Annotated in this window: 57 protein-coding genes (2 of these 57 only partly in view); 32 read left to right on the top strand and 25 right to left on the bottom strand. The window is 66.9% G+C overall.

The annotated features are described in order from the left end of the window. A protein-coding gene (locus tag NP511_RS19775) for a hypothetical protein (RefSeq protein ID WP_049966796.1) crosses the window boundary here: on the bottom strand, positions 1-90 show its start. The gene continues 417 nt to the left of window position 1, outside the view; 90 of the gene's 507 nt are visible here — the first part of the coding sequence; the start codon lies at positions 88-90; the stop codon falls past the left edge of the window. A gap of 115 nt (positions 91-205) precedes the next feature. On the opposite strand from NP511_RS19775, the gene NP511_RS19770 reads away from it, so the two are divergent. Then, positions 206-772: a hypothetical protein gene (locus tag NP511_RS19770; protein ID WP_049966795.1), complete on the top strand. Its 567-nt coding sequence runs from the start codon at positions 206-208 to the stop codon at positions 770-772. A 101-nt stretch (positions 773-873) separates the two neighbouring features. Here the strand turns inward: NP511_RS19770 and NP511_RS19765 are convergent, their stop codons facing one another. The 4 genes from NP511_RS19765 to NP511_RS19750 form a co-directional block, all read right to left on the bottom strand. Then, positions 874-1458 (bottom strand): DUF7110 family protein, encoded by a 585-nt coding sequence (locus tag NP511_RS19765; RefSeq protein WP_006180580.1) that lies wholly within the window; start codon positions 1456-1458, stop codon positions 874-876. A gap of 121 nt (positions 1459-1579) precedes the next feature. Then, positions 1580-1924 carry a glutaredoxin family protein gene (locus NP511_RS19760; protein WP_006180581.1) on the bottom strand — a complete coding sequence of 115 codons (345 nt, stop codon included), beginning with the start codon at positions 1922-1924 and terminating at the stop codon, positions 1580-1582. Positions 1925-2032: 108 nt separating this feature from the next. Then, a complete protein-coding gene (locus NP511_RS19755) occupies positions 2033-2830 on the bottom strand; it encodes a M14 family metallopeptidase (protein WP_006180583.1) in 798 nt (265 codons plus the stop codon). Between the two features lie 110 nt (positions 2831-2940). Then, on the bottom strand, positions 2941-3687 hold the full coding sequence (locus tag NP511_RS19750; RefSeq protein ID WP_049966794.1) for a proteasome assembly chaperone family protein: 747 nt from the start codon (positions 3685-3687) through the stop codon (positions 2941-2943). A gap of 119 nt (positions 3688-3806) precedes the next feature. Between NP511_RS19750 and NP511_RS19745 the strand changes: the two genes are divergently transcribed. From NP511_RS19745 to NP511_RS19735, 3 genes are all read left to right on the top strand, one after another. Then, positions 3807-4058, top strand: coding sequence for a hypothetical protein (locus tag NP511_RS19745; protein WP_211249121.1), 252 nt, complete (start codon positions 3807-3809; stop codon positions 4056-4058). A gap of 143 nt (positions 4059-4201) precedes the next feature. After that, entirely contained in the window at positions 4202-5110 is a 909-nt protein-coding gene (locus NP511_RS19740; protein ID WP_049966793.1) for an RsmB/NOP family class I SAM-dependent RNA methyltransferase, read from the top strand. Next, positions 5110-5670, top strand: coding sequence for a DUF7122 family protein (locus tag NP511_RS19735; protein ID WP_049966792.1), 561 nt, complete (start codon positions 5110-5112; stop codon positions 5668-5670). Before NP511_RS19740 ends, NP511_RS19735 begins: the two co-directional genes overlap by 1 nt. Positions 5671-5710: 40 nt before the next feature. Here NP511_RS19735 and NP511_RS19730 read toward each other — a convergent pair whose 3' ends face one another. The 3 genes from NP511_RS19730 to NP511_RS19720 form a co-directional block, all read right to left on the bottom strand. Next, complete coding sequence (locus tag NP511_RS19730) at positions 5711-6163, bottom strand: response regulator (RefSeq protein ID WP_049966791.1); 453 nt, start codon at positions 6161-6163, stop codon at positions 5711-5713. A 70-nt stretch (positions 6164-6233) separates the two neighbouring features. Then, on the bottom strand, positions 6234-7202 hold the full coding sequence (locus NP511_RS19725; protein ID WP_049966790.1) for a malate dehydrogenase: 969 nt from the start codon (positions 7200-7202) through the stop codon (positions 6234-6236). Between the two features lie 64 nt (positions 7203-7266). Continuing rightward, a complete protein-coding gene (locus NP511_RS19720) occupies positions 7267-8823 on the bottom strand; it encodes a DUF790 family protein (RefSeq protein ID WP_049966789.1) in 1557 nt (518 codons plus the stop codon). Positions 8824-8937: 114 nt separating this feature from the next. On the opposite strand from NP511_RS19720, the gene NP511_RS19715 reads away from it, so the two are divergent. After that, a complete protein-coding gene (locus NP511_RS19715; RefSeq protein WP_049966788.1) occupies positions 8938-9519 on the top strand; it encodes a hypothetical protein in 582 nt (193 codons plus the stop codon). A 135-nt stretch (positions 9520-9654) separates the two neighbouring features. Here the strand turns inward: NP511_RS19715 and NP511_RS19710 are convergent, their stop codons facing one another. Beyond that, the gene (locus NP511_RS19710; RefSeq protein WP_049966787.1) at positions 9655-11121 is read right to left on the bottom strand and encodes a DEAD/DEAH box helicase; all 1467 of its coding nucleotides are present in this window, start codon (positions 11119-11121) and stop codon (positions 9655-9657) included. Between the two features lie 212 nt (positions 11122-11333). Between NP511_RS19710 and NP511_RS19705 the strand changes: the two genes are divergently transcribed. The 8 genes from NP511_RS19705 (at position 11334) to NP511_RS19670 (ending at position 20472) form a co-directional block, all read left to right on the top strand. Beyond that, complete coding sequence (locus tag NP511_RS19705; protein ID WP_049966786.1) at positions 11334-12401, top strand: nucleotide exchange factor GrpE; 1068 nt, start codon at positions 11334-11336, stop codon at positions 12399-12401. A 227-nt stretch (positions 12402-12628) separates the two neighbouring features. After that, on the top strand, positions 12629-14560 hold the full coding sequence (gene dnaK / locus NP511_RS19700; protein ID WP_049966785.1) for a molecular chaperone DnaK: 1932 nt from the start codon (positions 12629-12631) through the stop codon (positions 14558-14560). A 157-nt stretch (positions 14561-14717) separates the two neighbouring features. Beyond that, entirely contained in the window at positions 14718-15146 is a 429-nt protein-coding gene (locus tag NP511_RS19695) for a hypothetical protein (protein ID WP_136396922.1), read from the top strand. A gap of 265 nt (positions 15147-15411) precedes the next feature. Continuing rightward, positions 15412-16596: a molecular chaperone DnaJ gene (gene dnaJ, locus NP511_RS19690; RefSeq protein WP_049966784.1), complete on the top strand. Its 1185-nt coding sequence runs from the start codon at positions 15412-15414 to the stop codon at positions 16594-16596. A 276-nt stretch (positions 16597-16872) separates the two neighbouring features. After that, positions 16873-17466 (top strand): DJ-1/PfpI family protein, encoded by a 594-nt coding sequence (locus tag NP511_RS19685; RefSeq protein WP_049966783.1) that lies wholly within the window; start codon positions 16873-16875, stop codon positions 17464-17466. Positions 17467-17651: 185 nt separating this feature from the next. Beyond that, positions 17652-18407: a hypothetical protein gene (locus NP511_RS19680; RefSeq protein WP_049966782.1), complete on the top strand. Its 756-nt coding sequence runs from the start codon at positions 17652-17654 to the stop codon at positions 18405-18407. Between the two features lie 116 nt (positions 18408-18523). Continuing rightward, complete coding sequence (locus NP511_RS19675) at positions 18524-19585, top strand: ABC transporter ATP-binding protein (RefSeq protein ID WP_049966781.1); 1062 nt, start codon at positions 18524-18526, stop codon at positions 19583-19585. Further along, positions 19582-20472: an ABC transporter permease gene (locus NP511_RS19670; RefSeq protein ID WP_049966780.1), complete on the top strand. Its 891-nt coding sequence runs from the start codon at positions 19582-19584 to the stop codon at positions 20470-20472. The genes NP511_RS19675 and NP511_RS19670 overlap by 4 nt, the downstream gene beginning before the upstream one ends. A 151-nt stretch (positions 20473-20623) precedes the next feature. Here NP511_RS19670 and NP511_RS19665 read toward each other — a convergent pair whose 3' ends face one another. Both NP511_RS19665 and NP511_RS19660 read right to left on the bottom strand, forming a co-directional pair. After that, entirely contained in the window at positions 20624-22174 is a 1551-nt protein-coding gene (locus tag NP511_RS19665) for an FAD-dependent oxidoreductase (protein ID WP_049966779.1), read from the bottom strand. Positions 22175-22231: 57 nt separating this feature from the next. Then, positions 22232-23440, bottom strand: coding sequence for an MFS transporter (locus tag NP511_RS19660; protein ID WP_049966778.1), 1209 nt, complete (start codon positions 23438-23440; stop codon positions 22232-22234). Here NP511_RS19660 and NP511_RS19655 point away from each other — a divergent pair. After that, on the top strand, positions 23373-23921 hold the full coding sequence (locus NP511_RS19655) for a ubiquitin-like small modifier protein 1 (protein WP_233274371.1): 549 nt from the start codon (positions 23373-23375) through the stop codon (positions 23919-23921). The genes NP511_RS19660 and NP511_RS19655 overlap by 68 nt on opposite strands. Before the next feature lie 33 nt (positions 23922-23954). Here NP511_RS19655 and NP511_RS19650 read toward each other — a convergent pair whose 3' ends face one another. Then, positions 23955-25625, bottom strand: a complete 1671-nt coding sequence (locus NP511_RS19650) for an aldehyde ferredoxin oxidoreductase family protein (protein WP_049966777.1) — start codon at positions 25623-25625, stop codon at positions 23955-23957. A gap of 110 nt (positions 25626-25735) precedes the next feature. Here NP511_RS19650 and NP511_RS19645 point away from each other — a divergent pair, with 110 nt between their 5' ends. From NP511_RS19645 to NP511_RS19630, 4 genes are all read left to right on the top strand, one after another. Continuing rightward, the gene (locus tag NP511_RS19645) at positions 25736-26389 is read left to right on the top strand and encodes an HAD family hydrolase (RefSeq protein WP_049966776.1); all 654 of its coding nucleotides are present in this window, start codon (positions 25736-25738) and stop codon (positions 26387-26389) included. Between the two features lie 78 nt (positions 26390-26467). After that, positions 26468-27394, top strand: coding sequence for a DUF7983 family protein (locus NP511_RS19640; RefSeq protein WP_049966775.1), 927 nt, complete (start codon positions 26468-26470; stop codon positions 27392-27394). 104 nt (positions 27395-27498) lie between these two features. Further along, entirely contained in the window at positions 27499-27939 is a 441-nt protein-coding gene (locus NP511_RS19635; protein WP_006650828.1) for a hypothetical protein, read from the top strand. Between the two features lie 80 nt (positions 27940-28019). After that, entirely contained in the window at positions 28020-28982 is a 963-nt protein-coding gene (locus NP511_RS19630) for a M48 family metallopeptidase (protein ID WP_049966774.1), read from the top strand. Positions 28983-28985: 3 nt separating this feature from the next. Here NP511_RS19630 and NP511_RS19625 read toward each other — a convergent pair whose 3' ends face one another. Continuing rightward, on the bottom strand, positions 28986-29705 hold the full coding sequence (locus NP511_RS19625; protein WP_049966773.1) for a DICT sensory domain-containing protein: 720 nt from the start codon (positions 29703-29705) through the stop codon (positions 28986-28988). Positions 29706-29793: 88 nt separating this feature from the next. Next, positions 29794-30084, bottom strand: a complete 291-nt coding sequence (locus NP511_RS19620) for a hypothetical protein (protein WP_049966772.1) — start codon at positions 30082-30084, stop codon at positions 29794-29796. 236 nt (positions 30085-30320) lie between these two features. Between NP511_RS19620 and NP511_RS19615 the strand changes: the two genes are divergently transcribed. Next, positions 30321-30905: a GNAT family N-acetyltransferase gene (locus NP511_RS19615; protein WP_049966771.1), complete on the top strand. Its 585-nt coding sequence runs from the start codon at positions 30321-30323 to the stop codon at positions 30903-30905. Positions 30906-30925: 20 nt separating this feature from the next. Here NP511_RS19615 and NP511_RS19610 read toward each other — a convergent pair whose 3' ends face one another. Next, entirely contained in the window at positions 30926-31189 is a 264-nt protein-coding gene (locus NP511_RS19610) for a DUF8142 family protein (RefSeq protein ID WP_049966770.1), read from the bottom strand. A 56-nt stretch (positions 31190-31245) separates the two neighbouring features. Here NP511_RS19610 and NP511_RS19605 point away from each other — a divergent pair, with 56 nt between their 5' ends. The 3 genes from NP511_RS19605 to mce all read left to right on the top strand — a co-directional run bounded on the left by NP511_RS19605 (position 31246) and on the right by mce (position 33993). Beyond that, entirely contained in the window at positions 31246-31599 is a 354-nt protein-coding gene (locus tag NP511_RS19605; RefSeq protein WP_006650821.1) for a DUF7967 family protein, read from the top strand. Positions 31600-31767: 168 nt separating this feature from the next. Further along, entirely contained in the window at positions 31768-33450 is a 1683-nt protein-coding gene (locus NP511_RS19600; RefSeq protein WP_136396921.1) for an acyl-CoA mutase large subunit family protein, read from the top strand. A gap of 159 nt (positions 33451-33609) precedes the next feature. Further along, the gene (mce, locus tag NP511_RS19595) at positions 33610-33993 is read left to right on the top strand and encodes a methylmalonyl-CoA epimerase (RefSeq protein ID WP_006650819.1); all 384 of its coding nucleotides are present in this window, start codon (positions 33610-33612) and stop codon (positions 33991-33993) included. A 73-nt stretch (positions 33994-34066) separates the two neighbouring features. Here the strand turns inward: mce and NP511_RS19590 are convergent, their stop codons facing one another. Beyond that, the gene (locus tag NP511_RS19590) at positions 34067-35002 is read right to left on the bottom strand and encodes a hypothetical protein (RefSeq protein ID WP_049966768.1); all 936 of its coding nucleotides are present in this window, start codon (positions 35000-35002) and stop codon (positions 34067-34069) included. Between the two features lie 198 nt (positions 35003-35200). Beyond that, a complete protein-coding gene (locus NP511_RS19585; protein ID WP_049966767.1) occupies positions 35201-35839 on the bottom strand; it encodes an FAD-binding oxidoreductase in 639 nt (212 codons plus the stop codon). A gap of 266 nt (positions 35840-36105) precedes the next feature. Here NP511_RS19585 and NP511_RS19580 point away from each other — a divergent pair, with 266 nt between their 5' ends. Continuing rightward, positions 36106-37860, top strand: coding sequence for a 2-oxoacid:acceptor oxidoreductase subunit alpha (locus NP511_RS19580; protein WP_006650816.1), 1755 nt, complete (start codon positions 36106-36108; stop codon positions 37858-37860). Then, a complete protein-coding gene (locus NP511_RS19575; protein ID WP_006650815.1) occupies positions 37860-38726 on the top strand; it encodes a 2-oxoacid:ferredoxin oxidoreductase subunit beta in 867 nt (288 codons plus the stop codon). The genes NP511_RS19580 and NP511_RS19575 overlap by 1 nt, the downstream gene beginning before the upstream one ends. A gap of 137 nt (positions 38727-38863) precedes the next feature. Here NP511_RS19575 and NP511_RS19570 read toward each other — a convergent pair whose 3' ends face one another. After that, entirely contained in the window at positions 38864-39526 is a 663-nt protein-coding gene (locus tag NP511_RS19570) for a DUF6517 family protein (protein ID WP_084158323.1), read from the bottom strand. A 146-nt stretch (positions 39527-39672) separates the two neighbouring features. On the opposite strand from NP511_RS19570, the gene NP511_RS19565 reads away from it, so the two are divergent. Both NP511_RS19565 and NP511_RS19560 read left to right on the top strand, forming a co-directional pair. After that, on the top strand, positions 39673-40794 hold the full coding sequence (locus tag NP511_RS19565; RefSeq protein WP_049966765.1) for a pyridoxal phosphate-dependent aminotransferase: 1122 nt from the start codon (positions 39673-39675) through the stop codon (positions 40792-40794). Positions 40795-40916: 122 nt separating this feature from the next. Beyond that, a complete protein-coding gene (locus NP511_RS19560) occupies positions 40917-41882 on the top strand; it encodes an NADPH:quinone reductase (RefSeq protein WP_049966929.1) in 966 nt (321 codons plus the stop codon). Between the two features lie 39 nt (positions 41883-41921). Here NP511_RS19560 and NP511_RS19555 read toward each other — a convergent pair whose 3' ends face one another. The 3 genes from NP511_RS19555 to NP511_RS19545 form a co-directional block, all read right to left on the bottom strand. Then, positions 41922-42311: a DUF7344 domain-containing protein gene (locus NP511_RS19555; protein WP_049966764.1), complete on the bottom strand. Its 390-nt coding sequence runs from the start codon at positions 42309-42311 to the stop codon at positions 41922-41924. Positions 42312-42438: 127 nt separating this feature from the next. Beyond that, complete coding sequence (locus NP511_RS19550) at positions 42439-43446, bottom strand: TIGR04024 family LLM class F420-dependent oxidoreductase (RefSeq protein ID WP_049966763.1); 1008 nt, start codon at positions 43444-43446, stop codon at positions 42439-42441. Positions 43447-43625: 179 nt separating this feature from the next. Then, entirely contained in the window at positions 43626-45353 is a 1728-nt protein-coding gene (locus tag NP511_RS19545) for an alkaline phosphatase D family protein (RefSeq protein ID WP_049966762.1), read from the bottom strand. A 171-nt stretch (positions 45354-45524) separates the two neighbouring features. On the opposite strand from NP511_RS19545, the gene NP511_RS19540 reads away from it, so the two are divergent. From NP511_RS19540 to NP511_RS19530, 3 genes are all read left to right on the top strand, one after another. Further along, the gene (locus NP511_RS19540) at positions 45525-46946 is read left to right on the top strand and encodes an FAD-binding oxidoreductase (RefSeq protein ID WP_049966761.1); all 1422 of its coding nucleotides are present in this window, start codon (positions 45525-45527) and stop codon (positions 46944-46946) included. Positions 46947-47078: 132 nt separating this feature from the next. After that, positions 47079-47909, top strand: a complete 831-nt coding sequence (locus NP511_RS19535; protein ID WP_233274370.1) for a hypothetical protein — start codon at positions 47079-47081, stop codon at positions 47907-47909. A 123-nt stretch (positions 47910-48032) separates the two neighbouring features. Next, entirely contained in the window at positions 48033-49580 is a 1548-nt protein-coding gene (locus tag NP511_RS19530) for a TrkH family potassium uptake protein (protein ID WP_049966759.1), read from the top strand. Between the two features lie 14 nt (positions 49581-49594). On the opposite strand, the gene NP511_RS19525 is transcribed toward NP511_RS19530, so the two are convergent. Further along, positions 49595-51379, bottom strand: coding sequence for a sensor histidine kinase (locus NP511_RS19525; protein WP_049966758.1), 1785 nt, complete (start codon positions 51377-51379; stop codon positions 49595-49597). Between the two features lie 98 nt (positions 51380-51477). After that, the gene (locus tag NP511_RS19520) at positions 51478-53166 is read right to left on the bottom strand and encodes a thiamine pyrophosphate-binding protein (protein WP_049966757.1); all 1689 of its coding nucleotides are present in this window, start codon (positions 53164-53166) and stop codon (positions 51478-51480) included. A gap of 95 nt (positions 53167-53261) precedes the next feature. Between NP511_RS19520 and NP511_RS19515 the strand changes: the two genes are divergently transcribed. Continuing rightward, positions 53262-54122 (top strand): UbiA family prenyltransferase, encoded by an 861-nt coding sequence (locus tag NP511_RS19515; RefSeq protein WP_049966756.1) that lies wholly within the window; start codon positions 53262-53264, stop codon positions 54120-54122. A gap of 11 nt (positions 54123-54133) precedes the next feature. Here NP511_RS19515 and NP511_RS19510 read toward each other — a convergent pair whose 3' ends face one another. Continuing rightward, complete coding sequence (locus tag NP511_RS19510) at positions 54134-54337, bottom strand: hypothetical protein (protein WP_006650800.1); 204 nt, start codon at positions 54335-54337, stop codon at positions 54134-54136. Between the two features lie 157 nt (positions 54338-54494). Further along, positions 54495-54770, bottom strand: coding sequence for an amphi-Trp domain-containing protein (locus NP511_RS19505; protein ID WP_049966755.1), 276 nt, complete (start codon positions 54768-54770; stop codon positions 54495-54497). A gap of 385 nt (positions 54771-55155) precedes the next feature. Between NP511_RS19505 and NP511_RS19500 the strand changes: the two genes are divergently transcribed. Next, complete coding sequence (locus tag NP511_RS19500) at positions 55156-55644, top strand: type II toxin-antitoxin system death-on-curing family toxin (protein WP_049966754.1); 489 nt, start codon at positions 55156-55158, stop codon at positions 55642-55644. 25 nt (positions 55645-55669) lie between these two features. Beyond that, positions 55670-55692, top strand: partial view of a hypothetical protein gene (locus NP511_RS19495; RefSeq protein WP_162834904.1) — the 5' end (the start) only. It continues 118 nt past the right edge of the window; only the first 23 of its 141 coding nucleotides appear in the window; its start codon is at positions 55670-55672; its stop codon lies beyond the right edge, outside the window.

Here is a 55692-nt window from a genome sequence, read left to right as displayed (position 1 = left end):
GACCTGATCGAACGCGCCGAGTTGAACGCTGCCGAGAGCGACGCCGAGAACGATCAACAGGAGACCGAACGCGGAGACGAGTCGGTTCATGCGAGGTTATTTTCGGCTGTCCGTTCGCGCCCGTCCGTCGTTTTTCGGTCGATACAGAACGGTTATGTATCTATAGTATTAAATATTGATAGGAGCGCTCGAGAGTGACCACCGAATGAAACGACGCACGGTTCTGGTCGGGTTGGGGGCTCTCACCGCCGGTGGTGGGGTGGCCTTCGGGACCGGTGCGTTCAGCCGGACTGAAGCCGAGCGCGGTGTCACCGTGTCGACCGCAGTCGACGACGCCGCGCTGTTGCGACTCGCACCTGGCTCCGGGGACGACGGCGGGTTCGTCACGGGCGAGAGCGACGGGACGATCACCGTCGAGATCACCGAGGTCGATAACGGTACTTCCGATCCGGGACTAGGTGTAAACGACGGCTCCGTTACCGGGTTTCCCAAACTCATTAAGGCAGAGAATCAGTCGGCCCACGAGATCGAGTTGTCCACGACGGTTTCTCCGACCGGCGGCGTCGTTCTCTTTCCTGACGGCGGCTTCGACGGTCCCGAAGCGATTGATCGGCTCGACGAACCCGAAAATCACGTGCTTCTCTCGCAAGAAGAGTCGGCGGAATTGGGTCTCGCGCTCGATGCCGGGTACGGAACGAGCCAGATTCCCGGGACGGTCTCTGACGGGGACTCAGTCGACCTCGAGATCAGTGCGACCGACGCTGAGAACTAATTTGCTACGTCCGTGCGGTTAGCCGCCATAGCTACGGCTCCTGATCTTCAGCGAGGAAAGCGCATCGGTTAGCTCTCCGCTCTGTTCCGGCCGAAGCGCCTTCAGTCCGTGATGAACTTGTTGTCCCGCCAGTTGACGCCGCCTTGCCCCGAGCCGGTATCGCGGGGCCCTTCGACGACTTCGATGTCCGCGGGACGGGGTTCGCCGTCGACGATCCGGGTCGCATCGAGGTCGCCGTCGCGTTCCGAGATAGCCGTCAGCGTCCCCTTCTCGGCGGCCTCGGCGATCTCACAGAGGACGAGGAACATCTCGTATTGCAACAGCGAGTTCTGGAGGACCGTCTCGCGGTCGCCCTTGAACGCGGCGAACTCGACGAGTTCGGACTCGATCTCCTCTTCCTCTTCCTCGTCCCAGCTGAACGATTTCTGCCGCCGCTCGTCGGGGTCTTCCTCGTAGACCCGGTTTTCCGTGACGCTGGCTTTGAGCTGGGCCGTCGGCGTGTACTTGCTGACCGACTGATCCTCGGCGACGGCCTTGAGGATCAGCGTGTTGTTGCGTCGCGTGATCTCGACGTCGTCGATTCCGTCGGGATATCTCGCCTCGTCGATGTGTTCGCGAAGGTCTTCGAGGGGCAGTTCAAGGGTCGAATGCAGCCGATATACGTGTCTGGATTCCTCTGTTGACATTGTGGGAAGGTGTGTACGGCGATAGTCGTGATCTGTTACTACGAGGGCGTGACTTATATGAGCTGCTATTAAATGCGTGAGATATCAACTCGAGTATATGGGTCACGCCAGTGGGCCGGCCCTACGCGGTCTCGAGCGTCTCCGCGAGTTCGTCCCGTTCCTCGAGTTCCTCGAGGACGTCGGAGCCGCCGACGAACTCGCCGTCGACGAACGTCTGGGGGATCGTCTCCCAACCGCTGTGTTCCGACAGCGCCTGTCGGTACTCGTCGAGCGAGTCGAGGACGTCGACGGTCTCGAACTCGTCGCGGTGCTGGTCGATCAGGCCAAGCGCCTTGCGGGAGTAGCCACACTGGGGCATCAGTTCGGTCCCTTTCATGAAGAGGACGACCTCGTTTTCCTCGAGCGCCTCGGCGACCTGTTCGTCGACTTCGTCCTGATCGAGACCCTGGTTCGGTGGGAACTCCATACTCGTCCGTAGGGCGGTAAGGGGGATATGCCTTGCGTCATCGGCACTCACGCCGGTCGGTCGCGACCGCCGGCCGGACACACCGTTGGCACAGGGAACCCGGGCGATCTAGTCGGCCGACGCCGGCGTCTCGAGGACGTCGAGTTTCTCGGCGGCGTAGCCGAAGACGTCCCGGTAGCCGTTCGGGGACATCAAGACGGGATAGAACGACTCGTCGGCGACCTGCTCGTCGCCGTCGGCGGCGGCGAAGGAGTCGCCGGCCTCGACCTCGGTGAAGTTCTCGACGAACACCTCGTAGGAGTCGGCCTGCTCCTTGCTGATGACATCCGTGAGCCGATAGATCGGGAGGTCGCGTCGGACCGTATCGCCGGGCAACACGCCGACGGCGGTCAGAAACGCCCGCGTCAGCCGGTCGGCGTTTTCGGCGGCCGTCTCCGAGCCCTGGAGCCCGCACTCGACCTCGACCGTGTCGATCTCGGCGAAGAGTCGCCCCTCCGCGAAGTTGCTCGTCTCGACCATCGCCGTCACGGGCAGCTGTGGCACGATCTCCTCGGCCGTCTCGCTGACGCCGTTGACGACGGCGAACGGTTCGGCGTGGCTCTGAGTCGAGTGCATCGAGAAGGTCAGACAGCCCTCGAGTTCGTCGACCAGTTCGGTTGCGAGGCGACCCTCGTGGGTCGTCGCGTCCGGATCGCCGGGGAACGCACGGTTGAGGTCCTCGTCGATGAACCGAACCCGTCGCTCGAGTGCTTCCTCGTTGGCGACGATGAGCTTGACGGGCCGTTCGACGGTCGGGCGCTCGTCGAGCAGCCGTTCGACGGCCCGGACGCCACAGGGTTCGTCCCCGTGAACGCCCGCGACGACTGCGATCTCCGGCTCCCCCGACCCGAGCTGTGCGACTCTCATTACTAGTTAGTTCGGCTGAAGAGCCAAAGGCGATTCGGTCTCTTACCCGGACTGACATGGTGGCATGCCCCACGACCGAGGCGGGGAGACGGCTCAGTCAGCCAGCGACCTTACTGGTACATCCGCAACGGCTGGGCTTGCGAACTCTCCTCCTGTGCGATCGCCTGCATCTGCTGGGCCAACTGCTCTCGCTTCGCCCGGATCTCCTCGGCGCGATCGACCAGTTCGCTCACGTCGATCTCGAGGCCGGTGACGGGGGCGACCCCCTCCTCGAGGAGGACGCTCGCGGCCTCGGGGTCGGGGAACTGGTGGTCGCACTCGACGACGAAGCCGAGGCTGTCGTAGCCCTCGTGGGCGGCGCGGTTGATCAGCGCGCCCGTCGGTCCGGTGATGACGCCGTCCTCCGGCGGGGTCGCCACGTCGGTCTCCGCGAGCCGGTCCCCGGCGTTCCCGGTCTCGATCCCGTAGAGATCGGGTCGCTCGCCGTTCTCGCGCTCCGCGGGGAGGCCGCTGAGATACAGCGGGGTCGCCCCCTGCTCGACGATCCAGCCGGTCAGACACTCCGCGACGCTCTCGACGGCCTTGGCGCTGATCGGCGCGTCGCTTCGCAGCGCCAGCAGATCGTGTTCCTCGTCGACGTAGAGCCGGACCGGCGGTCGAGCGGTCCGATCGCCCTCGCGGTAGACGCCGATCCGCGGGAGCCCCTCGCAGTTGACGCTCGCGTAGTACTCCATCTCCAGTTGCTCGATGAGGTGGTCGGTCGCGATCTTGCCCACGAGACCAACGCCCGGAAACCCTTCGACGAGCGTTGGATCCTCGAGCGCGACCGATTCGCCGTGGACGCGGATTCCTGCCATGCTCGGACCGACGGACGTCACCGGCTTAAAATCGGGGGCAGGGTGTGCCGACACCGTCGCCGGATTCGTTCCCGTCGCCCGCGGATTTATACCGATCGCCGCCGATCGTTCGTCCGACGATGACGACGACCGATCCGGAGTCGGAGAAGACACGGCGGGACCGCGACGCGATCGTCCGTTCCGCAGTCGCGGACGCGATCTTCGACGCCGTCGGGACCTTCTCGCTGCTGGGATTCTCGCTGCTGTTTCTGGCCGTCGGCGTGCGGGGGCTCCTCGTCGACGGATCGACGGCGGTCGCGGTCGCCGCGCTCGCCGCCAGCGTCGCGGTCGCCGGGGCGGCGTTCGAACTGGTCCCGCCGTTTCGGGACTGAGACGGTCTACTGTGAGTCATTTCCGGTGCAACCGCAGAGCGGTCTCGCGGTTGCACCGGGACATCGTTCCGGCAAACCGCACGAGCCGCGTTGGGCCGTCCGCTTCGAAACCCACAAACGCCAGTCGCGCGAACCCGCAGTCGATGGAGCCACTCGAGCGGTATCGACCGATCATCGACGACTTCGAGGACTTTCTGGCGGCCTGTCAGCGGCCGCTCGGCAACGCCGTCCGCGTAAATACGATCAAGGCCTCGGTCGACCGGGCCCTCGCGACCCTCGAGGCGGAGGGACTCGCGTACGAACAGGCCGACTGGAACCCCCGGGTACTGGACCTCGAGACCGACTCGCCAGGCTCGACGTGGGCCTCGTTTCACGGCTTTACCCACGGGCAGGAGGAGGTTTCGGCGGTGCCGCCGGTCGTCCTCGATCCCGAACCCGGCGAGCGGGTCTGGGACTGCTGTGCCGCACCGGGCGGGAAGGCGACCCAGATCGCCGCACTGATGGACGACCGGGGAACGGTCGTCGCCAACGACAACAACCTCGGGCGGATCTCGGCGCTGCGTTTTAACGCCGAACGGCTGGGTGCGACCAGCCTCGCGGTGACCAACGCCGACGCCCGGAACTACTCGCTGTCCCGCTTCGACTTCGACGAGTTCGACCGAACGCTCGTCGACGCCCCCTGTTCCTGCGAGGGGACGATCCGGAAGAACCCCGACGCGCTCGACAACTGGTCGCCGGACCACATCTCCTCGGTCGCGGGCATCCAGAAGGGCATTATCCGCCGGGCGATCCAGGCCACCCGCGAGGGCGGGACGGTCGTCTACTCGACCTGTACGTTCGCCCCCGAGGAGAACGAAGCGGTCGTCCAACACGCCCTCGAGGCGGAGGACTGTCGCGTCGTCGACTTCGATCTCGGGCTGGAACACGCGCCCGGCCTGACCGAGTGGGACGGCCAGTCGTTCGACTCGAGCCTCGAGAAGGCGGCCCGGATCTACCCGCATCACAACGACACCGGCGGCTTCTTCGTCGCGAAACTGGAGGTGACCGCGTGATGAGCGACAACGACGGCCAGCGGTTCGACCGGCTGCCCGCGACCGAAGCGGAACGGGACGTCGAGGGCCGGGCCACCCGCGAGGAGGTCGTCGACTACTTCGCCGACCGGTTCGGGATTCCGTCCGAAACGTTCGACGACTACACCTTCTGGGAGAAGGGCGCGGGCAAGATATGGCTCTACGGCGGCGAGGCGTCGACGCCGCTCGAGATCGAGGCCATCGGCATGACTTGTCTCCGCACCCGCCAAGAACACTGGAAGCCCACGACCGACTTCGTCCAGCGGTTCGGCCGCGCGGCGACCGACTGCGTGATCGACGTAGAGCCCGCTGAGGCCCGCCGGTTCGCCGCGGGGGAGGATCAGGAGATCGAGCGGTGGGACGGCGACTGGGGCTATCTGATCGCCGCCCACGACGTCGGGGTCGGGCCGACGGACCAACCGGGGGGAGACGGTGAACCCGTCGACCGGGGCGAACGCGAGCCGATCGGCGTCGGCCTCTACGTCCACGGCGAACTCCGCTCGATGGTGCCGAAGGGGCGTCAACGCGACCTCGAGTCGTAGCGTCGATCGGCCCCCGACGCTGCCCGCCGGGTGACTACCGTTACGAGGGGATCGGGGGCAGCGCCGCCTCCTCGATCCAGAACGCCTCGACCGCACGGCCGATGTCGGCGAACTCGTCGGGATCGGTCGGTTTCGTCAGGTAGGCGTTCGCACACAGTTCGTAGCTCCGGACGATGTCCTCGTTCGCTTTTGAACTCGTCAGGACCAACACCGGCAGCGACGCGAGTTCCGGGTCGTCCTTGATCGTCTCGAGGACCTCGAACCCGCCGGTCCTGGGCAGGTTCAGATCGAGCAACATCAGGTCCACTTCGGGGCCGTCCTCGCTCGCCGCCCGTTCGTGAAGGAACTCGAGGGCGGCGTCGCCGTCGGCCTCCGTGTGCAAGCTGACATCGAACGACGCCGTGTTGAACGCCTCCTCGATCAACCGCACGTCGCCGGGGTTGTCTTCGACGAGGAGGAGGGAAATCGGTTCCGTGGAGGACTGAGGGGACACGTGACTGTGTCGGGGTAGTGCCTATCGGGGATTAAGCGTGACCACTAAAGACGTTGGTATCGGCCCCGGATCACGCCAGCGAGCGCCGAACGGCGGCGGCAGCACGCTCGAGTCCGTCCCGCTCGTTCGGGGCCAGGTCCCACTCGACGACCTCGCCGACGCCGCCGGCGTCGAGCCGGACGGGGACGCTCACGCTGACGCCTTCGAGCCCGTACTCGCCGGAAAGCGGGGTCGAGAGACAGACCGGTTCGTCGGTTCCGCCGTCGGCCAGTCGAGCGACGATCGTGGCGACGCCGCGGCTCGTAACCCACCGCGACGAGTCCTCTGGCCCCCGCCGCTCGATGACGTCGTAGGGAACGTCGCGGACGTACTCGAGGACGGCCTCGCGCTCGGTCGCCGAGAGATCGATCGGCTCGCCGTCGACGGTCGCCCGCGAGAACGCGGGGACCATGTGTTCGCCGTGTTCGCCGAGGACCGGACAGGAGACGGCGGCGGGCGAGGTGTCGAACCGGCGGGCAAGTTCGTCCGCGATGCGAGCCGTCTCCGACAGGGAGTAGCCGAGGAACCGCTCGCGGGGCCAGCCGCTCGCCTCCCACAGGCGGTAGGTGACCCGATCGGTCGGGTTGGCGGCCACGACCGTCGGCGTCGGGTCGGCCTCGCCGAACCACTCGCCGATGTCGGCGGCGATCTCGAGGTTTCGCTCGAGGTTCGACAGTCGACCGCCCCGTTCGAAGCTGTCGGGGTCGCGCGCGGCGCTCGCGGCGACGACGATCGCGTCGGCCGCGTCGATCGGATCGGGGCCCGGGGACGCGCTCGGATCGATCGCGGTGACGGTGCCGGGCGGGTCGTCGCCGAACGACGGACGCCCCGCCGCGGTGGCGACGTGACACTGCGCGTGGCGCAGATCGATCGCATGGCCGGTCGTGACCGCCGTCTGGGGATCCGCGAGCGTGACGGTCGTCTCCGGACGCTGTACCGCGAGCGTGTACGCGACGGTGCTGCCGATCGTCCCACCACCGCCGACGACGAGGACGTTCATGGCCGGGCTATCGGCGCGGGCACTTGTAACTTGGCCGGGACGTTGTCATCCGGCGGGAGCGCCGTCAGCGCTCGACGAGCGTCCCGCCGGCCAACCCTTCCCACTCGACGCGATACCCCAGCCGCGAGAGGACGGCGCTCGCGTCGGCGATCCCGTACTCCTCGAGGACCGCCTCGGCGTCCTCGAGGGCCATCCCCGCCTCGATCGCGTCGGCGAGCGACTCGAGGACGGCCGGCCGGACGAGCGTTCGGCCGACGCGCTCGTGGTCCGGGACGGAGACGTCCGCAAGGGCGTCCTCGCTGACACTGTGGCGGTCGGCCAGCCGCTCGAGCGCGATCGCGTCCTCGTCGGGACGGAGTTCGTCGGGCAGGGCGGCCGCGCTCTCGGCGACCAGTTGGCGTTCGTACTCCCGGAGGACGTCGGCGACGTCTTTGACCCGGACCGTTCCCGAGTAGGGGATCGCCCGGTGGTCGCGGGCCGCGATCTCCTCGCCGACGCCCAGCGACTCGTCGACGGCCACGAGCATGTCCACGTCCTCGAGGTCGGCCAGTTGCGAGAGTTTCTTCTCGACGTACTCGGGGGTCCAAAACCCCATGATCTCGAAGTAGAGCCGGAAGTCGCCGTAGGCGTAGTCGAACGCGAAGTCCGGAATCATCACCCGCGTCCCCGTCGCGAGCGGCTCGGGCTCGCGCACGAGGTCCCAGTCGAGATCCAGATTCGTGAAGCGGGCGGCGAAGTCTGCCTCGACGCCGCTGTCGAACGAGACGTCCGCGACCGGTTCGGCGTCGGGCACCCGAACGGGATCATCGTGGGAGAGCGAGAGCGTCCGCTCGGTCCCGCGGTCGTCGATCGTCGCCTCGAGCGACCACCGCTCGGCCGACACAACGGTCCGCAGCAGCCGGGCAAAGCGGGTGCCGTACCGCCGCGTCGCCCGGAAGAGCCGGGTCGGGCCGGTCACGACGACCTCCCGTTCGGCGATCCCGTCCGCGAGGTCTGTCTCCGCAACCCCGCCGCTCGGCGTCGGTTCCTCCTCGAGCCGCCGGATCTCGTACAGCAGCCGCAGGCGCTTGATCGCCGAGATCAGCGCCTTCGGATCGCTCGAGCGGACCCGGACTTCGGTCGCGTCGAACAGCGCCGTCTGAGCCAGCGAGAGGTTGTACTGGGCGAGCAGTCCGTCGGGGTCCCAACGCGGCTCGACCGCGGTCAGGACCTGTCGCTCCTCGAGGTCGGCGTAGAGGGCGGTCTCGAGGTCGTCCGCCGAGACGTCGAGCGACTCGCCCGCCCGGATCAGCGCCATCGCCCGCTCGTCCTCGGTGACGACGCCGATCGCTTCGGCGGCCTCGAAGGCCGCCCGGCGGGCTTTCTCGGGGTCGATCGCCGCGTCGGTCTCGAACGTCGCCTCGCGCTCGAGCAGCGCCGAGAGGCCGCGGACGAGTTTGAAGTCGTCGGCCTCGTTCTCCAGGGTAGTCAGCGCGTCCTCGAGGTCGCCGCGGGGTTCGCCGACGTGGCCCTGATAGGTGCCGAGGACTCTGGCCGCGAGCGGGCGTTGGTCGCGGCCGGCGAACTGCGGGTGGTAGCCGCCGCCGGCCCGCGAGACGCGCAGCAGGTCCTTCGTCAGCATTCGTCCGATGTCGGCGCGGCACCGGCAAAAGTGACCCGGACGAAGACCCGACGATAGCCCTCGCCGACGGGGCTCAGGCACTGATATTACGGCGGTTCGGTTCCACCCTCCGGTATGGACGATTCGTCGCTCCGGATCGCGTACGAGACCCACGACGGGGTTCGGGAACTGGTCGACTGCCTGGCACATGCCCTCGAGTCGCTCAGCATCGACTTCGATCGGTGGGACGAACAGTACGTCAAAGGTCCCGGCATGTACGTCGCCGTCGTCATCGGGCCGTCGGTCGCGGACTTCGCGTACCCGATGGGCGACAACACGTGGCCGACGGACCGCTGTCACGACGTTTGTCTCGATCTCGACGCCTTCTACGAGACGGCCCGAGAGGTCGCGAGGACCCGCGACGGGGCCGTCGTCGTCAGCGTCGACGGCGTCGTCCAGGAACAACTGGTCCGGTTTACCGACCTCGGTCCCGACGAACTCGAGAGCGGGAAGGCGGATCCGGACGATCCCGGCTACGAGGACTGGATGGGGTCGCGCCACATGAGCGCACTGGATACCTCCCGGCGGCCGAACGTGGTGTCGACGTTGACGCTGAGCGAGGAGACCGGCCGCGTGACACGCTTCGAGGACGGCTCGTTCGTGACGACCGAGCGGGGGGACCTCGGTGGAGAGTGGAACGTGGACGATACCCACTGAAGCGACGCGGCAAGACCACACGGGCCGGATCGCGGGACTGTGCCGCCTCGAGCGTGGGCCGACGTGGAGTGCAACGGTCGGTCGGAGTCGCTCGATTCGATCGGTGACGACCCGCTGCGGGGCCCCTTCGGCGCGTCACTCCCGCCGTCGGGCGGCGATCCGTTGCTCGCCGGTATCGGCTGTGATGACCTCGTAGAGGACCGCCCGGCCGCCGTCGTCCTTCGGGCGGAGGACCCGTCCGAGTCGCTGGACGAACTCCCGCTCGCTGCCGCTGCCGGAGAGGACGACCGCGACGTTCGCGTCGGGGACGTCGACGCCCTCGTCGAGGACGTTCGAGGTCGCGATCCGGCCGTAGGTCCCCTCCCGGAACCGCGCCAAGATCTCGCGGCGCTCGGCGGTCCCGGTCCGGTGAGTGATCGTCGGGATGAGGAACCGCTCGCTGACGTCGTACGCGAGGTCGTTGTGGGCCGTGAAGACGATGACCCGGTCGTCCCGATGGTCGTCGAGGATCCCCGCCAGGGCCTCGAGTTTGGCCTCGCTGCCGAACATGATCTCCCGTGCGCGCTGGCGCGCGAGCAGCGCCTCGCGGGCCTCGGGGTCCGACCCCGACCGCTTGACCAGTTCCTGGTAGTCCGAGCCGCTCCGCATCTCGATGTTCGAACTCGCGAGGTAGTCGGTGAACGTCTCCTGGTTTCGTTCGTATTCCTCGCGCTCCTCGGGGGTCAGCGATACCTCGAGGCGCTTGAGATCGTAGGCCGCGAGGTGGTCGCCGGCGAGGTCGTCCACGTCGACTTGGTGGACGAGCGGCCCGACGAGGGCTTCGACGACCTCGTGGGCACCGTCGGGGCGCTCGAAGGTCGCGGTCAGACCCACCCGCGCGGGGGCGGCGAGCAAGCGTGCGATCTCGCGGTACCCCTCGCCGCCGAGGTGGTGGGCCTCGTCGAAGACGACGAACCCGAACCGGTCACCCACCGAATCAGCCTTCAGATATGCCGAATCGTACGTCGAGACGGTGATCGGCTCGAGTCGTTGCTCGCCGCCGCCGAAGCGCCCGATCGGCGTGTCGAACTCCCGCTCGAGTTCCCGTTCCCACTGCTCGAGGAGGTCGATCGTCGGGACGACGACCAGCGTCGGGACCGAGAGCCGCTCGATCGCCTTCAGGGCGATGACGGTCTTGCCGCTGCCGGTCGGCAGTTCGAGGACGCCGGCAGGCGCTCGAGCGGGCGACTCCGGCCCGGGCACGTCGGCCCACCGGTCGGTCTCGAGCCACGACTCGAGCGCCCGTTCCTGGTACGGCCGGAGTTCGTAGGCTGACGCGAGGTCCCCGACGGACTCGAGATCGAGGACGCGGTCCTCGACCGCGGCGTCGGCCCGCCACAGCGCCGCCCGCAGTTCGGCGTAGCGGTAGGCAGGGACGCGCCAGCAGCCGGTTCGGGAATCGGCCTCGAGTTCGGGGACCGATTCCCGGAGCGACGACGGCGAGAGCGGTGCCGTCTTGAGGTCGTCGATCCGAACCGTCCCGTCCTCGTACCGACATTCGATCGCGGTCGGCTCGTCGTTCGGGCTCCGCGTCACGCGTCCCAGTGGGGGGTAGATACACATATACGGTCGGGTACTCGGGACGGCAAATCCGGAGGTGGGGCGGTCCGGGCGACTATAGTAGCCACTGAAACGATTTACACACTGAGCGCGACGCAGTCGTGCGATCAGGTGTGCAATGACTTTCAGTGGCTACTATAGATGGGCACAGCGATGCCGGCGGCTCCGACACGGGTACCTCAACCCTTTTATTACCGCTGTTCGTTGACAGCCATATGAGCGAAGACGAGGGCACGGAGACGTCCGCCCCGGGTGTCCCGTCCGAGGAGGAATCCGACGACGGCGAGACGGCCGCGGCGGACCCCGACGTCTCGACGGATGGGGAATCAGAGCCGGCTCCCGACGTCGAGGAGTCGGACGCGGAACCCGCGGGAACCGACGACGAGAGCGAGGCGACGACCGACGCCGACGGGGACGCTGCCGAGGGCGAGTCGGCCCCCGCGGCGGACGAGACTGACGCACCCGAAACCAGCGAGGACATCCAGCGGCTCCTCGATCGGGTCACCGAGTACGACGACGAACTCGCTCGGCAGGTCAACTCGATCGTCGAGGAGGCCCGCGACCTGAACGGGACCGTCAGCCACCAACGCGAGGAACTCGAGGACCTCGAGCAACGCGTCGAATCACAGGCCGAAACTATCGGTGAACTGCAGGACGAACTCGAGGCCCGCGACGACCGACTCGAGGAATACGAGGAGGAAGTCGAGGACTTGAAAAGCCGGCTCAAGCGCAAGCAGGCGGACTTCCAGAACTACAAGAAACGCGCCAAGAAGCGCCAACAGCAGATCAAAGACCGCGCGACGGAGGACCTCGTCGAGCGGCTCATCACCGTCCGGGACAACCTCAAACGCGCCCTCGAGGAGGACAGCGACGACGTCGAGAGTCTGCAGGAGGGCGTCGAGATGACGCTCAAGGAGTTCGACCGCATCCTCGAGGACGAGAACGTCGCCGAGATCGATCCCGAGCCCGGCACCGAGACCGATCCCCAGCGCCACGAGGTCATGATGCAGGTCGACAGCGACCAGCCCGAGGGAACCGTCGCCGACGTCTACACGCCCGGCTACGAGATGGGCGACAAGGTCATCCAGAACGCACAGGTCACGGTCTCGAACGGGGAGTTCGCCGACGACGAGGACTCGAGCGCCGATGCGGACGGCGACGTCGACGGCTCGAGCGCCGACGACGGCGAGTCCGGGACCGACGAGGAGTCGGCCGAATCCGACGACGGCGAAGAGGACGCAGAGGCGATCGAACTCGGCGGCGAAGTCGCCGACGACGAGTAGCCGTTCTCTCAGAGTATCGCTGCTCTGTCCGTCACGACGACGCAACTGACCGGTTCACAGTCGACCGCCGGTCCGACACGGCGGGCCGATCGACCGATCTCCCCGCCCGTTTTTACTGAGACCCAACTACCGCGAGCGAGCCGCTACTCCCTCGTATCGGGCTTTTATTCGGGTTTCGAGTCCGGCTAGTAACCTTTAAAACAAAGTGCGCACAATACCCCTCCACGATGGCGAGCAACAAAATTCTCGGAATCGACCTCGGCACGACGAACAGCGCGTTTGCGGTGATGGAAGGCGGCGATCCGGAGATCATCGTCAACTCCGAAGGCGAACGGACCACTCCCTCCGTCGTCGCCTTCTCCGACGACGAGCGACTCGTCGGGAAACCGGCCAAGAATCAGGCCGTCCAGAACCCCGAAAAGACGATCCAGTCGATCAAGCGCCACATCGGCGAGGAAGACTACACCGTCGAGATCGACGACGAGGAGTATACGCCCGAGGAGATCTCGGCGATGATCCTCCAGAAGATCAAACGCGACGCCGAGGACTATCTCGGCGACGAAGTCGAGAAAGCCGTCATCACGGTCCCCGCGTACTTCTCCGACCGACAGCGCCAGGCGACTAAAGACGCCGGCGAGATCGCCGGCTTCGAGGTCGAGCGCATCATCAACGAGCCGACGGCCGCCTCGATGGCCTACGGCCTCGAGGACGATCAGGACCAGACCGTCCTCGTCTACGACCTCGGCGGGGGGACCTTCGACGTCTCCATTCTCGATCTCGGCGGCGGCGTCTACGAGGTCGTCGCGACCAACGGTGACAACGACCTCGGGGGCGACGACTGGGACGAGGCCATCATCGACTGGCTCGCCGAGGAGTTCGAGGCGGAACACGGGATCGACCTCCGCGAGGACCGACAGGCCCTCCAGCGGCTCAAAGACGCCGCCGAGGAGGCCAAGATCGAACTCTCCTCGCGCAAGGAGACCGAGATCAACCTCCCGTTCATCACGGCGACCGACGACGGCCCGATCCACCTCGAGGAGTCGCTGACCCGCGCGAAGTTCGAGTCGCTGACCAGCGACCTCATCGAACGGACCGTCGAACCGACCGAGCAGGCCCTCGAAGACGCCGGCTACGAGAAAGACGAGATCGACGAGGTGCTGCTCGTCGGCGGCTCGACCCGGATGCCCCAGGTCGGGGAGAAGGTCGAGGAGCTGACCGGCAAGGAGCCCCAGAAGAACGTCAACCCCGACGAGGCCGTCTCGCTGGGCGCGGCGATCCAGGGCGGCGTGCTTGGCGGCGAGGTCGACGACATCGTCCTGTTGGACGTCACCCCGCTCTCGCTGGGGATCGAGGTCAAGGGCGGTCTCTTCGAGCGCCTCATCGAGAAGAACACGACGATTCCGACCGAGGAGTCGAAGATCTTCACCACCGCGGCGGACAACCAGACGACAGTTCAGGTCCGGGTCTTCCAGGGTGAGCGCGAACTGGCCGAGGAGAACGAGATGCTCGGCGAGTTCCACCTGACCGGCATCCCGCCGGCCCCCGCCGGAACGCCCCAGATCGAGGTCACGTTCTCCATCGACGAGAACGGCATCGTCAACGTCTCCGCGGAGGACAAGGGCAGCGGCACCACCGAGGAGATCACCATCGAGGGCGGCGCCGGCCTCTCCGACTCGGAGATCGAGAAGATGCAGCGCGAGGCCGAGAAACACGCCGAGGAAGACCAGCAAAAGCGCCAGCGCATCGAGGCCCGCAACAACGCCGAGGCCACGATCCAGCGCGCCGAGACGCTGCTCGAGGAGAACGACGAGCAGGTCGACGACGACCTGCGCGCCGACATCGAGGCCGAGATCGAGGACCTCGAGGCGACGATCGACGACGACGAGGCCGACGCCGAGGATATCGAGGCCGCGACCGAGAGCCTGAGCGAGGCACTGCAGGAGATCGGTAAACAGGTCTACCAGCAGGAAGCCGGTGCGGGCGCTGCCGGCGCTGGCGGTGCAGCCGGCGGCGCTGCAGGTGCCGGCGGTGCCGGAATGGGCGGCATGGGCGGCGGTCCGAACCCCGGCCCCGATGCAGGCGCTGCCGGCGACGAGGGCGAGGAGTTCGTCGACGCCGACTTCGAGGACGTCGACTTCGAGGAAGACGACGAGGAGTAACGAGCCTTCCTCACCTTTCGGGCGTGGTCTAACGACCCCGGGCTTGGTTCCGTGATTCCGTTGCTATCAGATCTGTTCGCCCCGTGCTGAGTGATGGATCTGTTTTGTAGTCCGGACTGTGATAATATTCTTATGTATATGCGGATTAGAATACGGTATGAATACCCGTCGGTTGCTGCTCGCTTCGATAGGCGCTCTTGGCAGCGCTCCCCTCGGTGGTTGCTCTCTTCGCACGAGCAAAGACACCAATCGGCACTACGTAGATATGCTAAACGGCAGTGACAAATCGCACACGTTCATAGTCACTGTTTCCAACGAAAGCGGCGAAGAAATCTTCGGCGAAGTATACGATCTAGAGCCGCTTACCGGCGACGAAAACCAGATAATCGAAGGTACTCCTGCAGAATTTTCTGTTGCTATCGATGATAATAAACCCGAGGTCTTCCACTGGGATCCGCAAGTGGGTACTGACCCTCATTCTGACGAGTGTTCCGAAGGAACATCTACAAGCTTAACAATCTATTACAATATGCAAGAAGGTGAAGGTCTGAAACCGAGCTACGGCTGTGAGACGGTTACTGATTAAAAATGATCCCGACTACTTCGATTCAGCGGAGTTGTTTGTGATAGTGTCGCCTCGCAGGCGGCCTCTGAATTATCGCGAGCGAACTGAGTGAGCGAGCGGGCCGACGACCGATGTGAAGGCTCGCTATGCGAGCCGAAACGGAGGGTGGAGTGCTTTTGATCAACCTTTTGCCGAGCGACCGAGCGAAAGCGAGGGAGCGCAGAGCAAAAGGTTGTGGTGGAACGGTCGTTTCAAGTGCCTCAGACGAGTATCGGTTGCACAACGAATGAGCGAGGACTTCTACGACGTACTCGGCGTGAGCCCCGACGCCTCTACCGAGGAGATCAAGCAGGCGTATCGGACGAAGGCCACCGAGTACCATCCCGACGTCAGCGACGACCCCGACGCCGAGGAGAAGTTCAAGAAGATCCAGAAGGCGAAGCAGGTCCTGACCGACGAGGAGAAGCGCGAGGCCTACGACCAGATGGGCCACGAGCGCTACGAGCAGGCCGAGAAACACGGCTTCGACGCCAGCGAGTCCGGCGGCGCGGGCGGCATGGGCGGCGGCCCGTTCGGCGGCGGCATGGGCGGTGGCGGTATGGGTGGTATGGGCGGCGGTGGCGGCGGCCTCGGCGACCTCTTCGAGCAGGTCTTCGGCGGCGGTGGCGGCGGCCGCGGTCGCCGTCGCCCCCGCAAGGGCCGCGATCTGCGAACCGAACTCGAGATCGACCTCGAAGAGGCCTACGAGGGCGCGGAAAAGCAGTTCTCGCTCGAGCGGCCCGAGGAGTGTGATGTCTGTGAGGGCGAGGGCCACCCGCCGGAGGCCGACGCCGAGACCTGTTCGGAGTGTCAGGGCCGCGGGCAGGTGACCCAGGTCCAGCAGACGCCGCTCGGCCGGGTCCAGCAGACGACGGCCTGTCCCCGCTGTGAGGGCGAGGGGACGATCTACTCCGAGACCTGCGGCGAGTGTCGCGGCGAGGGCTACGTCCGCACCGAGGCGACGCTGACCGTCGAGGTCCCGGCCGGTATTCAGGAGGGCCAGACGCTGCGGATGGAAGGCGAGGGCGCGCCCAGCCCCGAGGGCGGCCCCCGCGGCGACCTGCTGATCGACGTCTCGATCCGCGACCACGAGGAGTTCGAACGCGAGGGCGACGACCTGCGTTACCGGCTGCCGATCTCGTTCCCGCAGGCCACGTTCGGCGACACCGTCGAGGTCCCCACCCTCGAGGGCGGCGCGGAGTTCGAGATCCCGCAGGGCACCCAGAGCGGCGAGACCTTCCGCCTCGAGGGCAAGGGGATGCCCCGACTGCGCGGCCGCGGGCAGGGCGACCTCTACGTCAAGGTGCAGGTCGTCACCCCCGAGAGCCTCAACGAGGACCAGCGCGAGGCCCTCGAGGAGTTCGCGGAGGCCGGCGGCGACGAGATCGAAGTGAAGGAAGGCTTTTTCGAGAAGATCAAGCGGGCGTTCTGAACCGGCGACAGTGGTCGGGTCCTCGCCTCGACTCGGACAGTAGCGGCGCGGGGTTCTCAGTCGACGCCGAGTTCGTCGAGCAGGGGGTGTACGGACCGAACGCTCCTCCGTCGATGGCTTCGGTATGTGAACTACCCCTCTCAGTGTCGGCGAGGTCGATGCGGTTACTCGGATCCGTTGGCCACTCGCTGCGGATATCCGTTCGGCCTGATGAGTGTCGTGATAACAACCAACACGTGTTATACTCATCGCGACCGAACGACCGCGTGGAATACCATGACAGAACAACGAATCTTGCTCCTCGCGGGCGACTTCGTCGAGGATTACGAGGTTATGGTCCCGTTTCAGGCGCTCGAGATGATCGGCTACGAGGTACACGCCGTCTGCCCGGAAAAGGAGGCCGGCGACACCTGTCCGACCGCCGTCCACGACTTCGAGGGTGACCAAACCTACACCGAGAAGCCGGGACACGAGTTCGAACTGACCCACGACTTCGACGCGGTCGAGCCGTCCGAGTACGACGCGCTGGTGGTCCCGGGCGGGCGCGCGCCGGAATACCTCCGGACCTACGACGAGGTCCTCGAGATCACGCGGCACTTCTTCGAGGAAGACAAACCCGTCGCGGCGCTGTGTCACGGCCTCCAGATCCTCGCCGCGGCCGACGTCCTCGAGGGCCGAACCTGTACCGGCTATCCGGCCCTCGAGGCCGACGTCCGGGGCGCGGGCGCGGAGTGGACGGACGAGGTGACCCGCGACGGGAACCTCGTGACGGGGCAGGCCTGGCCCGACCACCCCGAGTGGCTCGCCGAGTTCCTCGCGGTCCTCGGGACCGACGTGGATCACGCCGAGCCGGCGGCCGCCGACGACTGAGACGGTTTGCTGTCCCGATGCCAGGTGGGACCGCAGGGCGGTCGCGGTCCCACCGGCAATGACTGACAGGAGACCGTATGGGAGGAGCGGACGGCGGGCCGAATCCCGCCGTATAGCGGGGACCGAAGGCGAGACGAACGACACGAGTCGGCGCTCTTTTTCCCCCGCGGTCCTCAGTCCCGACCATGAACGCTGGGACGGTCGACGACCTGCTCACCCGCGAGCTGCGGGACGACCGGATCGCCCTCGTCGACGCGACGGGGCGGGAGTACGACTACCACTGGCTGTGTACGACCGCGTGGAAGGCCGGCAACTTCCTGCGCCACTCGGGGGTTCGCGAGGGCGTCACCGTCGGTGTCGTCGGCGACGGGCCGCTGGCCCTGCTCGCTTTCTTCGGGACGACGCTGCTCGAGGGGACCACTCGTTTCGACCCGCCCACAGACCTCACGGACGAGGGCGACTTCCGAACGCTCGTCGCGCCGGTCAGCGCGCTCGAGTCCTACGACCTTCCGCAGGGCGCACAGCGGGTCGGTTACGGCGACGAGCCCGACGCGCCCGACGTCCATCACTTCGACGCGGGACTGTGGAGCGAGAACCCGTCGTTCCCGCCGCTGGCGATCGATCCCGACACGGCGATCCTGACCGACGGCGAGCGGACGGTGACGCACGAGCAGGTCCTCGAGGCCGCACACGGCGTCCTCGAGGGGACCGACCTCGAGGCCGACGACCGCGTCGTGGTCCGCGGGCCGCTGTCGGACCCCCGAACCGTCGTCGCGGGCGTGATCGCGCCGCTGCTCGCGAAGGCCGTGATCGTGCTGCCGGGCGACGCGAACGACGGTGAGATACTGGGGGACTACGCCGTCTCGAGCGATTCCGACGCGCCGGTTCCGGAGCCCGGTCGGATCGATCTCGAGTCCGTATCCGTCTCTCGGAGCCACTGAAACGGTTTCGACGCCGATCGCGACGCCAGCGTTCGATCGGGCATGCACCCGTTTCCTGTAGCACGGATGACGATTCGACGTCGGGAGTATATTACGCCGCCTCGAGTAATAAGGGTATGTCGCCATCGGAACCGGAGCAATCGGTCGAACGACCCCACGACGACGCCAGATCCCGCGAAGGGGGAACGACCGCTGTTACTGGGGACGCTGCTGCCATCGCTGTCGATGGACTTGAACTCGTCTACGCCGACGGGACTGCGGCCGTCCGCGGGATCGATATGGCCGTCCCCGAGGGGGAGTTCTTCGGCTTTCTCGGGCCGAACGGAGCGGGGAAAACGACGACGATCAAGGTGTTCGCGACGTTGTTGTCCCCGACCGGCGGAGCGGTTCGAGTCAACGGTTTCGACGTGCGTTCGGAATCCCGTGAGATCCGGGAGTCGATCGGGTACATGGCCCAAGAGACGAGTATCGATCCGGAACTCACCGCCGAGGAGAACATCCGGTTCGCCTGTGAGGCGTACGGAGTGCCGCGGGGGGAACGGTCCGAACGAGTCTCCGAACTACTCGATCTCGTCGACCTCGCCGGCGTCGCGGACAAGCGGGCCGAGGAGTTCTCGGGCGGCATGAAGAAGCGACTGGACGCCGCGACCGCGCTGGTCCACCGCCCGCCGCTGGTCTTCTTGGACGAACCGACGACGGGGCTGGATCCGAAGGCTCGCAACCGTCTGTGGGACTACTTCCGGCGCATCAACGACCTCGGAACGACCATCTTCCTGACCACACAGTACCTCGAGGAGGCGGACCAACTCTGTGACCGCCTGGCGGTCATTCTCGACGGAGAGATCGTGGCGGACGGGAGCCCTGCGGCCCTGAAACGCGAGGTCGGCGGTGAGGTCCTCGACGTGGAACTGGAGGGCGGGTCGACGGCCCGACAACAGGCGGCGACGATCGCGCGCGAGTTCGATGCGTTCGCCGACGCGTCCGTCACCGAAACGGACGACGGCATCAGCGTCACCGCGGAGACAGTGCGACAGTACGGGACCGACCTGCTCGTCGCGCTCCGGGACGCGGAGTTGACGGTGACCGGATTCAATATCCGTGCCCCGACGCTCGACGACGTGTTCCTGGCGATCACGGGTGAGGAACTCGAGACCGACGACACGGAGGCCGTACCATGAGTACGCCGAGGGCCGACGAGGACACGCCGGCATCCTCGGCGCGGCCGGACGCACGCGCCGGGAACACGTTCGTCGGAGACGTCTGGGTGAATTTCAAGCGGTGGAACCGAAAGGCCGTTCGGAACCCGTTCGTCTTGGTCGTCTCGCTCGTCCAGCCGATCATCTTCCTCGTGTTGTTCACGGAAGTGTTCGGGAACGTCGCCGGCAGCGCTGTCAATCGAGGGATTCCGGGGATCAGTTACGAGACGTATCTGGTCCCGGCGATCGCGATTCAGGTCGCCCTCGCGGCGGCCATCACCTCGGGCGTGGGACTGGTCAACGACATCGAGAACGGGATGTTCGAGAAGATTCTCGTCACGCCGATGAACCGCACGGCCGTCTTCGTCGGCAAGACCGCCGCGGAAGTGTTTCGAATCGCCGTGCAGATCGCGATCATTCTCGGACTCGGCGTCCTCCTCGGCGCGGAGATCGTCACCGGCGTCGTCGGTGCCCTCGGTATCATCGCCGTCGGCGTTCTCTTCTCGCTCTGGTTCGTCGCGTTCTCGAACGCGTTGGCGATTCTCACGCGAGATCAGGAATCGACGATCATCGGCGCGAACCTGTTGCAGTTCCCGCTGTTGTTCCTCTCGAGTGCGTTCCTTCCGCTCACGGCACTCCCCGACTGGATTCGGACGTTCGCCCGTATCAACCCCGTTACGTACGGCGTCGATGCCGCCCGTTCGCTCATGATCGACCGGGACGTGATGACGGTCATCGACGTCTCGTGGTTCGGCGGGACGCTCGACGGCGTCGTTCCCGGCGTGGCCGTGCTGCTCGGCCTCGATCTCCTGTTGGGTGGGGTCGCCGTCTACCTCCTGTCCCGTGCCTCGAGTTCCGACGTGAAATAACGATTCCCGTATACCGTGCCGGGGGCGTCTCCGGCGGGCGTTTGCGATATGGTGACCGCATCGAGCAGGCGTGCCGTCGTCCGTGTTGTACCCGCCCGGCAGTCGACGCGACTCGCTGGCCGTCAGTGGAAACTGGCAGGGCCCGCGACCGTCACAGCCGCCGGTACAGCAGTCCCTCGAGGGCGGGTCCCGAGAGGACCTCGCCTTCGCGGGAGAACCGCGAGCCGTGGCAGGGGCAGTCCCAGGTGCGCTCGGCGTCGTTCCACCGGACGAGACAGCCCATGTGCGGACAGGTCGCCGAGACGGCGTGGGTCGTGCCCTCGTCGTCGCGGTGGAGCCCGACGGGCTGGCCCGCACGTCGGACGACGCGGGCGTCGCCCCGTTGCAGGTCATCAGCGCCGTCGGCCCCGAGCGCGGCCAGCAGGGACTCGATTCGGTCGCCGACGAAGCTCCCGCCGACGGTCGCGTTCTCTTCGAGGAAGCGCTTGGCCGACGCCTTCGGGGTGAACCGCTGGGGATCGAAGACGTCGGCCCACGGGCTCGAGCCCTCGACGATCAAGTCGGCGAGGATCGTTCCCGCGGCGGTGCCGGTCGTCATTCCCCAGCCGTTGAACCCGGTGCCGACGTAGACCCGGTCCGACAGCGGATCGATCCGACCGATATAGGGGACGGAGTCGACGGGGGAATAGTCCATCGTCGACCAGCGGTACTCGACCGACTCCACCTCGAAGTGTTCGCGGGCGAAAGTCTCGCAGCGGCGGTAGCGCTCGGAGGTCGGCACGCCGTCGACGCTCGGTTTGTGGCTCTGGCCGCCCACGAGGAGGAGATCGTCCTCCTCGCCGTCCGCGGCCGAGTACGGCCGCATCGTCGCCGCCGGCGTGGCCGTGTTGTAGTACATCCCCTCGGGCGGCGTCCCGTCGATCCGGACGGCCAGCAGGTACGCGCGGTGGGGGTGCATCCGCGCGAAGTAGCCGGCCCGGTCGAGGATCGGGAAGTGGGTCGCGACGACCACGTCGTCGGCGACGACCGTCCCGTGATCGGTCTCGATACGACACGGCGACCCGGGATCGACCTCGAGCGCGCGGGTCTCCTCGAAGACGTGGCCGCCGTCGTCGCGGACCCGCTCGGCGATCGCGAGCAGGTACTTCCGTGGGTGGAACTGGGCCTGTTCGTCGAAGCGGACCGCGCCGGGCACGTCGAACGGCAGCGGGGTGTCATCGACGTACGACGCCGGCAGATCGACCCGCTGGGCGGCCTCGACCTCGTCGCGGATCTCGCCGACATCGTCGGGTGACGCGGCGTAGGTGTAGGCCGGCGTCCGGCGGAAGTCACAGTCGACGCCCAACTCTTCGACGCGGCGTTCGACCGTCTCGATCGCCGCCTCGTTCGCCGCGGCGTACTGGCGCGCCGTCTCCGCGCCGAACTGCGAAACGAGCCGGTCGTAGACCAGTCCGTGCTGGGAGGTGAGCTTCGCCGTCGTGTGCCCGGTCGTCCCCTCGACGATCCGGTCGGCCTCGAGGACGGCGACCGAGCGGCCGGCGTCTTGCAGTTCGATCGCGGCGGAAAGGCCGGTGATTCCGCCGCCGATGACGGCCGCGTCGACGGTGAGACCGTCCTCGAGGGGGCCGTAGTCGGTCGTGGGGGTCGTGGCGAGCCACAGCGACTCGGGGCGCGGGGACTCGGCCGGGGTCGGGTCCGACATCGGATGCGGGTCGGGCTATCCACACCCAGACAAAAGGGCTGGGGGGTGGACGCGGGCTCAGGACGCCGCGCCGCGGAGCCGGCTCGTCCCCAGTCCGACGGCGGCGATACCGGCGATCGCTGCGGCGGCGGCGAAGACGCCCTCGACGCCCGCGAGGGGAACGAGCGCCCCGAACAGGACCGGCGAGAGGAACTGCCCGGTGTAGCCGAAGGAGGCGATGTAGGAACTGAACTGCCCCTGTCGGTCCGGCGGGGCGAGGGCCTCGACCCAGGCGAACGTCGACGGGAAGACCAGTCCGATCCCGAGTCCGAACAGGACCACCGGCAGGGCCGCGCCCGCTGCGGTCCCGACGACCGTCGCGGTCGCGAGCCCGCCGGCCCAGAGGCCGAAGGCCGCGAGGACGAGCGTCGATCGATCGGCGTAGCCAAGCAGCCGGTCGTAGGCGATCGCCGAGACGCCGCCCGCAGCGCCGTTGGCAGCCAGATAGAGGCTGATCCGCAGCGACGAGGTCACGCCGATGCCGGAGAGCAACTGGGGGTAGTAGACGACGATCACGTACAGCAGGGCGTTCGCCCCGAAGTACAGCAGGTAGACTAGCGGAAGCGCTGGCCGGTCACGAAAGACCGCGAGGACGCCGCCGCCCCCGCGTTCCGCCCCGTCGGCCCGGCCGCTCCCGTTCGCCGCGGTATCGGTCCCGTCGCTCGAGGCCGTCATCTCGGGGACCGTCGCCGCGGCCAGCAAGCCGAGCGGCACCGCGACGAGATAAATGCCGAACGGGGCGTTCCACGCGAGGCTCCCGGCCACGCCGCCGACGAGGGGCCAGACCGCCGCGCCGGCGCTGTTCGCGCTGCTGCGATAGCCCAGCGCCCGTTCCATCGCCTGCCCCTCGTAGAGATCGTAGATGAGGACGGTCACCGACGTATACACCGCGGCGGTCCCGAGTCCGAGGACGACGCGGGAAGCCAGCAGCGGGAGGAACGCGTCGACGAACAGTCCCGCGCCGCCGCCGAGGCCGTAGACGAACAGGCCGCCAACGAGGGGACGACGCGGCCCGATCCGGTCGACGAGCGATCCCACGAGCGGGCTCGCGAGGACGATCACGCCGCCGTGAGTGGTGATGATCAGGCCGGCCGCGGACCCCGACACCCCGAGTTCGTCCCGTATCTGGGGGACGATCGGGCCGAGGATCGCCCCGGCCATGACCGTCAGCGTCGCCGCGGCCACCACGACCCAGAGCGTCCGTCGGCGCTGTGTCGACGTTGCCACTGGTCGGCTCTCCGAAGGGAACGCCCAACAGGATTGTGATCGCGGCCGGCGCTGCCGGCGGGACGGCGTCGACTCGACGGTGATCGGCTTCGGCCACGAGCCGTCCCGAACGATCCCTCGGTGTCACGACCGCGTGTTCGTGACATCGCTCGCCGCTCGACCCGTCGATTTCAAGGTCCGCCCCGTCGAACGGAGGGTCGTGCAACTCGAGTGCGCCTTCTTCGGCCCCTTCCGCGACGCGGTCGGTGAGAAGACCGTTCGCTACGAGACCGAGGCCGAGACCGTCGGCGACCTCCTGACCGACCTCGAGGCCGCGTTTCCGGGCCTCGAGGGGGAACTCGTCGCCGACGACGGGGCGGGGCTGGCCGGGGACACGGTCGTCACGAAGGACGAACGCAACGTCGTCCACCTCGAGGGGCTCGAGACGCCGCTCGAGGACGGAGCCGTGATCCGGCTGGTGCCGTCGGTGTACGGCGGCTGACGGTGCGTCGGCGGGATCGCGCGGCGAACCGGGTCAGTCGGCCGACGGCGCGGGCGGCGACTCGATCGCGTGGGTCGGGACCGTCCCGTCGTCGTTCCAGCCCCGCGCCGCGTAGTACTCGCCGATCGCTTCGTCGAGGTCGGGGATCTCGTAGGGGAGGTCGTCGTCCGTCCGGTCGAACCCCCGCCGGTTGTTGAAGTGACGTTCCAGTTCCACCGCCCGGGCACCGACCTCGAGCAAGTCCTCGTACTCGGCGTCGAACAGCGCCTCGAGTCGGTCGGGGGTGGCGTAGTCGCGCCCGAAGACGCAGACGATACCGGTGTCGAGGAACGCGGCGAGGTCCTCCCGTTCGACCAGGCGCTCGGCCTTGCCGAGCGTCCCCTGCGGGTCGAGTTCGCCGCTGTACTCCAGCGCGAGCATGCTGGCGTAGAGGTGGTCGGCGCCGCGGTTCGCGACGGCGTAGGACAGCCCCTGCCCGTGGAGGACGCGGCCGTCGTGGGCGGCGAACTCCATGCCCTTCACGGTGTAGTTCTCGACCCCCAGCTCGTCGTGGGCGCGGTCGACGCCCTCCGCGAGCAGGTCGCCGATCCCCTCGCGGCGGGCGATCTTTTCGGTGACCTCGTGGGCGAGGTCCGAATCGCCGAACGCGTCCTCGCTCTCGAGGTAGGCCGCGACCGTGACGCCCGCGGAGATGGTGTCCATCCCCAGCGTGTCACAGAGTTCGTTCGACTGCATGACGTCGACGACGTCGTCGACCCCCTGCATCGAGCCGAAGGCGTAGATCGTCTCGAACTCCGGCCCTTCGGTCTCGAGGCCGGTCTCCTCGTCGCGGGTCGGGAGCTTGCAGGCGTAGGCACAGGCCGAGCAGGCCCCTTTCTTGTACTTCTTTTCCTCGACGGCGTCGCCGCCGATGTCGGCGGCCCCCTCGAACTCGTACTCCCGAAAGTACCGCGTCGGCAGCGAGAAGTTGTCGTTGATGAACTCGGTGCCGCCCGCGGTGCCCTGACTGCGCATCCGGTCGTCTGCCGTCGCGGCCTCGCGGTGGATCTCCGACTCCGGCGGGTCCGGAATCTCGACCGGTGGCTCGGCGTCGCCCTCGAAGGTGACGCACTTGACGTTTTTCGCGCCCAGTATCGCGCCGAGGCCGCCCCGGCCGAAGGCCCGCGAGTCGAAGGTCATTACCGAGGCGAATCGCACCAGATTCTCCCCTGCCGGCCCGATCGCGATGCAGTGTTCCGGACCCAGATCATGCTGCTCGGTCATGTACTCGGACGTTTCGGGTACCGTGGCCCCCTCGAGGTCGGGCACCGGCTCGAACTCGACGCCAGAATCAGTGACGTGGACCGCGAGCAACTCGTCGCTCTGGCCGACGATCTCGAGGGTACTGATCCCGGTTCCGACGAAGTTCCGCGAGAGATAGCCGCCGGCGTTGGCCGAGACGAGGCCGTCGGTCAGCGGCGAGAGCCCGGTCATGTTCATCCGCCCGGTAAAGGACATCCGCGACTGCTGGAGCGGACCGGTCGAGACGTAGACCCGGTTTTCCGGGCCGAACGGGTCGGCGTCGAAGGGAATCCGTTCGTGGGCAAGCGCCGTCGCGGCCGCCCGCCCGCCGATCGCGTCCGCGAGCAACTCGTCGATATCCGTCCTGCGTGCGGTCCGCTCGTCCACGTCGACGGTGAGCAGCGGGCCTTCTGCGTGGAGCATGATACCCCATAGCAGGGGAACCCCCTTAGCTTTGGGTCGTCGTGACACGACGGCGTGCCCGGTTCCGATCGGACAGGTTTAGGACCCTCGAGCGGACACCGTCGAGACGAATGCAGTACGATACGGTCCTGTTTGACTTCGACGGCGTCGTGGTCGAGACGCCCTCGAGCCAGCGACTGGCCGACGCCCTCGAGCGGGTCTACGAGCGGCTTGGGCGGTCGGGCCCGGCGGCGGAGACGGTCCGCGAGTTGATGGCCGGCGACTTCGATGCGGTCGCAACGCGGTGTCGGGACCTCGGCATCGAGGCCGACACGTTCTGTGAGCGAGCGGCCCGCGAACTGGTCCGGACCCAGTGTGAGTCCGTCGAACAAGGCCTGCGCTCGGCCTACGACGACGTCGCCGCGGTCCGTTCGCTCGAGGTTCCGCTCGGGATCGTCAGCGACAACCATCCGACCGTCGTCTCGACGCTGCTCGACCGGTTCGGGTTCCGATCGCCGTTCGAGACGGTTCGGGGCTGTCCGCTGACGCCGGCCGGCCTGGCCCGGCGCAAGCCCGATCCGACGAACATCGAGGCCGCGCTCGCCGATCTCGAGGCCGAGTCGGCGCTGTACGTCGGCGATAGGGCCGTCGACGTGCGGGCGGCCGACAACGCCGGGATCGATTCGGCGCTGCTCTCGCGGTCCGGCACGGACTCGACGGACGTAGCCGTCGATCCGACCTATCACCTCTCGTCGCTCGCGGCCGTGCCCTCGATCGTCGACTGAGTCCCGGCGATCGTCCGTCGTGACGCCGGTGGCAGATTCGTGGCCGCGCTTTTTCAGCCCCGTCCGCGTAGCCAGCGTATGGAACCCGACGACACCTGGACGAGCCTCCGGCGACAGTGCGAGGCCCTCGAGCCGGGTGCGGAGCTGCTGACGCCGGTCTCCGAGCGGCCCTTCGGGATCGAGCGCACCGACGACGACCGGCTCGTCGTTCGGTTCGGCGACAGCGGCGAGACGCGGCCGCTCTGGCGCGAGCAGTTCGTCGTCTTCCTCGAGCGACTCGACGAGGGGGCGGTCCCGATCGAGGGGCTCCAGCCGGGCGTCGAGCCCTACGCCAGCGTCCTGACGCTGGCCGCGGCGTACACGGCCGACGGCGACGCGATCCGGTACGATCCCGACGCCGCCGGCGGGGAGAGCCCGTTTCTCGTCTCGGCGGCGGCCGCGCGGGACCCGCCCGAGCGCGTCCACGACGACGCGCTCCTGCTCGCCGCCGTCCTCGAGCGGATCGACGCCGACGATCCGGCCGCCCTCGACACCGAGGCGCTGACCGACCTCTACGTGCTGGCCTCCGACGCCCAGCACGGGGCCGACCGCCTGCGGCGATCGGCGCGGGAGCCGCTGCTCGAGCGGCTCGGGCCGGACCAGCGGCTGCACGGCCGCTACGGCACCGTCCGCCGGACGACGCGGGAGCGCCAGCGCCCGAAAGACGAGGCGACGATCTTCGAGGCGCTCGACGACCACGGCATTCCCCACGAGTGGGTCACCGGCATCGACCGGGACAAACTCGACGTCGTACTCGCCGTGACCGACCTCGAGGAGGACGCCGTCTACGACGTCGAGGAGGACGTCTACGTCCAGAAGGTCGGCGTCGACGAGGACGAGAAGTACACCCGCCTGCAGGGGCTGGCCGACCGGATCGACGACCTCGCTGACGCCGAGGGCGAGGAACTGCGCGCGGAACTCGACGCGATCGAGGATCGGCTCGAGGAGGCGCTGTCGGCGGGGTAGTTCCGGCGGTGACGGCGTCCCGGCGCTCGCCGGGGCGATCGGGAGTTCCGGACGACCGCGGTCCGTCCGGAACCGTTATTTTATATCAGAAACTCGTTCGGTGCATGCAACTCTCGAGGCGAACGGTCCTCGCGTTCGGCGGCGCCCTCAGTGCGGGAGCGCTATCGGGCTGTACCGGGTTCTTCTCGGAGCCGTCGCCACTCTCACTGACGCTTCTCAACTTCGATTCGACGCGACACGAGGTGACCGTCGAGGCGACGAGACGGGACGCGGAGACGTATCAGGAGGCGGTCGCGCTCCGAGAACAGTACGAACTCCCGCCGCCGACCGGGGACGACGTCTCGTCCGAACTGTCGGTCGACGACGTCCTCGAGAGCGACGGGTACGTCGTGACCGTCGCGCTGGACCGATCACCGGTGAGGGCGACGTATCAGTTCTATCCGGCGCTCGCCGACGACCCCGAACGGGACGACCGACTCTTCATCGAGGTTCGGCCCGTCCCCGACGGAGCGGGACAGTACTTCGAGTTTCAGCAGAACCACTGACCGTCGGCGAGCGACGATCGATCGGGTTGGGCCGTCCGATACCCGTTTCAATCGGCCGTCCCTACACGCGACCGACAACGATGTCCGTCGCTCGAGCGGGAAACGGGACCCGGCTCCTGATGGCACTTGTCGGCCTCGCCGTCCTGGTGTGGTACCTCGCGCTGGCCGCGGTCAGCTACTGGGTGCTGTCGGTCCTTCGGGTGACCGCGCCGGGTCCACTCGGCACGCTCGCGTTGATCGTCACTGTCGCCGTCGTCGGCGGCGTACTGAGCTACCGCTTTGGCACGTCGCAACTGCTCTCGAGCCTCGAGGCGGTCGAACTCCCCCGGTCCCACGCGCCTGGCCTCTTCCGGCGACTCGATCGCCTCGAGTCGCGGATGGACGTCGACTCGCCGACGGTCCTGCTTGCACGATTGCCGATGCCCAACGCATTCGCGCTGGGCACGGCGGGCAACGGGACGATCGTCCTCGATCGGTCGCTGTTCCGACTGCTCTCGCCCGACGAACTCGAGGCGCTGGTGGCCCACGAACTCGCCCACCTCGAGCGCTACGACGCGTTCGTCCAGACGCTGGCCTACAGCGGTTTCCGGACGCTCGCCGGGCTCGGCTTTCTCGTGTTGGCCCCGGTCCTGTTGCCGATCGCGGGGATCGCTCGGGCGGTCGCGTGGCTCCGTGGGCGGCCGGGATCGTGGCAGCGAACGGCGTTCGGTCGGCTGCTGGTGGTACTCGAGTCGGGCGCGGTGTTCGCGTTCCTGGCCGTGACGCTGCTGGTCCGGGCCCACTCGCGTCGCCAGGAGTACGCCGCCGACGATCGGGCCGCCGCGGTGACCGGCAAGCCGGTCTCGCTGGCTCGCGCACTCCGCCGAATCCAGCGGGCCGCGGAGCCCCCGCGCGGGCTGCTCGCACCGCTGTACGTTACTCCCGACGACGAGGGCGCACTGAGCCGGCTGCTGTCGACCCATCCCTCGACGGACGACCGGATCGAACGGCTGCTCGAGCGCGCTCGAGACCCCGACGAGACCGTCAGCGCGACGGCGGGGTAACGCTCACAGGTGGTCCATGCGGGCGATCACGTCGTCGACGATAGGGGGTCGTTCCGTCCAGAAGCCGTAGAACCGATTCGGGCCGCGCTCCTGGGCGAGCAAGACGAGTTTCTCCTCGTCGTCGCCGGCACCGTCATAGGCGACCCACCAGTGGCGGCGGGCCTCCGCGTCGGTGCTGGCGTGGGTCGTCAGGTCGACGTCCGGTCGCGGTCGACGGTCGGGCTCGCCGTAGACGTGAACGTCGACGTCCGACGTCGCCAGATCGCGGTACACCTCCGGCTGGTGGTCGATCTTCGACAGTTGCTGGAACCCCGCGTGGAGTTCGCCCTCGCCCCCGTTCCAGGCCCGGAACTCGACGGTCCGGGAGGCCATGATCATCCGCTGCTTGTCGTAGGACTCGAAGTAGTTGTCCCGGAGTCCCGTGACCACGGCCGGCGGGTCGGCCCGCAACCCGACCGCCATCGACTCCTCCCAGGCCCGGGCGTACCGACGGACCGCCGCGAGCGGACTCGATTCGATCCGGCGACCGTCCGCGAGCAGGTCGACTACGTCCGCCGGGCGATCCGGCGCATCGACGAACTCGAGGTCGACGTCGTGGGGTTCGAAGAACGCCTCGAGCGCGTCGTCGTTGCTTCGGTCGGACACGTTGCAGAACCGGACGGTCTTGCGGTCGGTCTCGATGCGCTCGATACAGTCGGAGAGGGAAACCGTGGAGACGTTCACTACGCATGAGTAGTCAGCTCGGCTATTCGTCGACCGGGCTACGTTGTTAGGGGTACCGCCCCCGTAATCCTGTGGACTCGTCGGTCGGCTACCGGTTGGTGGTCCACCCGCACTCGAGGCAGGTGTCCGACGTTCCGTCGGTGATCGTGGCCCCCGAACAGACCGGACAGGCACGGTGCGTCCCGCCGTCCGCGATCGCCCGCCCGCCACGCTCGTCCGCTGTGCCCCCGCCCGGGTCGTCGGGCGCGACCGCGTCCGGGAGATCGGGGTGACAGCTCGCACAGACGCGCTCGGTTCGGCGGTGTGTCATCGCCTCGGTCCGCCGTCGGTGTCGGAACCGTCGCCGTACGTCGTCACCGCAGGTATCGCATTCGGCCATCTCATGCCAATAGTTGTCATGACAAAGGATAAAGTTTCGGCTATCGCAACTATATTCCCGGAAGTCTGGTTTGAATGGGTCCTCTTGGGGCCAAAATCATCCAAACACTCGAATTATGTCTGTATAGTTGACTGAATAAACATTCGTCTGGGCTGTCGTCCGTTCGGCCCGTTCACCCCCGGGGCAATCCTGCCAACCCACAAACGCTTTTGGCCGCACGTCGCCTACGCCGAGACATGTACGTGCGGGACGCGAAAAACAGGGAAGAGGTCTGGCTGCTCGACCACATCGAGTCGATGGGGCTCGACGAAACGGCGTTCCGCTCGCGCGACTACGTCGTGGCGATCGACGAGGCGTCCGGCGAGAAGGCCGGCTTCGGCCGCATCCGCGTCCACAAGCCCGACGACGGCGACGATGTCTGCGAACTGACCAGCATCGGCGTCCTCGAGGGCTGGCGCGGACAGGGGGTCGGCGCCCACGTCGTCGAACGGCTCGCGGAGTACGCCGGCGACGAGGGGTTCGACACCGTCTACGCCCTGACCGGCGAGGGTGCCTACCTCGCCCAGTTCGGCTTCCAGCGGGTCGACGAGTCGGCGCTGCCGCCGGTCCTCCGGGAGCGACTCGAGGCCAAGCGCGAGGGGGCGGATCCGGACGCGAAGCCGCTGGCGATCGACGGTGCCGAGTTCCGGGTCCCCGATCGGCTTCGCGAGGCGTTCAAACATGCCCCCGAGGGCCGGGCCGAGGCCGACGACGACGAGTCGCCCGAGGACTTCGGCATCGATCCCGAGTCGGCGACGTACAAGTACGACACGGGTCGATGAGTCGGATGGCGACGCTTCCGTCAGCGACTCGATCCCGGTCGGCCGGCGCGCTCGTGAAACCCGTGGCGGAACGCGACCCAGCAAATTCCACAGAGAAAGACGATCGGCGGCGCAACGGCGAAGGCCCACAGCGGGTCCAGCCCCCACACCAGCAAGAGCAGGAGGTGCCCGGCCCCGATCGCCAGAAACGGCGCGACGTAGCGGGCCGCGCGGCGACGGTCGTCACCGCCGCGGGCCGGCGTCGACGCCTCAGCGGACTCCTCGAGCGACGCGTCGCCGGACATACGCGTGCCGTCGACGCCGCGAAAGATAAGTGGCCGTGGCGACACGAGTGACTCTCATGGAGACGAACCGATCCGACGAGACGGGCGACCGGACCGACGCGGGAGAGACGGCGGATCACGGTGACCCGGCCGATGACGACGACGGCGTCCGCGTCTGGCTCGTCGAGCGAACCTACGGCGACGACGAACTCAACATCGTCATCCTCGTGTACGCGACCGAAGACGGCCGGCGGTATCACCGGCGTGAGCGTGCCCTGACGAGCTTCGGCGGCCCCGCTCGCGAGACGAAGGCGAGTCTGGTCGTGCCGCCGAACTCGCTTGGTACCGTCGACGACGTGGCGACCCAGGAGCGCTACGCCGAGGAGGCTGCGCGGATGGCCGCCCGACACGACCCCGAGGATAGCGTGTGATACGGTCTCCTGTCCGTCAGTCCCGGTGGGACCGCGGGATGGTCGCGGTCCCACCGGGACGTCGGGACAGGAAACCCTCTGAGCCGTCGGCGACGCGACCGCGTCGCCGGCCGCAGATCTCGCCGTGTTCATCAACCTTCAAGCCCCGGCCGGTCCTCGGTAATCATAATGTTCGATCCCGACGAACTCGAGGAGATCCGTGCCAGCAAGGAGGAGTGGCACGAGGCGGAAGTCGAACCCGTCATCGAGCGCTTCGGCGAGCGCAAGGAAACGTTTACGACCGACACGGGGGGGCAAGAGGTCGATCGGCTCTACACGCCCGACGACGTGGGCGATCTCGACTACGAGGACGATCTCGGCAATCCGGGCGAGCCGCCGTACACGCGCGGCGTCTACTCGACCGGCTACCGCGGCCGGCTCTGGACGATGCGCCAGTACGCCGGGTTCTCGACACCGGAAGACACCAACGAGCGCTATCACTACCTGCTCGACGAGGGTCAGACGGGGCTGTCGATGGCCTTCGACCTGCCGACCCAGATGGGCTATGACTCCGACGCCGACATGGCCGCCGGCGAGGTCGGCAAGGCCGGCGTCGCGATCGACTCGCTCGAGGACATGGAGACCGTCTTCGACGGCATCCCGCTGGACGAGGTCTCGACCTCGATGACGATCAACGCGCCCGCGTCGGTGCTGTTGGCGATGTACATCGCGGTCGGCGACCAGCAGGGGGTCGATCGCTCGGAGCTGCGGGGGACGATCCAGAACGACCTCCTCAAAGAATACATCGCACGCAACACCTACATCTATCCGCCCGAGCCCTCGATGCGGATCATCACGGACATCTTCGAGTTCTGTGCCGAGGAGACGCCGAAGTTCAACACCATCTCGATCTCGGGGTATCACATCCGCGAGGCGGGTTCGACGGCCGCGCAGGAACTGGCCTTTACGCTCGGTAACGGCATCGAGTACGTCGAGACGGCGATCGAGGCCGGCCTCGACGTCGACGAGTTCGCGCCGCAGCTTTCCTTCTTCTTCAACGGCCACAACAACATCTTCGAGGAGGTCGCGAAGTTCCGCGCGGCCCGTCGGATGTGGCACGACATCATCGACGAGCGGTTCGACCCCGACGACCCCAAGTCCAAACAGCTCAAGTTCCACACCCAGACGGCCGGCTCGATGCTGACCGCCCAGCAGATCGAGAACAACGTCGTCCGCGTCGCCTATCAGGCGCTGGCGGCCGTCCTCGGCGGCACGCAGAGCCTGCACACGAACGGGAAAGACGAGGCGCTTGCGCTGCCGACCGAGGAGTCCGTCCGAACCGCGTTGCGGACCCAGCAGATCCTCGCCCACGAGTCGGGCGCGGCCGACACCATCGACCCCTTGGCGGGGAGTTACTACGTCGAGTCGCTGACCGACGAGGTCGAGGAAGAGGCATACGAGATCTTAGACGAGGTCGACGAGCGCGGCGGCATGCTCGAGGCCGTCGAGCAGCAGTGGGTCCAGCGCCAGATTCAGGACACCGCCTTCGATCGCCAGAAGGAGATCGAGGAGAAAGAGCGCGTCATCGTCGGCGTCAACGAGTTCGAGAGCGAGGACGGGGAGCCCGAGATGGACGTCCAGGAGATCACCGAGGAGGACCAACAGCGCCAGATCGACAGCCTCGAGCAGACCCGCGAACGCCGGGACGACGAGGCCGTCGACGCGGCGCTCGAGGCGCTGCGGGACGCGGCCCAAAGCGACCGGAACGTAATGCCCTACATCATCGACGCCGTCAAGGCCTACGCGACGGTCGGCGAGATCTGTAACGTCATGCGCGACGAGTTCGGCGAGTACCAGCCCGGCGCGGTCTGACGGCGCTCGAATCGTCGACTGCGACCGAACGAACCTTCGTCCCGATATCCCGTTTTCCGTGGTCGATGTCCGACTGGAGCCAGTCTCCCGGTCCATGCGGGCTCGAAACGCCACGAAAAATCACAACAGTAACACGGCCATCGACCGGAGTACAGGCCGATGCACTTCGATCACGCCGGCATCGCAACCGACGACGCACAGGGACTCGCAACGCTGTACGGCGATCTCTTCGGTCTCGAGGTCGCCCACGAGGAGGTGTTCGACGGCATGCGCGTCGTCTTCCTCGACTGTGGCGATGGCTATGTCGAACTGCTCGAGCCGATCGAGGAGGGGACGATCGCGCGCTATCTCGAGGACAACGGGGCGGGAATCCACCACCTCGCGCTCGCGACAGACGACATTGAGGGGGCTCTCGAGACGGTCCGGGACCACGACGTGACGCTGATCGACGAGGAACCCCGTCCGGGCGCGTGGGGCCATTCGGTGGCGTTTCTCCACCCCAAGGACACCGGCGGGATCCTGATCGAACTCGTCGAACACTGAGACGGACTCGTCTCCGGCGCGACCGTCGCGCGCGGTTGCACCGGACGAACAGCCCGTCTGCCCGACCGCCGGGCTACCCGGCGGCGAACTCGTTCGTGGTGATCACCCGCCGTTCGTCGCCGGTCGCGTGGACGACCGCGACCCGGCCGGGATACCGACCCTCGAGATCGATTCCGGCCTCGTAGTCGGCGGTCCCGAGGCAGTCGACGCAGGTCTCGGCCTCCTGTTCGCCGACGGCGACGGTGACCACGAGCAGGTCGCGACCGTCGTCGTAGGTTACGTCGGATAGCTCGAGGGTGTGACACGGCGTCGGGATGCGGATCGACCCCTCGACCAGCACACGCTCGTTTTCGAACTCGACGGTCGCGTCGTCGCCGTCGGTCCGGCCCGCACACTCCCGGCTATCGACCGCGAGCGATGCGTCCGCTACGTCGGGCACCGGGCAGGGGATCGACGACGACGTCGACTCCGTCTCCGTGCCGGATTCGGAGAGCGTGACGGTCGTCCGAGAGCGAACGCAATCGAACGGCCGGCGACTGATCCCGTCGGTGACCGTCGACTCGCCCGTGCCGCCGTCGCGGCTCGACGTGACCGTGATCGTATACGATCGTGGCTCGACGAACACGAGCGTCCGTTCCTCGCCGGCCCCGAGATCGAGATTGCGGTCGAGCAGCGGCTCGTCCCGTTCGTCCTCCCCGTCGCCGTCGATCGAGTCACTGCCGTCAGCGTCGTCGGCCGAAACGACCACGGCGACCGTCCGTTCGGTCTCGCCGTCGTTGCGGAGGGTGAACTCGTGTGGCGGATGGGCCTCGAGGAACGGTACCTCGTCGGGGTCCCCGACCACGATCGCGTCGGGCCCGGCGGACTCGCTGCCTCGACGATCGGTATCGTCGCTCGAGCCGTCGACGTCGGGCCGCTCCGACTGGAGCCGCTCGAACCGCGAGTCGGCACAGCCGGCCAGGCCACACGCCGCTCCGGTCGTGAGCGCGAGGAGATCACGACGTCGCATACGCGCTCCCACACCGATCGGGCATAAACACCTTTGTCACGGCTTCGTACCTGTTCTATCGACGGACTTTCAGTTCCGAAGAGAGGCAACTGTTGTGGCCGGACTGACCCCACTCGAGGGGATCGGCGTCACGCTAGCAACGGCGTCGCGGGAGTGACGGCGTCGCCACCTCGAGTCGGTGGCCGGTGAGCCGGCCGATTACCCGAAGTTCTCGATCAGCGCGTCGTCGGGATCGCCGCCCGCGGCCTCGATCGCGTCCGCGATAGCGGTGACGAAGTCGTCGAAGCCGAATGCGTAGACCTGACCGGCCTCGTAGTGTGTTGCGATCGCATCGGCCAGTTCCTCGGCCGCGCCGTCATCGATAAAGACCACGGTCGCACCCGCGTCCGACAGCGCCTCGAGCCGGTCGGTGTGGGCGGGTTCGTCGGCCTGATAGATCACGGTGGCGTCGTGACCGGCCTCGTGAGCGGCCTCGGCGACCGCGACTCCCGCACCGACTCCCGGACCCCCGGCGGCGGCGACGACGTCACCGTCGTCGTCGTAGGTGATCCGGCCGAACGGGCCTTCGACGTGGACGGTCTCGCCGCCCTCGAGGCCCGCGAGCCACGGCGAGAGGTCGCCCTCGGGGTCGATCCCGACGGTGAGTTCGAACGTCTCGCCGACCGTCGGCGAGGAGAGCGTGTAGTGGCGAGCGATCTCCTCGTCCTCGGGGGCGGCCCGCAAGAGGACGAACTGCCCGGGGAGGGCGTCGAACCCCGCGGGCGTCTCGAGTTCGAGCGCGACGGTGTCGGGACCGACCTCGCCGACCGATGCGACCGTGACTGGCGTCCCATCCATGTCGAACCCGTTCGTCGGCGGATTGAAAAGGCGTTCCGTTCGCCGCGACCCTCGCGAGCGGCCGTTTCGATGGGAGACGATACCGTGTGATTACCACACACATTCACTCGCTTCCGTGTTTCTTTCTCTCGTAAACTCTCGCCCCACAATTCCTAACGATTAATAACCAACTGTCCTTCCATCCCGAACATATCCACCACTGATGCGGTGGTCCGCTTGGGGTTTCAGAAGCCTTTTCATTTATGGGGGGCAAGGGGCCTCATAACATGGCTGAGGATCTCAACTGGGCGATCGGAGGCGAGGCCGGTGACGGTATCGACTCCACCGGAAAAATCTTCGCTCAGGCACTGTCCCGGGCCGGAAGACACGTATTCACCTCCAAAGACTTCGCGTCGCGAATCCGTGGCGGCTACACAGCCTACAAGATTCGGACGTCCGTCGAGCAGGTCCAAAGCGTCGTGGACCGCCTCGACATTCTCGTCGCCCTGACACAGCGGACCATCGACGAGAACTTGGACGAACTCCACGAGGGCAGCGCCATCATCTACGACGGCGAGCGCTCGTGGGACGCGGAGATCCCCGACGAGATGACCGCGGTCGACGTCCCGCTGAAATCGCTGGCCGAGGAGGCCGGCGGCGCGATCATGCGCAACATCGTCGCGCTGGGCGCGGCGTGTAAGATCACCGGCTTCGACGTCGAGTATCTGGACGAGGCCCTCGAGAAGCGCTTCGGCGGCAAGGGCTCGAAGATCGTCGAGAACAACAAGGAAGCCGCTCGCGCGGGCCAGGAGTACGTCGAGGAGAACTACGACCTGAGCCACCTCGGCTACAACGTCGAGACCACCGACAACGACTACGTCCTGCTCAACGGCAACGAAGCCATCGGCATGGGCGCGCTCGCGGCCGGCTGCCGGTTCTACGCCGGTTATCCGATCACGCCCGCGACCTCGATCATGGAGTACCTGACCGGGCGTATCGAGGACTACGGCGGCCACGTCGTGCAGGCCGAAGACGAGCTGTCGGCGATCAACATGGCACTCGGCGGCGCACGGGCGGGCGCTCGAGCGATGACCGCCACGTCGGGAGCCGGGATCGACCTCATGACCGAGACGTTCGGTCTCGTCGCGACCAGCGAAACGCCGCTGGTCATCGCCGACGTCCAGCGATCCGGTCCCTCGACCGGGATGCCGACGAAACAGGAGCAGGGCGACCTCAACATGGCGCTGTACGGCGGCCACGGCGAGGTTCCGCGGTTCGTCGTCGCACCCACGTCGATCACCGAGTGTTTCTGGAAGACCGTCGAGGCGTTCAACCTCGCCGAGAAGTACCAGACCCCGGTCTTCCTGGTCTCGGACCTGGCGATGTCGGTCACCGAGCAGACGTTCCCGCCGGAGGCCTTCGACATGAGCGAGGTCGAGATCGACCGCGGCAAGCTCGTCGACGAGGACGAGGTCGACGAGTGGCTCGACGCGCAGGGCCACTTCCGTGCCCACGCCGTCACCGAGGACGGCGTCAGCCCGCGGGCCATCCCCGGGACGACCGACGCTGCCCACATGTCTACCGGCCTCGAACACGACGAACTCGGCCGCCGGACCGAAGAAGAGGACGAACGCGTCCAGCAGGTCGACAAGCGCAACCGCAAGGTCGAGACCGCGAGGGAGAACGAGGACTGGGACTACCGCGAGTTCGGCGATCCGGACGCGGACAACCTCGTCATCTCGTGGGGATCGAACGAGGGCGCGCTCGTCGAGGCGCTCGAGTACCTCGAGGAGGACGGGATCGACGTCCACGTGATCTCAGTGCCCTATATCTTCCCGCGACCCGACCTGACCGAGGAGATCGAGGCCGCCGACGAGACGATCGTCGTCGAGTGTAACGCGAACGGACAGTTCGCGGACGTGATCGAACACGACGTGTTGACCCGCGTCAAGCGGATCAACAAGTACACCGGCGTGCGATTCAAGGCCGACGAACTCGCAGACGATATCACCGAGAAACTCACCGAGGAGGTACCCGCATAATGAGCTCCGACGTTCGATTCACCGACTTCAAATCCGACAAGCAGCCAACGTGGTGTCCCGGCTGCGGCGACTTCGGGACGATGAACGGCATGATGAAAGCGCTGGCCAACACCGGCAACGACCCCGACAACACGTTCGTCGTCGCCGGGATCGGCTGTTCCGGCAAGATCGGGACCTACATGCACAGCTACGCCCTTCACGGGGTCCACGGCCGTGCGCTCCCGGTCGGCACCGGTGTCAAGATGGCCCGACCCGACGTCGAGGTCATGGTCGCCGGCGGCGACGGTGACGGCTACTCGATCGGTGCCGGTCACTTCGTCCACGCCGTCCGCCGGAACGTCGACATGACCTACGTGGTCATGGACAACCGCATCTACGGCCTGACCAAGGGCCAGGCGTCGCCAACCTCGCGGTCGGACTTCGAGACCAGTACGACTCCCGAAGGGCCGAAGCAGCCGCCGGTCAACCCGCTCGCACTCGCGCTCGCCTCCGGCGCGAGCTTCATCGCTCAGTCCTTTAGCTCGGACGCGATGCGCCACGCCGAGATCGTCGAGAAGGCCATCGAACACGACGGCTTCGGCTTCGTCAACGTCTTCAGCCCCTGTGTCACGTTCAACGACGTCGACACCTACGACTACTTCCGCGACAGCCTCGTCGACCTGCAGGAAGACGAGGACCACGACCCCCACGACTACGAGGCCGCCAAGGAGGTCATCCTCGACAGCGAGAAGGAGTATCAGGGCGTCATGTACCAGGACGAGAACTCGGTTCCCTACCACGAGAAACACGGCGTCACCGAGGACATGTCCGAGATCCCCGACGGCGCGCCCGAGGACGCGATGGATCTCGTCCGCGAGTTCTACTGAGACCGCCGTCGATTCCGACTGATTCGCGCTTTTTCCGTCGTCGGTTCCGGTACTGCCTTCGCCGTTTAGTTACCGACCGCTCGAGAGGCGAGGTTCCAATCGCAAACTAACCGCCGGAGCGACCCGGTCGCCGGTCGTTAGGCCGGGTGTTCGACGGACTCGAGCAGGACCTCGGCGTTGGCCGATTCCTCGGTGAGCAGTTTCGGATAGGTGCCAAGGAGGACGAGCAGATCGCCCTCGTGATCGAAAGAGGTGAGTTTGATCTCGACGTCGATCGGCTCGCCGCCGAGTTCGGACTCGCCGAGGAACCGGTCGACCTCGCGGCCGTCCCCGAGGATATCGAGGCCGAACGTCTCCTGGTGCTGGATGTTACTGATATCGCCCTGGCCGCCCTCGAACTCGCCGAGGAACCGGTCGAGTAACTCCTCGTTGGACAGATCGTCGATCGGGTTGAGCGATCGGCCTGCGACCTCCATCCCCGGGATGGAGACGGCGGCGACGGCGGCCCCGTCGCGCTCTTCACCCTGATACTCCACGGCCTTCGAGTAGATCGCCGTCGCGATCGAGGCCTCGACCTGGCGCTCGACGCCGCCGGGAAGTTCGACCGAGCGGTCGATCGTTCGCTGGCTGACGTCGTCTTCCGCGTAGCCCGTCTCCTCGAGCGCGTCGTCGGTCGGGCGAACGGCGTCCGAATCGAACGCGAGCGGCTCGTTCCCGAGGACGACGTCGATACAGCCGGCGGTGAGCGCGATCGTCCCGGTCGCGCCCGCGGCGAGCAGCGATCGTCGAGAGAGAGTCATTACAGGTGGGTACGTTACGAGCGGCATATTCCTTGTGGCTTCTTCAGTTTCGCAGACAAGAGTATCAGGCCTCGTTGAACGTCGAGAGCGGATGATAGCGGACAGACACATCAAGAGTTATCGGGGTCGGCATCCCCCGTCTAGCCATGACTGACTTTGCAGACCGAGTCGAGCAGGTGTCGATCAGCGGTATCCGGGAGGTCTTCGAGGCCGCTGGCGAGGACGCCATCAACCTCGGCCTCGGCCAGCCGGACTTCCCCACTCCGGCCCACGCTCGGCGCGGGGCCATCGAGGCCATCGAGTCGGGGCAGGCCGACGCCTACACCTCGAACAAGGGGACCGAACAGCTCCGGGAAGCGATTTCCGCGAAGTACGACCGCGACTACGGCCTCGCGGTCGATCCCGCCGACGTGATCGCGACCTCCGGCGGGAGCGAGGCCCTGCATCTGGCGCTCGAGGCCCACGTCAACCCCGGCGAGGAGGTCGTCTTCCCCGATCCGGGCTTCGTCTCCTACGACGCCCTGACCCACATCGCCGACGGCACGCCGAAGCCGGTCGGGCTGCGGGAGGACCTCACCCTCGATCCCGCGACCGTCGAGGACGCCATCACCGAGGAGACCGCGGCGTTCGTCGTCAACAGCCCCGCGAACCCGACCGGGGCCGTCCAGAGCGAGGCCGACATGCGCGAGTTCGCCCGTATCGCCGACGAACACGACGTCCTCTGTATTTCGGACGAAGTCTACGAACACATCGTCTTCGAGGGCGAGCATCGTTCGCCGCTCGAGTTCGCCGAGACGGACAACGTCGTCGTCGTCAGCGCCTGCTCGAAGACCTACTCGATGACCGGCTGGCGGCTCGGCTGGGTCGTCGGCTCGAACCGCCGCATCGAGCGGATGCTGCGGGTCCACCAGTACGGGCAGGCCTGTGCCTCCGCGCCCGCCCAGTACGCCGCCGAGGCCGCTCTGACCGGCCCCCAGGATCAGGTCACGGAGATGGTCGAGACCTTCGAGCAGCGCCGGGACCTCGTCCTCGACGGGCTCACCGACGCGGGCCTCGAGGTACCCACCCCCGAAGGCGCGTTCTACGCGATGCCGAAAGTACCCGAGGGCTGGTGTGACGAGGTGCTGGATCGCGGCGTCGTCGTCGTCCCCGGTGACGCCTTCGGCGCGAACGGCGAGGGCTACGCGCGACTGTCCTACGCGACCGGGACCGAGGAGCTGAAGGAGGCACTCGAGATCATCGACGACGCGACTCGAGCCGTCCAGTAGCTCGCTCAAGCCGTTCGGTTTCTCCGGTCTTCCATGCAGCTTTCTCTGTCGCCGAGAAAGTCGCCGTCTCCCCTGCCGTCACGTGTACCGTTTTACCGTCCCGATCCGTGTGTTCGAACGAGATGCGCGCTGTACGCCTTCACGAACATGGCGACGCGGACGTACTGCAGGTCGAGGAGATCGAGCGGCCCGAACCGGCCGCCGACGAGTTGCTCGTCGAGGTCGCCGCGGCGGGGATCAACCCCGTCGATACCTACTTCCGGGACGGCTCGTACGAACCGGTCGGCCTGCCGTTCACGCCGGGCGTCGACGTCGCGGGAACCGTCGCGGCGACCGGCGAGGCCGTCGAGGGCTTCGCGGAGGGGGACCGCGTCTACGGGACCGGGATCGGTAACGGCGGCTCGCAGGGTTCCTACGCCGAGTACGCGACGATCCCGACGGATCGCGTGGTCCACCTCCCGGATAGCGCGGACCTCACCGAAGCGGGCGGGGCCGGCGTCGCCGCCGTCACTGCCTGGCGCGCGCTGATCGACCACGCCGACCTCGAGCCCGCGGAGTACTGTCTGGTCCACGGCGGCTCCGGCGGCGTCGGCCACGCGGCCGTCCAGATCGCGGCCGCGGTAAGCGCGCGGGTGATCACGACCGCGTCCGAGGAGTACCACGACGAACTGGCCGACTACGGTGCCGAGACGGTGCTTGACTACGGCCGGGACGATCTGGCCGACGCCGTCCGCGAGGCGGCCGACGGCGGGGTCGACGCCGTCCTCGACCACCGCCTCGACGACTACCTGCAGTTCGACGCCGACGTCGCCGCGACGGGCGCTCGCGTCGTCGGCATTGGCGAGAACAGCCCCGATCCGGGCTTTACGAACGACGGCGCGGCCCGCTCGAAAGACGTCTCCTACCAGTTCATGAGCATGTTCAACACGCCGGACCTGCGCGTGCCGATGCGGGGCGTCGCCCACCTCATGGACACCGGGAAGCTCTCGATCGACGTGGCCAGAAGCTACGACCTCGAGGAGGCCGCCGAGGCCCAGCGTGCGGTCATGGAAGATAGCTTCCTCGGCAAACTCGTGATCGAGCCGTAACGGACCGCAGTTCTCGGTGAAAACAGCGCAGTCGGCCGGTCAGGCGGACACCTGAACCGCGTCCGCCCGCTCGAGCAGGGTTCGTCCGTGGTCGGTAAGCGTGATCGTCTCGGTCTCGGTGTCGTAGTCCACGACCTCGGCGGTCGTCAGTTTCGGGATGTGGGTGTGATGCAGCGAGATTCGGACGGCGCGGCGCTCCCGCGAGGAAACGTCGCTGTGGTCCGAGATCGCGTTCGGCTCCACGCCGGCCTCCTGCGCGGCGATCTCGACCGCCAGTTCCGTGAGCGTGGCGTCGCCACCCGTCTCCGCGAGATACTGCAGCGCCGCGCGGCGTCGCCCGTCGGCAAGCAGATCCATCGCCGTATCGACGGCGTCGGCATCTTCACCGAACGCGGTGAGGCGCTCGGGCGACCGCAGTAGTGGGATCATATCCCCGGTAGGGTCCGGGACGTATATATGCAACTTGTGAGTCAGATCGAAACACCACACTGCGTGTCACGTCGTAGGAGGGCCCGCTCGAGACGGCTGCGATCGCGATGGAGGACCGATCCGGCGATTAGACGAGGTCGGCGACCGCTTCCATCGTCGTCCGCTTGTCGTCCTCGCTCATCCCGTCGACGAACCCGATACGGACGGCGTCGACGCCCTCGATGGCGGCGTACTCCGCGAGCCACTCGCGGACCTCGTCGGGGGTGCCCGCGAACGCGAGTTCGTCGAGGACCTCGTCGGGCAGGGCAGCGGCCATCGCGTCGGTGTCGCGGTCGTCCCAGGCGGCTCGGACCGCCTCGACGACGTCGGGGTACCCTTGCTCGGCGACCGAGTTACCGTAGTAGGGACCGTACGCGCCGAGCATGAACGCGATCGTGCCGCGGGCTTTTTCGCGGGCAGCCTCGCGGTCCTCGCTGGCGATCCCGCGGACGATCGGCGCGACCCGCAGGTCCGAGAGGTCCTTCCCGCCGAGTTCCGCGCCGCGCTCTAAGTCCTCGAGGCGGTCGCGCAGGCCGTCTTTCGTGAACATCTGCGGGGCCCAGCCGTCGCCGAAGCGGCCGGCCATCTCGGTGGCCTTGGGGCCGAGGGTGCCGACGTCGATCGGCGGCGGGTTCTCGCTCGGGCCGCGCTCGTAGCCCAGCCCGGCGATCTCGAAGATGTCGCCCTCGTAGGCGGGGTTGCCCTCCTCGTAGACGTTGCGCATGATCTCGATCACTTCCCGGGTGCGCCGGAGCGGCCGGTCGAACTCCTGGCCGTGCCAGCGCTCGGTGATCGCGGGCGAACTCGGGCCGATCCCGAACCGGAAGCGGCCGTCGGCGGCCGCCTGCATCGTCAGCGCGGTCTGGGCGAGCATCGACGGCGTCCGGCCGTACGGCGAGATGACGTCGTTGGAGATGCCCAGTTCGTCGGTCTGGTCGGCCGCCAGCGTCAGCGGCGGCACGATGTTCCAGCCGGTCGTCTCACCGACCGTGATCCGGTCGAAACCCAGTTCCTCGGCCTGGACGGCACGCTCGGCGACGCCCTGCGGGCGGTCGTAGTCCCCGAGCCGGACCAGCAAGTCGAGTTCGGCGTTCATCGGGCTCCCCTCCGCGTCGGCCGTCGAGTCGTGGTTCGGTCTGCCATCACCGCACACCGCGTCACGGACTCACATAAATCTGTAGCGTTTCCGTCCAGTCACGTGCGCGACCGATCACCGCGATGGGAGGGTCGTCACATCTCCGGCGAACCGCTCGCGGCGATCCACCCACTGTGTGCCTACAGTTCCGTGAGGGACGGGTCGCCGTCCGGAGTGCGATATCGGGCGAGGGTCGACTGCTCGGCATCCCGCGGGTCCGCATCTTTGTCGACGCCGTACACGGTGTACGTACAGTGATCGCGGGTGAACTCGACGACGGCGTAGCCGTGCTGATGCCAGTCGACGTACTCGAGGTGGTCGTTTTGATCTTTGGTCAACTCCGCGAGCGCGTCGTCGTCCCAGTCACTCGGGAAATCGACGACGTCGGCGGCGTTGACGCTCGTAACGGCGGGAGTCATCAGCTCGACACCGATTCGGTCGTACGTCTCGAACGGCTCGATTTCGCCGTAGCCGGCTTTCACGTGGCCGGCAAGCGACGCGTGGAGGTCGCCGGTCAGGACGACGAAGTTGCGTGGATCGACGTCCGCGACGTGTTGCATGAGTTCCCAGCGTTCGTGCTGGAAGCCGTCCCACGAGTCGTGGAGCAGTTCGATCTGCGACCAGTTGTCGCCGATGGTCAGGGGCATCGTCAGCACCTCGTTGGCCCAGACCGACCAGACGGCATCGGACTCGCTGACCCACTCCGTGAAATACTGTTTCTGTTCGTGGCCGAGCATCGTCCGCCCCTGCGCTTCCTCATCCGTACAGGTGATCCGTGCGTCGCCACAGGGTGGCCCGTCGCGATAGAGGCGTTCGTCGGTGACGGTCAGATCGACGAGGTCGCCGAACTGGAGATCCCGCCACAATCGGAGCTGGTCCTGCAGTGCCGACTCGTTCGGATCGAACTCGACGCGGGCGGGAACGTACTCGACCCACGCCTGGATGCCGTCGGCCGTGATCTCCATCGCCCGCTCGGGCTGCTCGCCGCCGTCCGTATCCGGCAACACCGGCGCGTTCGCTTCCTCGTCCCAGTATCGATTGTTCCCGATCTCGTGGTCGTCCCAGCCGTGAACAACGGTGTGTTGCTCGAGGCCCTCCTGGAGGAATTCGTTCCCCTTGTAGGTTCGATACAGCGTCCGGAAGTCGGCCAGGGACTCCGCCAGACCGGCGCCGCTGGGGAGGTCGATGTCGCGCCCGTCCTTGATATCCGTCGTCGGCGAGGTGTAGGCACCGTCGGCGGACTCGTAAATGAAGTCGCCGAGGTGGACGACGAAGTCGACGTCTTCGGCCGCGAGATGGCGGTAGGCTCCGTAGTACCCGTTCTGGTAGTCCTGACACGTAAGGACCGCGAACGACAGCGAATCGGGGCTCGCGCCGGCCGCCGGCAGCGTCCGACAGCGACCGGTCCGTGTCGCGACGCCGTCGTAGACGAACCGGTAGTAGTAGCGCCGATCCGACTCGAGAACGCCGTCGAGATCGACTTTGACCGTGTAATCGTGTGTACTCGAGAGTCGATCGGCGGGGACCGTTCCCTCGTAGACCGGCTCCTCGAAACTGTCGTCGGTCGCGACCTGGACACCGATCGGCTCCTCGGAGACGACCGCACTGGGGGCGATCCGCGTCCAGAGAATAGCGCCGCTCGAGGTCGGCCCGCCGCTGGCCACCGACTGCGGAAACGTCGCGTCGGGATCGGCTGTCTCGTCGACGGCGAAGACGCTCGGATCCGTCGCCGACGCCGCGGCGACGGGCTGGACGATATCGCGCTGGGCGAGAACCGCCGCGAGGCCGCCAGCGACCGAGGTGGTGCCGATGCTCTCGAGAAAGCCGCGCCGATTCGTCCGGTTCCGTGTGCCATTTTGCTCTGGCATACGATTGTGCTGGCAGAATCCAGTAAAAGGCGATTATAATTTATATATGTTGGATACTGTTATTATACCGTCGGATACGAGGGATATATACCCGAGTCACGAGGTCGTCTCGAGCGATCCGCGTACGACCCAGTGGGAAACGTTGATACTGTCAGTGTCTAACATGCATGCATGGCACACGATTGTTCGTTCCTCGAGGACCTCGACCTCGGGGACGACCAGCTGTCGTTCGCGGACGGCCGACGCGAATCACACGCGACGGACTGGGGGACCGAGGAGTCGGGCGGGGTCATGCCCGACGCGGTCGTCTGGCCCGAGCGGACCGCGGACGTCTCGGCAGTGCTGTCGGCGGCGACCGACCGCGGCGTGCCCGTCACACCCTACGCGGCCGGGACGGGCCTCGAGGGCAACGCCGTCCCGGCCCACGGCGGAATCAGCCTCGACCTGACCCGGATGGACGCGGTGGTCGACTACCGGCCCGACGACTTCCAGATCGACGTCGGCCCGGGGATCATCGGCTCCGACGTCGACGAACACGTCGCCGGCGACGGCCTCTTCTTCCCGCCGTTGCCCTCCTCGGGCGATATCTCGACGATCGGCGGCATGATCTCGACCGACGCCAGCGGGATGGGGACGGTCCGCTACGGCGAGATCGCCGACTGGGTCCTCGGGCTCGAGGCCGTCCTCGCGGACGGCACCGTCGTCCGGACCGGCTCGCGGGCGATCAAGACCTCGAGCGGCTACAACCTGACCGACCTGCTGGTCGGCAGCGAGGGGACGCTGGCGGTGGTCACCGAGGCCACCCTCGAGCTGGCCGGCCGGCCCGAGCAGATCCGTGGCGGACGGGCGATCTTCGAGACGCTGGACGACGCCGCCGAGGCGGTCTTCGACGCGGTCCGGACCGAGGTCGACGTCGCCAAGATCGAGCTCGTCGACGGGCTGAGCGCTCGGATGGCCAACGACTACCTCGACACCGGCCTGCCCGACGCGCCGATGGTCTTCCTCGAGTTCCACGCCAACCACGGGATCGAGGCGGAGATCGACCTCTGCCGAACGATCTTCGAGGACCACGACGTCGCCCGCTTCGAGATGAGCGAGGACGACGACGAGATGGCCGCCCTCTGGGAGGCCCGGCGGGAACTGGCCTTCGCCGTCAGGAGCTACGACCCCGACCTCGAGTCGCTCCATCCGGGCGACGTGACGGTGCCGATCAGCGCCTACCCCGAGGTGGTCCGCGAGGCGAAGCGACTCGCCGACGAGTACGACCTGCTGGTCCCCTGCTTCGGCCACGCGGGCGACGGCAACCTCCACTACAGCGTCCTCGCCGACCCGAGCGAGCCCGACCAGCTCGAGCGCGGCGAGGCCCTCTACCGGGAGATCGTCGAACTCGCCATCGAACTGGGCGGCACGGCGACCGGCGAACACGGCATCGGCGAGGGGAAACAGCCGTACCTCGAGCCGGAACACGGCGCGGGCGCGGTCGAGGCCATGCGATCGGTCAAGCAAGCGTTTGACCCAACGGATACGCTCAACCCGGGGAAAGTCTTCCCCGAGACGGCCGACGGCGAGCGGGTTCGGGAACCGGACCGCTGACAGCGGTCGGGACCGGCGTCAGTGGCAGCCCCAACCCTCCTCTCGGCCGGAAAGACGATATGATCACACTCGCATCGTTCCCTAGAGCGTTCCATGCCAACCCGCCGTCGTGTTCTCGCGTGTGCCTGTACCGTGGCCGGAACAGCCGCTGTATCGGGAGTCGGCGCGGCTACCGGCAGCGACGGTGATCTGACCCTCGAGATCGTTCGTCACGCCTCCGCCGAGCCCGCCGAGGACGCGCTCGACGCGGTCCGCGAGGGTGTCGACCTGTTCGCGGAGACCTGGTCCGGAGCGACGCCGGGCACCGCCGAGGTAACCCTCGAGACGGATGCGGTCGCCGACTTCGAGATCGCGCCCGCACACGGCGAGACGTTAGACGCCATGGAGACCGACGACGCCCTGCGAGGCGGTCGAACGGCGGCAACGGTGACGCTGGTCGTCGTCGCCGACGGCGCGACGACTGCCGGGGCGATGCGGGGGTACGCGGGCCGTGGCGACGGTCGCTCCCGCGAACCCGGTGCGTACGGCTACGTCAATGCCGAACTCGCTGCGCTTTTCGGCGCGGGAATCGGGACCCCTCGAGACCTGCTGCGGAACTTCGCAGCCCACGAGTGTGGCCACGCGGTCGTCGGCTGGACCGACTTTCCGCACTACCCCGTCGAGGCGACGGAGTCCGAACCCTCGCCGTCGCGACGGGCCCACAGCTGCGGCGCACAGGACCATCCCGACGCGCGGGGCTGGTTCGTTCGCCACGGCATCACCCCAATGGCGACGGGCTACTCGGCAGTGGAGAGCCGGAACACGCCGCGCGATCACCCGTTCGCGACCGAACGGGGGCCGATCGACGAGTACGCCGAGCCGGTTACCGAGTCGCCGTTCTACCTCACCATGGACTACGTTCCCGTCTTCTCCGCCACCGCTCGAGCGGCGATGGCCCACCACTACGAGCGGGTCTTCGGTTGAGTCTCGGCGACCCGCCCGACCGTGCCGTCGTGGAGTGCAGCCCAGTCTTTATTGCGCTGCTACAATTCTTCCGTAGTAGTTACTGTTCGCCGGCCGACGGTGGGTTCGGTCACGCTCTCAGCTATGATTGGCAGGATTCACGTCGATGTCCGCTCGAGTTGCAGCCTCCTGGGCACCGTGTTGAAGTCCCTCTCGCTGACGCTTTTGGTGCCGACGGCGGTCGCGCTGTTCTACCGGGAGAGCCCGCTCCCGTTTCTGGTCGCGCTGGTCGTCGCGGTCGCCGTCGGGATGGGGCTCGAGCGCCTCGAGCCCGAGCCGGACCTCGAACACCGCGAGGCGTTCCTGCTGGTGGCGCTGACGTGGCTGGTCCTGCCGTTGGTCGGGACGATCCCGTATCTCGTCGCCGGAACGGGGACGATCGCGCAGCCGATCAACGCCCTCTTCGAGTCGATGTCCGGATTCACGACGACCGGGGCGACGGTGATGGGCGAGATCTCCGTCGAAACGCACTCGCATTCGATCATGCTCTGGCGACAGCTCACCCAGTGGCTCGGCGGGATGGGGATCATTGTCCTCATGGTCGCGATCCTCTCGGAACTCTCCGTCGGTGGGACCCAGCTCATCCGGGAGGAAGCGCCCGGCATTCAGGTCGAGAAGCTGACCCCGCGGATCAGACAGACGGCGCGGGCGCTCTGGCTGATTTACGTCTGGTTCACGCTCGCGGCCGTGGTCGTCTACTACGGGCTCCACCTCGCGGGACTGGCCCCGAACATGACCTTCTACAACGCCGTCTCGCATGCACTCACGACGCTGCCGACCGGCGGCTTCTCGCCGGAGGGACGCAGCGTCGAGGCCTTCGAACCGATCGTCCAGTGGGCGGTCATGCCCTTCATGATCGTCGCCGGGACGAACTTCGCGCTCTACTGGCACGTCTGGCGCGGCAAGCCCGATCGGCTGACCGGGAACGCCGAGTTCCGGTCCTATCTCCTGTCGATGGGCGTCGTCGGTGCCCTCCTCTCGGCCCTGCTCTTTCTCGGGGTCGGCCTCGCGACGGTCCCCGACGGCGTCGCCGCGATCCCGGGCAGCCTCGAGCGATCGCTGCGCCACGGGCTCTTTCAGACGCTGGCGATCGTGACGACGACCGGCTACGCCAGCATGGACTTCAACACCTGGAGCGAGTCGACGCAGGTAATCTTGCTGTTCGCGATGTTTCTGGGCGGTTCGGCGGGGTCGGCGGCCGGCTCGATCAAGATCATCCGCTGGTACGTCGTCGGGAAGTCCATCGAACGCGAACTGTTCACGACCGTCCACCCGCAGGCGGTTCGGCCCGTTCGGATGGGCGACACGGGCGACGTCATCGACGAGGAGGCGATCCACGGTATCTTCGTCTTCATCGTCCTCTTTCTGACGCTGTTTGCGGTCTCGACGGTCCTGCTCTTTCTCGACGCCTATCGAACGCCCGGCCTCGAGCTGACGGCACTTGAGGCGATCAGCGCGACGATCGCGACGCTCGGCAACGTCGGGCCGGGCGTCGGCGTCGTCGGCCCGATGAACAGCTACGAGCCGTTTTCCGGAGCCGCGAAGCTGTACATGACCTTCCTGATGTGGATCGGCCGGCTCGAGATCCTCTCCGTGCTGGTGATCCTGACGCCGGCCTATTGGCGTTCCTGACTACGCGGGGGTCGTTACTCGGCCGCTCCGACCCCGGATGACGTCCCGTCGGACCGGTCGTCAGTCGCCGTTTCGTGTCGCTCGACGCCGGTGATCTCGAACCGTGCGCCCCCGTCCCCGTCAGTCGCGATCACCGACCACCCGTGTCCCTCGCAGATGTCCGCCACGATCGACAGCCCGAGTCCCGTCCCGCGCTCGCTCGTCGTATAGCCGGAGTCGAAAATCTCCTCGGGATCGCCCTCGAAGCCCGTCCCCGAGTCGGCGACGAAGAACCCACCCTCGAGCGTGCCGACGGTGACGGTCAGGTCGCGGCCGTCGGTTTCGGCCCCCGATCGCCCCCCATGGTCGATCGCGTTTCGGAACAGGTTCTCGAGTAACTGCCGGAGTTGAGTCCGATCCGCGACGATCGTTCGCTCGTCGACGACCGACAGCGTCGCCCCCGCGGTATCGACCGTCGACCACGCCTCGTGTGCGACGGCCGCGAGTGCGACCGGCTCGGGATCCAGCCCGCGTTGGCCCTGCCGAGCGAGCGTCAGCACGTCGTCGATCAGCTGTTCCATCCGCTCGTGGGATTCGGCGACGGTCCGTACGTACGCCGGGTCGTACTCCTCCTCGAGCAGTTCGAGATACCCCTTCGAGACCGTCAACGGGTTCCGCAAGTCGTGGCTGACCACGCTCGCGAACTCGTCGAGTCTTCGGTTCTTGCGTTCGAGTTCGCGTTCGCGATGGACCCGCTCGGTCACGTCGTGGACGACGATCGTCCAGCCGGCCGAGTACCCGCGCCCGTCGTCGATCGACGAGATCGAGAGATCGTAATAGGTCCGTCCGCCGTCGAGCGAGAACTGCATCGTGTCGGCGTTTCCCGCCGTTGTCGCGGCGTCCACCCGGTCTCGGTCGCGGGACTCGTCGATCACCGCGTCAACATCGATCGGAATTACGTCGTCGATCGATTCCCCGACGAGAGCGTCTCGCTCGTCCGCGAATATCTCCCGCGCGACCGGATTGCTGTCGACGATACGGCGATCGGCGTCGGCGACCAGCACGCCGTCCTCGAGGTTCGTCACGACCTCGCTGCGGGCGATGGGGGCGATCTCGAGGAGCCGGTATCGATAGAGGCCGAAGGTAATCGCGAGGCCGGTGACGGTAAAGCCGATCGGCGTCGTGCCGACGATCTCGAGCGACGCCGCCGAGAGGACGGCCGCCCCCCAGGGAACCGTGATCGCGACGAAGACGGCGACTCCCTGCCACCGGTAGAGTCGCTCGGTCCGCGCGATCAGCCGGAAGACGAGGACCGACGTGATCGCCAGACAGAGTGTCGCGTACCCCAGGTGAACGAACAGCCCGAGCCCCGGTTCCGAGGTCGCGACCGTCGCGGACGATGCCCACCAACTCCCGATCGAGATCGGTTCCTCGACCGGCGGCCCCCACAGCACGAACGTGCGGTCGTTGATCGCCAACGCGCCGATCATGGCGAGTGGCTCGATCGACAACAGCCCCAGTCGAGACCGGGTGAGCCAGCGGTCCTCGCCCGTATACTGGAGCGCGAAGACGACGAATAGTGTCGGAATAACGGCAGCACATATCCACTGGAGGTCGGCCCACCACAGTTTCGTGGCTATCGTCGCCGATTCGATCTCGAGGACGTGTGCGCCGAGCCAGACGGCGACGGTCGCCATGAGCGCGGCGAGCGCGCTCGAGCCGGCTTCGGGTCGGGTCCGCCACGCCGCGGCCGCGGTTCCGACGGCGACGACGAGCGAGAGCAACAACACGGCACTGTACGGAGAGACGGCCCAACCCATCGGTGAATAGGTAGCAATTAGTAACGAGACGCAAGTGTCTACCGGCCGGCCATCCGAGAGCCGGCGCTCCGCCCTCGAGGCGGTCGCGGATCGACGTCTCAGTCCTGTACCAGTACGTCCAGTACGTCCGGCCCCGAACGGTCCAGGGCCGCCTCGAGCGCGCCCTCGATTCCGTCGGGCGTCTCGACGAGTTCGGCTCGCGCGCCGTGGCTCTCGGCGTTTTTGACGAGGTCGACGTTCGGCTCGAAGTCCATGCCGACGAAGTCGTAGTCGTCTTCCTCGCCGCCCATGATCGCCAGCGTGTTGTCCTTGAGGATGCGGTAGTTGCGGTTGTCCGAGATGACGACGGTCAGGTCGAGGTCGTAGCGGGCGGCGCTGTAGATCGAGTGGGGGTAGTACTGGTAGGAGCCGTCGCCGATGAACCCGACCACGTCCCGGGGATCGTCGTGCTGTTCCTCGGCAACCGCGGCACCGACCGCGGCGGGCAGCCCGTAGCCGAGCCCGCCGCCCTTGTTCGAGATGTACTGCTCGGGGCCGAGGTCCCACCGCGTCAGCATGGCGTACTTCGAGGTGACGCCCTCGTCGACGATCGCGGCGTCGCCCGCAACCCGCTCCATCGCATCGACCAGCTGGGCCTTCGAGGCCCGCGGATCGTCCCCGTCGGCCTCGCCGTAGCCGGCCATCTGGGACTCGACCATCTCCTTGACCTCGGCGACTCCCTCGAGGCGGTCGGCGACGACGTCCTCGGAGAGCTTCGTTTGGACGCGCTCGGCGATGCCCTGCATGACGAGCCCCGGATCGCCGATCACGGCCGCGTCGGCGGGCTGGTTCTTCCCGACCTGCCAGCTGTCGTCGGAGAGGTGGATGCAGGTCGTGTCGGGATCGACCAGCGCCTCCTCGTGGCGGGTCAGCGTCGTGTTGGTCGAACAGCCCGCGAAGAGTATCGTATCGGTATCCATCAGCATCGCGGCCAGCTCCTCGTTGGTCGGCAGGTACGAGACCCACTGCTCGTGGTCGGTCGGGAAGTCCACCTCGCAGGCGAGGATCTCCCCGTGGACGCGGGCCCCCGTCGCCTCCGCGAGGTCGACCGCCGCGGCGACGGCGTCGGCCCCCGACCGGGCGACGTGGTCGCCGACGACGATCACCGGATCGTCGGCCTCGGCTAACAGTTCCGCCGCGCGCTCGAGCTGGCCGGGATCACCGCTGCCGGCGTTGGGGATCGGGCCCAGCCGTTCCGGTTCGGCGTCGGTTTCGGCCAGCATCACGTCCAGCGGCAGCCCGAGGAAGACCGGTCCCGTCGGCGGGGTCATCGCGACGCGGAACGCGCGCCGGAGCATCGTCGGCAGCGCCGACACGTCGAGCACCTCGTCGGACCACTTGCAGTACTCGCGGGCCATGTCCGCGAGCCGGCCCGAGAGGATCGGCTCCTCGTGGCGGAAGTCGGTGCTGTGATTGCCCGCGGTCACGACCAGCGGCGCGCCGGTGATCTTTGCCGCGTAGAGGTTGCCGAGCCCGTGGGCAAGCCCCGGCGCGATGTGGAGGTTCGCGACGCCGACCGGCGTGATCGAGTCGTCGTGGTGGGCGTGATACCGGCGGCGCTGTGCGTAGCCGCCTGCCATCCCCACCGCGATGTCCTCGTGGAGGCCGAGCCGATACTCGAGGTCGCTGTCGCCGATCGCGTCCATGATCGGGAGTTCGGTCGTCCCCGGGTTGCCGAAGACGTAGTCGACGCCGTAGGTCTCGAGAGCGTCAGTGAAGAGATCCGCGCCGGTATAATCGTCCGTCATGCTCGCTCGTGGTACGGCACACCACATCAAATTGTGTGTTTCGGAACCTCGGTGCCCGCCCGAGGTATTATCCGTCGGTTCGTTGTCGTCCGGGTATGGCTCTCGCGAGAGACGGGACGGGTTCGGGCGCGGTCGCTCGAGCGTACTGGTCGCAGGTCCATCCCGTCTTCATGACGCCGCCGATCGCCGCGTCGCTGTTCGGCGCGATCCTCGCGGGGAGCGTCGACCCGGTTCTCGCAGCGGTCCACGTCGTCGCGATGTTCGCGGCGGTCTACACGGCCCACGTCAAAGACGGCTACGTCGACTTCCACGTCCGCGGCGAGGACGACGACCACCCGCTGACCGAACGGGGCTGTCGGATCGGCCTCGCGGCGTCGACGGCGGTGTTCGCGGGCTGTTGTCTCCTGCTCGTGGCGCTGGTCGACGTCCTCGTGCTGGCGGTCGTGGTTCCGACGTGGCTGATCGCCTACCACCACGCACCCCAGCTCGACACGAACCCCGTGACGGCGACGACCGGCTATCCGCTCGGCATCGCCCTCTCGATCCTCGGCGGGTTCTACGTCCAGGCCGGGACGATCACCGCCGTCTCGCTCGGCTTCGCCGTCGTCTTCCTGATCCTGTTGTCGGGCGTCAAGGTGATCGACGACGCACAGGACTACGCGTACGACCGCTCGATCCGGAAGCGAACGGTCGCGGTCGCCGTCGGTCCCGACCGCGCCTATGCCGTCGCCTACGGACTGATGACCACGGCGCTGATCGCCGTCACCGCGTTCGCCGTCCTGCGGATCTTCCCGCTGACCGCCCTGGTGGCGGCGCTGGCCTTCGCTGCGGTCGCCGCTGTCGCGCGCCGGGCCGATCCGGAACTCGCGACCATGCTGCTCGTTCGGGGCTCGTACGTCTTCTTGGCGGTCCTCGTCGCCGCCGTCCGGTTCGATCCGCTCGGCCGACTGGTCTGAGACCGAGCGCCCTACAGCGACTCCCGGAAGCCACAGCGAGGACAGTACATGCAGCCGTCCCTGACCAGCGTATAGCTCTCGTCACAGCGACTGCACTGACAGCCCAGCGAGCGGCCGACCTCGCGGGCCAGCCCGGCGACCGTGGTCCGAAGCAGCCGCTGTTGGCGTTCGGCCGCCTCGAGTCGCTCCTCGAGGGTGGCCAACCGTGCCGCCATCGCTCGGTCGCGTCGGGACTCGGAAACGCCCGTGTGACGTGGGGTCATGCGGGGTGTAGGTCGCCGTCGGAGAAAAGCACGACCCTACCCAACAGCGATCGCGATAGTCCGTGCCGTCGTCGGTATCGACCGCCCGGAGAATCCGACCAGAGCGCCGCTACTCGGCTTCGCTCTCTTCGGTTCCCTCCGTGGTTTTCGGCGGCTTCCAGTCGAGTTTGACCGTGACCGTCTCGCGCTGGCCGCGCAGGATCGAGGAGCGCTCGCGGACGCCGACCTCGTAGGCGATCGACTCCGAGGGCGTGAGATCGACCGTTTTGTTCCCCGTACGGACCGATGTTGCTCCGGTCCCATCGATCTCGTCGGCCAGCGCTCGCAGTCGTTCGGCGGCCTCTTCGCGGGTGACTTCGTCGGCGGAAAGGGTCTTGTCCACCATATCGGACCCAACCACGTTTCGCGGGATAAATAGCACACCCAATGGCGTATCGGTCATAGATGTACAAAAATACATAATAAAACTGCATTCACACCCACTCGATTAATTCACGACCGACTATCAGTTCCCGACGGACTGACTCCGAACCGACCCGACGATACCCGGCCCGATCCGACCCGGTTCGCTACAGCGGTAGCGAGGCGAACGCCGACGGCGTTCGCCGCGGAAGAGCAATACCGTTCTATCTACGCCGGTTTCGTCTCTCCGTCAGTTGATGCTCACGATCTTGATCAGCACTTCTGCGTACACAACGGATAGATACAGCCAAACTCCGTGCGCTGCAATAGCAAGGATTACCTCGGGTGCAGTCTGATTGAACGAACGAATGGCAGACTCGCTCTGGTATCCGTCAGTGGGCGACGTTCTCGCCATCCACGACGACATCGTCTCGGAGTACTCTGACACGCATGCTGGCGTCCAGAATCGTGGCGATATCGAGTTTGCCCTGAACTACATCGAGAGTGGGAGTTTCGGGACGGTGCCCGAAACGATTCACGAGAAATCATTTCACCTCCTCAGACTGTTGGTGGCGAACCACCCGTTCGTCGATGCGAACAAACGCACCGCGCTCAACACGACGGTCGTGTTCTACTTCCTCAACGGATATCGGTTCACGTACGACAACGAGATCAGGACGATCCTCAAGCAGTTCGGCACCGATCAGACGACCGTCGAAGAAGCAGAAACCATCGAATACCTTCGTTCTCATACTGGAGAAATCGACCTCGTCGGAGAGATCGAACAGTGGCGTGATGATCTCATCCAGTACGGACTGGACGAACTGACCGGTGATTCGTCTAACCCGAACGATTAACCGCAGTCGGGGCGATACACCAGATATGGCGACCGAGGAAAGTTCAGA

The sequence above is a fragment of the Natrinema thermotolerans genome (assembly GCF_031165565.1).
GTDB lineage: Archaea > Halobacteriota > Halobacteria > Halobacteriales > Natrialbaceae > Natrinema > Natrinema thermotolerans.
This window is presented reverse-complemented; position numbering and strand designations above follow the sequence as displayed.

Excerpts from the sequence above, each read along its gene's own strand:
- NP511_RS19580 (WP_006650816.1), top strand. The coding sequence starts at position 36,106 with ATGGCTGAGGATCTCAACTGGGCGATCGGAGGCGAGGCCGGTGACGGT.
- NP511_RS19575 (WP_006650815.1), top strand. The coding sequence starts at position 37,860 with ATGAGCTCCGACGTTCGATTCACCGACTTCAAATCCGACAAGCAGCCA.
- NP511_RS19685 (WP_049966783.1), top strand. The coding sequence starts at position 16,873 with ATGACAGAACAACGAATCTTGCTCCTCGCGGGCGACTTCGTCGAGGAT.
- NP511_RS19655 (WP_233274371.1), top strand. The coding sequence starts at position 23,373 with ATGACCGTCAGCGTCGCCGCGGCCACCACGACCCAGAGCGTCCGTCGG.
- NP511_RS19620 (WP_049966772.1), bottom strand. The coding sequence starts at position 30,084 with ATGGCCGAATGCGATACCTGCGGTGACGACGTACGGCGACGGTTCCGA.
- NP511_RS19645 (WP_049966776.1), top strand. The coding sequence starts at position 25,736 with ATGCAGTACGATACGGTCCTGTTTGACTTCGACGGCGTCGTGGTCGAG.
- NP511_RS19640 (WP_049966775.1), top strand. The coding sequence starts at position 26,468 with ATGGAACCCGACGACACCTGGACGAGCCTCCGGCGACAGTGCGAGGCC.
- NP511_RS19765 (WP_006180580.1), bottom strand. The coding sequence starts at position 1,458 with ATGTCAACAGAGGAATCCAGACACGTATATCGGCTGCATTCGACCCTT.
- NP511_RS19530 (WP_049966759.1), top strand. The coding sequence starts at position 48,033 with ATGATTGGCAGGATTCACGTCGATGTCCGCTCGAGTTGCAGCCTCCTG.
- NP511_RS19610 (WP_049966770.1), bottom strand. The coding sequence starts at position 31,189 with ATGTCCGGCGACGCGTCGCTCGAGGAGTCCGCTGAGGCGTCGACGCCG.
- NP511_RS19515 (WP_049966756.1), top strand. The coding sequence starts at position 53,262 with ATGGCTCTCGCGAGAGACGGGACGGGTTCGGGCGCGGTCGCTCGAGCG.
- NP511_RS19560 (WP_049966929.1), top strand. The coding sequence starts at position 40,917 with ATGCGCGCTGTACGCCTTCACGAACATGGCGACGCGGACGTACTGCAG.
- NP511_RS19545 (WP_049966762.1), bottom strand. The coding sequence starts at position 45,353 with ATGCCAGAGCAAAATGGCACACGGAACCGGACGAATCGGCGCGGCTTT.
- NP511_RS19565 (WP_049966765.1), top strand. The coding sequence starts at position 39,673 with ATGACTGACTTTGCAGACCGAGTCGAGCAGGTGTCGATCAGCGGTATC.
- NP511_RS19740 (WP_049966793.1), top strand. The coding sequence starts at position 4,202 with ATGGAGCCACTCGAGCGGTATCGACCGATCATCGACGACTTCGAGGAC.
- NP511_RS19525 (WP_049966758.1), bottom strand. The coding sequence starts at position 51,379 with ATGGGTTGGGCCGTCTCTCCGTACAGTGCCGTGTTGTTGCTCTCGCTC.
- NP511_RS19550 (WP_049966763.1), bottom strand. The coding sequence starts at position 43,446 with ATGAACGCCGAACTCGACTTGCTGGTCCGGCTCGGGGACTACGACCGC.
- NP511_RS19720 (WP_049966789.1), bottom strand. The coding sequence starts at position 8,823 with ATGCTGACGAAGGACCTGCTGCGCGTCTCGCGGGCCGGCGGCGGCTAC.
- NP511_RS19555 (WP_049966764.1), bottom strand. The coding sequence starts at position 42,311 with ATGATCCCACTACTGCGGTCGCCCGAGCGCCTCACCGCGTTCGGTGAA.
- NP511_RS19600 (WP_136396921.1), top strand. The coding sequence starts at position 31,768 with ATGTTCGATCCCGACGAACTCGAGGAGATCCGTGCCAGCAAGGAGGAG.
- NP511_RS19570 (WP_084158323.1), bottom strand. The coding sequence starts at position 39,526 with ATGACTCTCTCTCGACGATCGCTGCTCGCCGCGGGCGCGACCGGGACG.
- NP511_RS19670 (WP_049966780.1), top strand. The coding sequence starts at position 19,582 with ATGAGTACGCCGAGGGCCGACGAGGACACGCCGGCATCCTCGGCGCGG.
- NP511_RS19605 (WP_006650821.1), top strand. The coding sequence starts at position 31,246 with ATGGAGACGAACCGATCCGACGAGACGGGCGACCGGACCGACGCGGGA.
- NP511_RS19665 (WP_049966779.1), bottom strand. The coding sequence starts at position 22,174 with ATGTCGGACCCGACCCCGGCCGAGTCCCCGCGCCCCGAGTCGCTGTGG.
- dnaJ (WP_049966784.1), top strand. The coding sequence starts at position 15,412 with ATGAGCGAGGACTTCTACGACGTACTCGGCGTGAGCCCCGACGCCTCT.
- NP511_RS19540 (WP_049966761.1), top strand. The coding sequence starts at position 45,525 with ATGGCACACGATTGTTCGTTCCTCGAGGACCTCGACCTCGGGGACGAC.
- NP511_RS19755 (WP_006180583.1), bottom strand. The coding sequence starts at position 2,830 with ATGAGAGTCGCACAGCTCGGGTCGGGGGAGCCGGAGATCGCAGTCGTC.
- mce (WP_006650819.1), top strand. The coding sequence starts at position 33,610 with ATGCACTTCGATCACGCCGGCATCGCAACCGACGACGCACAGGGACTC.
- NP511_RS19725 (WP_049966790.1), bottom strand. The coding sequence starts at position 7,202 with ATGAACGTCCTCGTCGTCGGCGGTGGTGGGACGATCGGCAGCACCGTC.
- NP511_RS19770 (WP_049966795.1), top strand. The coding sequence starts at position 206 with ATGAAACGACGCACGGTTCTGGTCGGGTTGGGGGCTCTCACCGCCGGT.
- NP511_RS19760 (WP_006180581.1), bottom strand. The coding sequence starts at position 1,924 with ATGGAGTTCCCACCGAACCAGGGTCTCGATCAGGACGAAGTCGACGAA.
- NP511_RS19735 (WP_049966792.1), top strand. The coding sequence starts at position 5,110 with ATGAGCGACAACGACGGCCAGCGGTTCGACCGGCTGCCCGCGACCGAA.
- NP511_RS19680 (WP_049966782.1), top strand. The coding sequence starts at position 17,652 with ATGAACGCTGGGACGGTCGACGACCTGCTCACCCGCGAGCTGCGGGAC.
- NP511_RS19750 (WP_049966794.1), bottom strand. The coding sequence starts at position 3,687 with ATGGCAGGAATCCGCGTCCACGGCGAATCGGTCGCGCTCGAGGATCCA.
- NP511_RS19500 (WP_049966754.1), top strand. The coding sequence starts at position 55,156 with ATGGCAGACTCGCTCTGGTATCCGTCAGTGGGCGACGTTCTCGCCATC.
- NP511_RS19505 (WP_049966755.1), bottom strand. The coding sequence starts at position 54,770 with ATGGTGGACAAGACCCTTTCCGCCGACGAAGTCACCCGCGAAGAGGCC.
- NP511_RS19705 (WP_049966786.1), top strand. The coding sequence starts at position 11,334 with ATGAGCGAAGACGAGGGCACGGAGACGTCCGCCCCGGGTGTCCCGTCC.
- NP511_RS19710 (WP_049966787.1), bottom strand. The coding sequence starts at position 11,121 with ATGTGTATCTACCCCCCACTGGGACGCGTGACGCGGAGCCCGAACGAC.
- NP511_RS19745 (WP_211249121.1), top strand. The coding sequence starts at position 3,807 with ATGACGACGACCGATCCGGAGTCGGAGAAGACACGGCGGGACCGCGAC.
- NP511_RS19630 (WP_049966774.1), top strand. The coding sequence starts at position 28,020 with ATGTCCGTCGCTCGAGCGGGAAACGGGACCCGGCTCCTGATGGCACTT.
- NP511_RS19615 (WP_049966771.1), top strand. The coding sequence starts at position 30,321 with ATGTACGTGCGGGACGCGAAAAACAGGGAAGAGGTCTGGCTGCTCGAC.
- NP511_RS19590 (WP_049966768.1), bottom strand. The coding sequence starts at position 35,002 with ATGCGACGTCGTGATCTCCTCGCGCTCACGACCGGAGCGGCGTGTGGC.
- NP511_RS19635 (WP_006650828.1), top strand. The coding sequence starts at position 27,499 with ATGCAACTCTCGAGGCGAACGGTCCTCGCGTTCGGCGGCGCCCTCAGT.
- NP511_RS19585 (WP_049966767.1), bottom strand. The coding sequence starts at position 35,839 with ATGGATGGGACGCCAGTCACGGTCGCATCGGTCGGCGAGGTCGGTCCC.
- NP511_RS19695 (WP_136396922.1), top strand. The coding sequence starts at position 14,718 with ATGAATACCCGTCGGTTGCTGCTCGCTTCGATAGGCGCTCTTGGCAGC.
- NP511_RS19510 (WP_006650800.1), bottom strand. The coding sequence starts at position 54,337 with ATGGCGGCACGGTTGGCCACCCTCGAGGAGCGACTCGAGGCGGCCGAA.
- NP511_RS19715 (WP_049966788.1), top strand. The coding sequence starts at position 8,938 with ATGGACGATTCGTCGCTCCGGATCGCGTACGAGACCCACGACGGGGTT.
- NP511_RS19650 (WP_049966777.1), bottom strand. The coding sequence starts at position 25,625 with ATGCTCCACGCAGAAGGCCCGCTGCTCACCGTCGACGTGGACGAGCGG.
- NP511_RS19520 (WP_049966757.1), bottom strand. The coding sequence starts at position 53,166 with ATGACGGACGATTATACCGGCGCGGATCTCTTCACTGACGCTCTCGAG.
- dnaK (WP_049966785.1), top strand. The coding sequence starts at position 12,629 with ATGGCGAGCAACAAAATTCTCGGAATCGACCTCGGCACGACGAACAGC.
- NP511_RS19675 (WP_049966781.1), top strand. The coding sequence starts at position 18,524 with ATGTCGCCATCGGAACCGGAGCAATCGGTCGAACGACCCCACGACGAC.